The organism is Roseovarius aestuariivivens, from assembly GCF_004761875.1.
Classification (GTDB): Bacteria; Pseudomonadota; Alphaproteobacteria; order Rhodobacterales; family Rhodobacteraceae; genus Roseovarius; species Roseovarius aestuariivivens.
In genome coordinates, this window is the sequence record NZ_SJEY01000012.1 from 1 (window position 1) to 57,671 (window position 57,671).

The 57,671-nt window shown below is 60.0% G+C and carries 52 protein-coding genes, 1 tRNA gene and 3 pseudogenes (1 of these 56 running past the window's edge); 26 read left to right on the forward strand and 30 right to left on the reverse strand.

The window, feature by feature from the left end; genetic code table 11:
- Positions 1–812 precede the first annotated feature (812 nt).
- Positions 813–956, reverse strand: coding sequence for a hypothetical protein (locus EZV60_RS19165; protein ID WP_167853558.1), 144 nt, complete (start codon positions 954–956; stop codon positions 813–815).
- 281 nt (positions 957–1,237) lie between these two features.
- Complete coding sequence (locus EZV60_RS19170; protein WP_167853559.1) at positions 1,238–1,414, reverse strand: hypothetical protein; 177 nt, start codon at positions 1,412–1,414, stop codon at positions 1,238–1,240.
- 57 nt (positions 1,415–1,471) lie between these two features.
- On the opposite strand from EZV60_RS19170, the gene EZV60_RS16730 reads away from it, so the two are divergent.
- From EZV60_RS16730 to xrtE, 4 genes are all read left to right on the forward strand, one after another.
- Positions 1,472–6,280 carry a Hint domain-containing protein gene (locus EZV60_RS16730; RefSeq protein WP_135506815.1) on the forward strand — a complete coding sequence of 1,603 codons (4,809 nt, stop codon included), beginning with the start codon at positions 1,472–1,474 and terminating at the stop codon, positions 6,278–6,280.
- A gap of 482 nt (positions 6,281–6,762) precedes the next feature.
- Positions 6,763–11,982, forward strand: a complete 5,220-nt coding sequence (locus EZV60_RS16735) for an SdrD B-like domain-containing protein (protein ID WP_167853560.1) — start codon at positions 6,763–6,765, stop codon at positions 11,980–11,982.
- 168 nt (positions 11,983–12,150) lie between these two features.
- The gene (locus EZV60_RS16740) at positions 12,151–12,342 is read left to right on the forward strand and encodes a hypothetical protein (RefSeq protein WP_135506819.1); all 192 of its coding nucleotides are present in this window, start codon (positions 12,151–12,153) and stop codon (positions 12,340–12,342) included.
- 130 nt (positions 12,343–12,472) lie between these two features.
- A complete protein-coding gene (xrtE, locus tag EZV60_RS16745) occupies positions 12,473–14,086 on the forward strand; it encodes an exosortase E/protease, VPEID-CTERM system (protein WP_135506821.1) in 1,614 nt (537 codons plus the stop codon).
- 130 nt (positions 14,087–14,216) lie between these two features.
- Here xrtE and EZV60_RS16750 read toward each other — a convergent pair whose 3' ends face one another.
- Complete coding sequence (locus tag EZV60_RS16750) at positions 14,217–14,687, reverse strand: hypothetical protein (protein WP_135506823.1); 471 nt, start codon at positions 14,685–14,687, stop codon at positions 14,217–14,219.
- Between the two features lie 604 nt (positions 14,688–15,291).
- Between EZV60_RS16750 and EZV60_RS16755 the strand changes: the two genes are divergently transcribed.
- From EZV60_RS16755 to EZV60_RS16765, 4 genes are all read left to right on the forward strand, one after another.
- Positions 15,292–16,041 carry a hypothetical protein gene (locus EZV60_RS16755; RefSeq protein ID WP_135506825.1) on the forward strand — a complete coding sequence of 250 codons (750 nt, stop codon included), beginning with the start codon at positions 15,292–15,294 and terminating at the stop codon, positions 16,039–16,041.
- A 248-nt stretch (positions 16,042–16,289) separates the two neighbouring features.
- Positions 16,290–16,415, forward strand: a complete 126-nt coding sequence (locus EZV60_RS19495) for a hypothetical protein (RefSeq protein ID WP_280952604.1) — start codon at positions 16,290–16,292, stop codon at positions 16,413–16,415.
- Between the two features lie 97 nt (positions 16,416–16,512).
- Positions 16,513–17,022, forward strand: coding sequence for a tyrosine-type recombinase/integrase (locus EZV60_RS16760; RefSeq protein ID WP_167853561.1), 510 nt, complete (start codon positions 16,513–16,515; stop codon positions 17,020–17,022).
- 329 nt (positions 17,023–17,351) lie between these two features.
- Complete coding sequence (locus tag EZV60_RS16765; RefSeq protein ID WP_135506829.1) at positions 17,352–18,614, forward strand: tyrosine-type recombinase/integrase; 1,263 nt, start codon at positions 17,352–17,354, stop codon at positions 18,612–18,614.
- Positions 18,615–18,621: 7 nt separating this feature from the next.
- On the opposite strand, the pseudogene EZV60_RS19375 reads toward EZV60_RS16765, so the two are convergent.
- A pseudogene (locus EZV60_RS19375) lies at positions 18,622–18,834 on the reverse strand (IS6 family transposase); the annotation flags it as partial.
- 106 nt (positions 18,835–18,940) lie between these two features.
- Positions 18,941–22,492 carry an SdrD B-like domain-containing protein gene (locus tag EZV60_RS16775; RefSeq protein WP_135506831.1) on the reverse strand — a complete coding sequence of 1,184 codons (3,552 nt, stop codon included), beginning with the start codon at positions 22,490–22,492 and terminating at the stop codon, positions 18,941–18,943.
- A 290-nt stretch (positions 22,493–22,782) separates the two neighbouring features.
- Here EZV60_RS16775 and EZV60_RS19580 point away from each other — a divergent pair, with 290 nt between their 5' ends.
- Entirely contained in the window at positions 22,783–22,983 is a 201-nt protein-coding gene (locus tag EZV60_RS19580; RefSeq protein ID WP_135506832.1) for a transposase, read from the forward strand.
- A 31-nt stretch (positions 22,984–23,014) separates the two neighbouring features.
- On the opposite strand, the pseudogene EZV60_RS16785 reads toward EZV60_RS19580, so the two are convergent.
- From EZV60_RS16785 to EZV60_RS16825, 9 genes and pseudogenes are all read right to left on the reverse strand, one after another.
- Positions 23,015–23,505, reverse strand: a pseudogene (locus EZV60_RS16785) (DDE-type integrase/transposase/recombinase).
- Between the two features lie 141 nt (positions 23,506–23,646).
- Positions 23,647–24,312 carry a hypothetical protein gene (locus EZV60_RS19260; RefSeq protein WP_210115118.1) on the reverse strand — a complete coding sequence of 222 codons (666 nt, stop codon included), beginning with the start codon at positions 24,310–24,312 and terminating at the stop codon, positions 23,647–23,649.
- A 197-nt stretch (positions 24,313–24,509) separates the two neighbouring features.
- Positions 24,510–25,000: pseudogene (locus EZV60_RS16795) on the reverse strand (DDE-type integrase/transposase/recombinase).
- A 142-nt stretch (positions 25,001–25,142) separates the two neighbouring features.
- Positions 25,143–26,258, reverse strand: coding sequence for an NADH:flavin oxidoreductase/NADH oxidase (locus tag EZV60_RS16800; protein WP_135506835.1), 1,116 nt, complete (start codon positions 26,256–26,258; stop codon positions 25,143–25,145).
- Between the two features lie 58 nt (positions 26,259–26,316).
- The gene (locus EZV60_RS16805; RefSeq protein ID WP_135506837.1) at positions 26,317–27,204 is read right to left on the reverse strand and encodes a terminase small subunit; all 888 of its coding nucleotides are present in this window, start codon (positions 27,202–27,204) and stop codon (positions 26,317–26,319) included.
- Between the two features lie 54 nt (positions 27,205–27,258).
- The gene (locus EZV60_RS16810; protein WP_135506839.1) at positions 27,259–27,966 is read right to left on the reverse strand and encodes a helix-turn-helix domain-containing protein; all 708 of its coding nucleotides are present in this window, start codon (positions 27,964–27,966) and stop codon (positions 27,259–27,261) included.
- Positions 27,967–27,970: 4 nt separating this feature from the next.
- The gene (locus EZV60_RS16815) at positions 27,971–29,368 is read right to left on the reverse strand and encodes a replicative DNA helicase (RefSeq protein WP_135506841.1); all 1,398 of its coding nucleotides are present in this window, start codon (positions 29,366–29,368) and stop codon (positions 27,971–27,973) included.
- Positions 29,369–29,371: 3 nt separating this feature from the next.
- Positions 29,372–29,575: a hypothetical protein gene (locus EZV60_RS16820; protein ID WP_135506843.1), complete on the reverse strand. Its 204-nt coding sequence runs from the start codon at positions 29,573–29,575 to the stop codon at positions 29,372–29,374.
- Entirely contained in the window at positions 29,568–29,801 is a 234-nt protein-coding gene (locus tag EZV60_RS16825; RefSeq protein WP_135506845.1) for a hypothetical protein, read from the reverse strand. The genes EZV60_RS16820 and EZV60_RS16825 overlap by 8 nt, the downstream gene beginning before the upstream one ends.
- Positions 29,802–30,323: 522 nt before the next feature.
- Between EZV60_RS16825 and EZV60_RS16830 the strand changes: the two genes are divergently transcribed.
- Positions 30,324–30,953, forward strand: coding sequence for a hypothetical protein (locus EZV60_RS16830; protein WP_167853562.1), 630 nt, complete (start codon positions 30,324–30,326; stop codon positions 30,951–30,953).
- A gap of 211 nt (positions 30,954–31,164) precedes the next feature.
- On the opposite strand, the gene EZV60_RS16835 is transcribed toward EZV60_RS16830, so the two are convergent.
- Positions 31,165–31,254, reverse strand: a tRNA-Ser gene (locus EZV60_RS16835).
- A gap of 122 nt (positions 31,255–31,376) precedes the next feature.
- On the opposite strand from EZV60_RS16835, the gene EZV60_RS16840 reads away from it, so the two are divergent.
- The 7 genes from EZV60_RS16840 (at position 31,377) to EZV60_RS16870 (ending at position 36,666) form a co-directional block, all read left to right on the forward strand.
- Positions 31,377–32,030, forward strand: a complete 654-nt coding sequence (locus EZV60_RS16840; protein ID WP_135506849.1) for a hypothetical protein — start codon at positions 31,377–31,379, stop codon at positions 32,028–32,030.
- Positions 32,031–32,039: 9 nt separating this feature from the next.
- A complete protein-coding gene (locus EZV60_RS16845) occupies positions 32,040–32,300 on the forward strand; it encodes a hypothetical protein (protein WP_135506851.1) in 261 nt (86 codons plus the stop codon).
- A gap of 204 nt (positions 32,301–32,504) precedes the next feature.
- On the forward strand, positions 32,505–33,443 hold the full coding sequence (locus EZV60_RS16850) for a tetratricopeptide repeat protein (RefSeq protein WP_167853563.1): 939 nt from the start codon (positions 32,505–32,507) through the stop codon (positions 33,441–33,443).
- A 69-nt stretch (positions 33,444–33,512) separates the two neighbouring features.
- Entirely contained in the window at positions 33,513–34,220 is a 708-nt protein-coding gene (locus EZV60_RS16855; protein ID WP_135506855.1) for an ABC transporter permease, read from the forward strand.
- Between the two features lies 1 nt (position 34,221).
- Positions 34,222–34,953 (forward strand): ABC transporter ATP-binding protein, encoded by a 732-nt coding sequence (locus tag EZV60_RS16860; RefSeq protein WP_245306339.1) that lies wholly within the window; start codon positions 34,222–34,224, stop codon positions 34,951–34,953.
- Positions 34,954–34,971: 18 nt separating this feature from the next.
- Positions 34,972–35,778, forward strand: coding sequence for an ABC transporter substrate-binding protein (locus EZV60_RS16865; protein WP_135506859.1), 807 nt, complete (start codon positions 34,972–34,974; stop codon positions 35,776–35,778).
- Between the two features lie 6 nt (positions 35,779–35,784).
- Positions 35,785–36,666: a helix-turn-helix transcriptional regulator gene (locus EZV60_RS16870; RefSeq protein WP_135506861.1), complete on the forward strand. Its 882-nt coding sequence runs from the start codon at positions 35,785–35,787 to the stop codon at positions 36,664–36,666.
- On the opposite strand, the gene EZV60_RS16875 is transcribed toward EZV60_RS16870, so the two are convergent.
- The 3 genes from EZV60_RS16875 to EZV60_RS19180 are packed head-to-tail and all read right to left on the reverse strand — an operon-like array spanning position 36,663 to position 38,223.
- A complete protein-coding gene (locus EZV60_RS16875; RefSeq protein WP_135506863.1) occupies positions 36,663–37,850 on the reverse strand; it encodes an MFS transporter in 1,188 nt (395 codons plus the stop codon). The two genes, EZV60_RS16870 and EZV60_RS16875, sit on opposite strands and share 4 nt — an antisense overlap.
- Before the next feature lie 51 nt (positions 37,851–37,901).
- Positions 37,902–38,045, reverse strand: a complete 144-nt coding sequence (locus EZV60_RS19175) for a hypothetical protein (protein WP_167853564.1) — start codon at positions 38,043–38,045, stop codon at positions 37,902–37,904.
- 34 nt (positions 38,046–38,079) lie between these two features.
- Positions 38,080–38,223: a hypothetical protein gene (locus EZV60_RS19180; protein ID WP_167853565.1), complete on the reverse strand. Its 144-nt coding sequence runs from the start codon at positions 38,221–38,223 to the stop codon at positions 38,080–38,082.
- 559 nt (positions 38,224–38,782) lie between these two features.
- Between EZV60_RS19180 and EZV60_RS16880 the strand changes: the two genes are divergently transcribed.
- Positions 38,783–39,445 (forward strand): VPLPA-CTERM sorting domain-containing protein, encoded by a 663-nt coding sequence (locus tag EZV60_RS16880; protein ID WP_135506865.1) that lies wholly within the window; start codon positions 38,783–38,785, stop codon positions 39,443–39,445.
- A gap of 576 nt (positions 39,446–40,021) precedes the next feature.
- On the opposite strand, the gene ychF is transcribed toward EZV60_RS16880, so the two are convergent.
- Complete coding sequence (gene ychF / locus EZV60_RS16885; protein ID WP_135506867.1) at positions 40,022–41,119, reverse strand: redox-regulated ATPase YchF; 1,098 nt, start codon at positions 41,117–41,119, stop codon at positions 40,022–40,024.
- Positions 41,120–41,304: 185 nt separating this feature from the next.
- On the opposite strand from ychF, the gene EZV60_RS16890 reads away from it, so the two are divergent.
- Positions 41,305–41,763 carry a hypothetical protein gene (locus EZV60_RS16890; protein WP_135506869.1) on the forward strand — a complete coding sequence of 153 codons (459 nt, stop codon included), beginning with the start codon at positions 41,305–41,307 and terminating at the stop codon, positions 41,761–41,763.
- A gap of 115 nt (positions 41,764–41,878) precedes the next feature.
- Positions 41,879–42,670 carry a tryptophan synthase subunit alpha gene (gene trpA / locus EZV60_RS16895; RefSeq protein ID WP_135506871.1) on the forward strand — a complete coding sequence of 264 codons (792 nt, stop codon included), beginning with the start codon at positions 41,879–41,881 and terminating at the stop codon, positions 42,668–42,670.
- 1 nt (position 42,671) lies between these two features.
- Here the strand turns inward: trpA and EZV60_RS16900 are convergent, their stop codons facing one another.
- Positions 42,672–43,643, reverse strand: coding sequence for a hypothetical protein (locus tag EZV60_RS16900; protein ID WP_135506873.1), 972 nt, complete (start codon positions 43,641–43,643; stop codon positions 42,672–42,674).
- Positions 43,644–43,722: 79 nt separating this feature from the next.
- Positions 43,723–44,580, reverse strand: coding sequence for a carbon-nitrogen hydrolase (locus tag EZV60_RS16905; protein ID WP_135506875.1), 858 nt, complete (start codon positions 44,578–44,580; stop codon positions 43,723–43,725).
- Between the two features lie 298 nt (positions 44,581–44,878).
- Between EZV60_RS16905 and EZV60_RS16910 the strand changes: the two genes are divergently transcribed.
- From EZV60_RS16910 to EZV60_RS16935, 6 genes are all read left to right on the forward strand, one after another.
- Positions 44,879–46,042: an alpha-hydroxy acid oxidase gene (locus EZV60_RS16910; protein ID WP_135506877.1), complete on the forward strand. Its 1,164-nt coding sequence runs from the start codon at positions 44,879–44,881 to the stop codon at positions 46,040–46,042.
- A 204-nt stretch (positions 46,043–46,246) separates the two neighbouring features.
- Positions 46,247–46,939 (forward strand): 50S ribosomal protein L25/general stress protein Ctc, encoded by a 693-nt coding sequence (locus EZV60_RS16915; RefSeq protein WP_135506879.1) that lies wholly within the window; start codon positions 46,247–46,249, stop codon positions 46,937–46,939.
- 141 nt (positions 46,940–47,080) lie between these two features.
- Positions 47,081–47,788 (forward strand): aminoacyl-tRNA hydrolase, encoded by a 708-nt coding sequence (gene pth, locus EZV60_RS16920; protein WP_135506881.1) that lies wholly within the window; start codon positions 47,081–47,083, stop codon positions 47,786–47,788.
- 36 nt (positions 47,789–47,824) lie between these two features.
- On the forward strand, positions 47,825–48,988 hold the full coding sequence (locus tag EZV60_RS16925) for a serine hydrolase domain-containing protein (protein ID WP_135506883.1): 1,164 nt from the start codon (positions 47,825–47,827) through the stop codon (positions 48,986–48,988).
- Between the two features lie 58 nt (positions 48,989–49,046).
- Positions 49,047–49,367, forward strand: a complete 321-nt coding sequence (hmuQ, locus tag EZV60_RS16930; RefSeq protein WP_135506885.1) for a heme-degrading protein HmuQ — start codon at positions 49,047–49,049, stop codon at positions 49,365–49,367.
- A 17-nt stretch (positions 49,368–49,384) separates the two neighbouring features.
- Complete coding sequence (locus EZV60_RS16935) at positions 49,385–49,765, forward strand: DUF2237 family protein (RefSeq protein WP_135506887.1); 381 nt, start codon at positions 49,385–49,387, stop codon at positions 49,763–49,765.
- Between the two features lie 86 nt (positions 49,766–49,851).
- Here EZV60_RS16935 and trpB read toward each other — a convergent pair whose 3' ends face one another.
- The 9 genes from trpB to EZV60_RS16980 all read right to left on the reverse strand — a co-directional run.
- Positions 49,852–51,081: a tryptophan synthase subunit beta gene (trpB, locus tag EZV60_RS16940; protein WP_135506889.1), complete on the reverse strand. Its 1,230-nt coding sequence runs from the start codon at positions 51,079–51,081 to the stop codon at positions 49,852–49,854.
- 107 nt (positions 51,082–51,188) lie between these two features.
- Positions 51,189–52,418 (reverse strand): hypothetical protein, encoded by a 1,230-nt coding sequence (locus EZV60_RS16945; RefSeq protein ID WP_135506891.1) that lies wholly within the window; start codon positions 52,416–52,418, stop codon positions 51,189–51,191.
- Positions 52,419–52,545: 127 nt separating this feature from the next.
- Positions 52,546–53,175 carry a class I SAM-dependent DNA methyltransferase gene (locus EZV60_RS16950; RefSeq protein WP_135506893.1) on the reverse strand — a complete coding sequence of 210 codons (630 nt, stop codon included), beginning with the start codon at positions 53,173–53,175 and terminating at the stop codon, positions 52,546–52,548.
- 43 nt (positions 53,176–53,218) lie between these two features.
- Positions 53,219–53,668, reverse strand: coding sequence for a GNAT family N-acetyltransferase (locus EZV60_RS16955; RefSeq protein ID WP_135506895.1), 450 nt, complete (start codon positions 53,666–53,668; stop codon positions 53,219–53,221).
- 109 nt (positions 53,669–53,777) lie between these two features.
- The gene (locus EZV60_RS16960) at positions 53,778–54,422 is read right to left on the reverse strand and encodes a phosphoribosylanthranilate isomerase (RefSeq protein ID WP_135506896.1); all 645 of its coding nucleotides are present in this window, start codon (positions 54,420–54,422) and stop codon (positions 53,778–53,780) included.
- 7 nt (positions 54,423–54,429) lie between these two features.
- Entirely contained in the window at positions 54,430–54,780 is a 351-nt protein-coding gene (locus tag EZV60_RS16965; protein ID WP_135506898.1) for a lipopolysaccharide assembly protein LapA domain-containing protein, read from the reverse strand.
- A complete protein-coding gene (gene ihfB / locus EZV60_RS16970; RefSeq protein WP_135506901.1) occupies positions 54,780–55,064 on the reverse strand; it encodes an integration host factor subunit beta in 285 nt (94 codons plus the stop codon). The genes EZV60_RS16965 and ihfB overlap by 1 nt, the downstream gene beginning before the upstream one ends.
- A gap of 334 nt (positions 55,065–55,398) precedes the next feature.
- Positions 55,399–57,084, reverse strand: a complete 1,686-nt coding sequence (rpsA, locus tag EZV60_RS16975) for a 30S ribosomal protein S1 (RefSeq protein WP_135506903.1) — start codon at positions 57,082–57,084, stop codon at positions 55,399–55,401.
- A gap of 201 nt (positions 57,085–57,285) precedes the next feature.
- Positions 57,286–57,671, reverse strand: the 3' end of a protein-coding gene (locus EZV60_RS16980; protein ID WP_167853566.1) for a KAP family P-loop NTPase fold protein. Its footprint extends 967 nt past the window's final position; only the last 386 of its 1,353 coding nucleotides appear in the window; its start codon lies off the right edge, out of view — the gene reads right to left on this strand; its stop codon occupies positions 57,286–57,288.

Consider the following 57,671-nt stretch of genomic DNA (forward strand, 5'->3'; position numbering starts at 1 on the left):
ATTAATTTGAGATAAGTTTACCTAATCAGGCTCATATGAGGTAGCCAGCCTGAGCGTAACGAGTGTTCTGAGTTGCAGTGTGAAAGGCAACCTGAGTGTGAGTGTTGATTGATGTTACGCCGGGGTCATTCGCCAAGAGTGGCCCCGGTTTATCGCAACGACAACACATGCTGCAGGGTGCGTCTTGAGTAAGTGAATGGTGTGTTGAGCTTTCTTAATGGACGATAGCTTTGCGAGCCGTAACCCAGTTTGCTCAACGTGTGGACTGCGTACGTTTGGTAAATGAAAAAACGAGCCGGGTAGATGGCTTGTCGCGAGTGAAGTGGTGAAAATGCAAAACGCAAACTGTTACGAGTCCGGCTATGTCGACAGTACGCCGCCACCGCGTCGCAAAGTCAAAACTCGTAAAAAGCGCCGAGTTGCCCTGTCGCTCGTTGGCTTCTTAAGCATCCTTGTCCTGCTGAGCTAAACAGGCCGCTCTCGCGATCCGGTTTTTCAAGGTCGCATACGGTGATAATCTGCGCATTTCAGAGGTCGGAAGCAACTCAAAGCAACATTCGCGAAAGGATAAACGAAAGTTGAAAGGGCGCAACATGCGTTGTACGGGGTGTGCCGTTTACGCGCGGAACTAGGTCGCTCGGCATTATAGAAGGCCATCCATTCCTTGATGACACTCCGGGCGTGGAAGCCGTCATTGCCTACTTCGAGATAAATTGCCTTGTGCTTCAGTGAGCGCCATTGTCATGGGACCTGCACTGTTGAAACGGTTCATACCCAAGATTATCTGCCCGAAAGTCAGGTTGTGCTGACAGCTAGAACACGGGGTTCAGTTTCTCAAGTTCGGTGCTGGTGAACGATTTTCTACGAGCCACCTCTTTGTCATGCGCTTCCAGAAGCTTTTGAGCTTTCTGGCTGGGTTTCAGCACTTCACAGGTCTGCGGGTTTTGAAGTTTCATATTGCTAGTTCCCGCTCCGTTTATCTTACAAAGATTCAAGCCTGTATCCTGCGTGGATAGCTACGAAACATGGTGATATTTGGAAACTTGCTTGGAACTTCGAAGGCAACTTCGGCCATCGAAAACCAAAGATATAATCTTTTCAAAGCTCAGAGAAGACTTTGCTCCGCCATATCCGGGCCGAGAAGATGGTTGTTTCGATGCTTGTAAGATCTGTCGCCCCAGCCAGCTGCTCCGAAGATCAAAAAAGCTAAGTCATCAAAAAAAACACCCCGGATAGATCACAAATTTGCCACAAAGTATTCGCCGATCAAGCGTTTTACAATTTTGAGAAGAAGTGCAGTTTGAGCCATCGGCTGACGGTCGAAACGCAGTGTTTCTTTTTCATGAACATTTCCTTCTTCTGCCCTGATACCGCCCGGTTTCAGGACCATTAATCCAATCGAAAGCAAAGGCATGGCACAGAAGACCAAGCCAAAGCCTTTCGAGATGGCAAGGGCAGAGAGTCACGCATCATGGCCACGATCAATGGCACCAATGGGCAAGATACCCTTAACGGTACACCGGATGACGATCTCATCAATGGTTTCGGCGATCGCGACTCTCTAACGGGCGCCGGCGGCAACGATACCCTTAATGGCGGTGACGGCGATGACACCCTTGTCGGTGGCGACGGGGACGACCTGCTTTCGGGGGGCGCGGGCAAAGATTCGATACTGGGCGGGGCCGGCAATGACACCTTCATGGGTGATCTGGGCGACGATACGCTGAATGGCGGTACCGGCACCGACGAAGCGGATTACAGTGCGTCGGCGGCGGCTGTTAATGTGAACCTGTCCACCGGCCAGGGCAGCGGCGGCGACGCCAACAACGACCGCTACACTTCGATCGAGAACGTCACCGGCTCGGCCTTCAACGACACGATCACGGGCAACACCAGTGACAACACGCTGGTCGGCGGCGACGGCAATGACAGCCTTACCGGGGGTGCAGGCAACGACAATCTCGATGGTGGTGCAGGCAACGATACGCTTTCCGGGGGCGCGGGGGCCGATACGCTCTCCGGCGGAGCAGGTACTGACTTTGCGGACTACGCTTCTTCTTCCGCTGGGGTCAATGTTGACCTGGCCTCAGGCACAGGCACGGGTGGCGACGCCGAGGGCGACGTTCTGTCGGGGATCGAGCAGGTCCAGGGTTCAGCCTTCAACGACACGCTGACCGGTGGAGCCGGCAATGACACGCTTCTGGCCGGAAACGGTAACGATACGTTGACCGGTGGAGCCGGGGCAGACAGCCTTGACGGTGGCGGTGGTGTCGACCGGGTGAATTACAGCGCATCCGGGTCAGCGGTGAATGTCAATCTGAACGCGGGAACCGGGCTTGGCGGCGACGCGCAGGGCGACACGCTGAACGCCATCGAAGACGTCATCGGCTCGGATTTCAACGACACGATTACCGGCAATGGGTCCAATAACCTGCTGTCCGGCGGGCTGGGCGACGACTCGATCTTTGCCGACAACGGCAACGACACGCTTCTGGGCGGTGCCGGGGCTGATACGCTCGACGGCGGCGGCGGCACCGATTTTGTCGACTACTCGACCTCGGCGGCGGCGGTAAATGTCGATCTGGGCGGCGGCACCAGCTCAGGCGGCGATGCACAGGGCGACGTGGTCACAAACGTCGAGGCGGTCACTGGCTCTGCCTTCAACGACACACTGACCGGCAATGCCAGCGACAACACGCTGATCGGTGGCGACGGGGACGACCTGCTTTCGGGGGGCGCGGGCAAAGATTCGATACTGGGCGGGGCCGGCAATGACACCTTCATGGGTGATCTGGGCGACGATACGCTGAATGGCGGTACCGGCACCGACGAAGCGGATTACAGTGCGTCGGCGGCGGCTGTTAATGTGAACCTGTCCACCGGCCAGGGCAGCGGCGGCGACGCCAACAACGACCGCTACACTTCGATCGAGAACGTCACCGGCTCAGATTTCGCCGACACGATCCTCGGCGACGCAGCGGACAACTTCTTCATCGGCGGCGCGAGTGGCGACTCTCTCGACGGCGGTGCAGGAAACGACACGGTCAGCTACGACACGTCCTCGGCAGCGGTCTTTGCGAGCCTCCAACTGGGCGCCGGCAGTGGGGGCGATGCCAACAGCGACACGCTCGCCAATATTGAAAACCTGATCGGGTCGGACTTCAACGACTCTCTCGTCGGGGACGCCAACGACAACATCCTCTCTGGCGGCACAGGGGACGACACCCTGATCGGTGGCGCGGGCGCCGACACGCTAGAGGGCGGCGCAGGCAGCGATACGGCGGATTACTCTGCCTCGTCTTCTGCCATCAACGTCGATCTTGGTGACGGAACAGCCAGCGGAGGAGACGCACAGGGCGATAGCCTGTCGGGAATTGAAGGCGTCATTGGCACGGATTTCAACGACACGATCACAGGCGATGCGTCAGCGAACGAGTTTGAAGGCGGTGATGGCAACGACAGCCTTACTGGCGGGCTTGGCAACGATACCCTGATCGGCGGCGACAACGACGACACAATCCATGGAGGCGGTGGAGCCGACCTGATCTACGGCGACGGCACACCGCCGCTGACGCCGCTTTCCCAAACCGTCCAGTACAGCTACGCGCAGGACTTAAACGGGAACCAGGCTTTTCATTTTGGTGATCAAGGTACGGGCCTCGAGGACGATCCCTTGCTGCTCATCGATGGCGATGAAAGCACGGAAGTTAAGTGGCACGATGGCGACATCATCGAGTACGCCTTTGGTCAGGAACTCAAAGCTGGCACCTCGATCACGCTTATAGAGGGGCTAGGAACCGAAGATGCCGGAGTCGAAGTCTACGTCAGTTTCGGGTCTACGGACCCGAACGGTGATGCGTTGTCCGGTAGTGGCGGCGGCATTGGATATGAGAATACCGTCGCGAACGGGCAGGGCGTTCTTGTTTACTCTGGCCTCTCGGATTCTACGGTCGAATTCGTCCTGCCGATCAATGCGACTCATATCCAGTTCGTTTCAGCCGGGAACCATAGCGGCTGGTCGGAAATGGTGCTCACCCAGGATATTACCGCGCCGGTTCCCGGCGACGATAGTATCACGGGTGGCGACGGTGACGACACGATTGAGGCCGGTGAAGGCAACGATACGGTCGACGGCGGCGCGGATAACGACTCGATCATCGGTGGCGACGGCACGGACTCGATCACCGCCGGCACCGGGAACGACACAGTCACAGGCGACGCGGGTGCGGACACGATTGACGGTGGCGACGGGGCCGACAGTCTCGATGGAGGTGCCGCCGATGACGTGATTACCGGCGGCGACGGTAATGACACGATCACCGGCGGCGTTGCCGTTACCGGTGTTGCGCCAGACCGGATCGCGTTCGAGTGGAGCAACGTGCCCGACCCGGACGATGGCGGGCAGATCGATGACAACGACACGATGGTTGACGGATCGCAGACCATCAACGGAGTCACCGTCGACTATGCCTTTACCACGGCGAATGTCAGCTATCAGACGCAAAGCATCTACACCGGTGGCATCGATGCGGGCGCTGGGTCCGTTAATGCCAACAGCGCACTGTCGCTGGACGACGCCGTCACCATCGATCTCGACTTTTCCGAGCCACTCACGAATGTCGAATTCAATATCGCCGATCTCGAAGCCGGCGCAGAAGTGGTCACGATCTACGCCTACGATCAATACGGCGCCCAGATCCCGATTAGCGTCACCGAGGGCGCGAACATCGTCGGATCGGACACCGATACCATCTCCGGAAATGATCAGTTCGAAGGCACCATCGACCCTGAAGGAGACACATCAGCCGACGGTGCCATCACGGTCAGCGTAGCCGGCCCGGTTTCCAGTATTCAGATCGTCATGACAGCGCCGGGCGCTGGTTCGTTGGTCATGAGCGACATCTACTTCGACGATCCGGCCACCGGTGTGACGGCCGTCGATAGCGGGAATGACTCGCTGCTTGGGGGCGCGGGCGACGATGTCATCGACGGCGGCGAAGACAACGACACCATCGATGGCGGCTCTGGCGCGGACAATATCACTGGCGGTCTCGGCGACGACAGCATCGTCCTGACGGACTCCTTCGGCAACGACACAATCGACGGGTCGGAAGACGCAGGCGACGCGGATATCGATATCCTTGATACCAGCGCGCTGACCGAAGGCATCAACGTCACCTTCGCCGCAGACCCGGAGAACGGAACGCTGGTGGGCGGTACGTCCGGCGATACCGTCACCTTCTCCAATATAGAAACGATCACCTACACGGATCAGGGCGATACCGTGGATGGCGGCGCCAGCGGTCAGGCGCTCGACCTGAACGCGGGGCTGGGCAATGACTCTCTGGTCGGCAGCGCCGGTAATGACACTCTCACCGGTGACGCAGGTAATGACACGCTTGTTGGCGGGGTCGGCGCGGATCAATTGTTCGGCGGCTTGGGCGATGACGAGATGTATCTCGCCGAAGGCGACACGGCAGACGGTGGCGACGGAGACGACCTCTTTGTTCTGGGTGATCTGGGTGAGGCTGGCAGCAGCACTATAACGATCGTGGGCGGTGAGACTGGCGAAGCAAATGGGGACACGCTTCAGCTTACGCCGGATGTGACGCCCGGTGACATTACCTTCACGAATACCGACGACGCCGCGGGTGGGTTGTCAGGCAACTTCGCCTTGGCGGACGGCACGACGGTTACGTTCTCTGAAATAGAGAATATCATTTGCTTTACCCCGGGTGCTCGAATACTGACGCCGCATGGTGAGCGCGCTATAGAAACGCTCAAGCCTGGTGACTTGGTGATTACACGAGATAACGGGCCGCAGCCGATCAGATGGATAGGGCGACGCATCGTAGAAGGTAGGGGAAAGTTCGCTCCAATCGCAGTGAACTCTACGGTAGTGGCTGGCGCAAAGCGACCGCTTCTAGTGTCTCCGCAGCATCGGCTTTTGTTCAGTGGCTACAAGGCGGAACTCCTGTTCGGCGAAAGCGAAGTTCTCGTGGCTGCAAAGCATTTGGTGGATGGAAAGGATGTCCGCGTCGCAGAACGCGTAAGGGTAACCTATTTTCATATGATGCTGGATCGTCATGAGGTCATCTACGCGGAGGGCGCTGCGACCGAGAGCTTTCATGCTGGCGACATTGGCGTATCCGCTCTTTCAGACCAGTCACGTGAGGAGATGTTCGCTATTTTTCCCAAGCTGCGCTCCAGCATTTGGACCTACGGTGACACTGCCCGTGTCTGCCTCCGCCAACATGAGGCCAAGCTGTTGGCAGCGTGAATCGATTCGTCGCTTGGCATAGCCGTCTGTCATTTAAGCTCGAACAATGTCTGTGTTAATTCAGGACTGTAGCGAACCGAGCTCGCAGATCTCATACTTAAGATTGTATTGAGCTGCCTTCTTGCAGGCTGAGGTAATAAAATTGACGCATGCAGAATGTTTCATTTCTCAAATAGACATTTGCCGAAGTACCATTAAGGCGATTTTGTGGCGAGTTGGGGGCTTAAGAGTAAAGTAAACGCGTTCGTTTCGTTTGGCGTCGCTAAGCGCGCTTTATCTGCGTTATTCGGAAAATTGACCATATTCAAGGTTGGCGGTGCGGTTGAGCAGTGAACACCGTCGCAAACTCAGATAACGCGGGGGGAAGACTTCCCCGACTTAGTATTCGAATTGTTGCACTGCTCTAGGCATCACGACACCCGCCGTTCTTGAAAACCCTCACCGGATTGCACCGGTGTGACCTTGCGATGGGAGAAGCTGCCATGAGCCTCGATGATCAGAAGTTCGTGATTTCCGAAAATACAGAATTTGTCACCGATCTGGATTGCGGGGAGGGTGAGAATCCTGATCTCGGCAAGGACATCTGCGCGGTGACGGACAAGGATCTGAACGGCTTCGGCGAGGATACCGAGAAGCCGACGTCTTATGTCCTGAGCCTGGGCGAGCTCAGCGCCACCTTGGTCACCCAGGATACGACGGGCAAGGTGAATGACAAAGTCGAGGTGGGCGCGGTCGGGTCCGGCGACGACGGGGACGGCAGTTACTTCATTCGCGTCTCAAAGGACAGCGACCCGACGAAGACCGACGGACTGTTCTTTGAGGGCACGGTTGCACAGGGCGACAGCTTCGAGGCGGCCGGTTCCTTCGGGTCGGAAACATTCGTGCACATTTACAGTTCCGACGGCGGCACATTGCTGCAGACGATCAACTTCCACACGTCCTGCTCCTCGCCGCTGATCATCGGCGATCAGTATGGGTCGATCACGCTTGAGGGTGCGACGCTGGAGGGCAAGGATACCGGCACGGTCTACACGGTCGGGCAAACCGAAACCGATGGGGATGTGGGCGTGGTCTACGAGATCACGGGCGGCAACGATGCCGATGACTTTGTGGTTGATCCCGACACGGGTGAGGTGAGCTTCCTCACCCCGCCCGATTACGAGAACCCGACGGACAGCGACGGTGACAACAAATACGATGTCGAGGTCACGGCGTTCTTCGTCGACGCCTACGGCGTGAAAACCGGCGAGATTTGCGAAGTCAAACCGATCGAGGTCTGCGTCGAGGATGACTGCATCAGCATCCTGGAAAACACCAACCCGGTAATCGTCGACCTGGATTGCGGAGAGGAGGAGAACCCGGATCTAGGGCTCGACCTCTGCGTCGAGCGCGATGCTCTTCGCGATTCTGGTGTGGATGCGTCCAAGCTCACCCAGCTGACGCTGAGCCTCGGCAATGAGCTGACCACCGTATCCAGTAGCGACCAGGGGGGCAAGCTCGAGGTCGGGTCGGTGCAGCCGGGCGATGACGGCGATGGCGTCTACTTCATCCGCGTATCGAACAAAAACAATCCCGACGATCTGAACGAGAATTTTTTCGCAGGCACGGTGTCCGCGGGCGGCAGCTTCACCTTCCAGTCGACCACCGGCGGGCGCAACGAGTTCGGCTCCGAGACCTTCGTGCATATCTTCGACGATGACGGCACCTTCCTGCAGACGATCAACTTCCATACCTCCTGCTCTGCGCCTATCGCTATCGGTGACCAGTACGGGTCGGTCACGCTCGAGGCGGGCGCGTTCACAGACAAGGGCACCGGTGCGCTGATCGAATATGGCGTGTCCGGCGCGCCTGGCGACGCGGGCGTGGTCTACGAGATCACGGGCGGCAACGATGCCGATGACTTTGTGGTTGATCCCGACACGGGTGAGGTGAGCTTCCTCACCCCGCCCGATTACGAGAACCCGACGGACAGCGACGGTGACAACAAATACGATGTCGAGGTCACGGCGTTCTTCGTCGACGCCTACGGCGTGAAAACCGGCGAGATTTGCGAAGTCAAACCGATCGAGGTCTGCGTCGAGGATGAGCTCGACGAGGTCTGCATCGGCGAGAACACCGTGTCTGTCATCAATGTGGACCTCACGGTCGATTGTCCCAAAGAAAAGCCCAAAGATGTCGGCCTCGAGGTCTGTGCGGAAATCGAACGGCTTAAGGATGCCGAGAATATCGAACTCGATAAACCCACCGAACTGACCCTGACTCTAGGCGATACGCTGTCGACCGATCCGTCGAGCGTCCAGCCGTCCGGCAAGTCTTCCGTGTCTTCGATCTTCGCGACCGAGGACGGCGACGGCGAGTTGTTCGTCCGGGTGACCGACGACGATGACCCAACAAACACCGGAACGGTCTATTTCTCGGGCAGCCTGCAATTCGGCGAGACCTTTACTGCGCTGGCCTCGAACGCCGGGGAGGACAAGTTCTCATCGAACACCTACGTCCACATCTTCGACGACAACGGCACACTGCTTCAGACGATTCAGTACCACACATCCTGCTCGGCCCCGATACTGATCGGCGATCAAGTGGGTTCCGTGACAGTAACAGCGGTCGGCGTGCCCGACAGGGAAACTGGCATCGTCACCACCTTCGGCGGAACCGAAACCACGATCGAAACCTTAGGCGAGGGCGACATCGTCTACTCGATCGCGGGCGGTGCCGACTCGGCACGCTTCACCATCGACACCGATACAGGCGAGCTGACCTTCATCGATGCGCCTGATTACGAGAACCCCCAGGATATGGGTGGGGACAACGTTTATGACGTGATTGTGCGGGCGACGGCCAAGTCCGACCCTGCCTGTTTCACCGACAAGCTGCTGGAGATCTGCGTCGAGGATACGCCGGAGGGCGGGTCGCTCTCGGGCCGGTATTTCTGCGACACCAACGACAACGACCAGGATGACAATAACGGTGACGAGCCGGGCGTGGCGGGCGTGCTGGTCATCCTACTTAATGCTGACGGCACGCCGGCGACCGATCTCGATGGAAACCCGGTTGCCTCTGTCTATACCGATGCCAATGGGGAGTACAGCTTCGACAACCTTTCCGCGGGCACTTACGCCGTGGTATTCGACGATGTCGATGCCGTGACCTTCGGCAAAGCGCTGGTGACGCCGAATGTCGGTGACGACACTTCCGACAGCGACGCCGTGGGCACAAATGTCCTGTCGACAATCGACAACGTCGTGGTCGTCGACGACGCCGATACCGGCGACAACGATGTGGGCGTCGAATATCTGTTCGGCTCGCTTTCAGGACGGTACTTCGTGGACAACGCGCCGGGCGACCGGGACACCGACTGCGACGGGCAGGACAACGACTTCGGCGGCGACACGACGACGACGGCGGTGGCCGGCGCGCTGGTCCAGCTGCTGCAGGGCGGCGTGGTGGTCGCCGAGACGACCACGGACGGCAACGGCGGGTACACCTTCGAGGGTCTCGCGGCCGGCGACTACCAGGTGCGCTTTGCCGCGGATCCGGACCGTCCGTTCAGCCCGCAAGACGTGGGCGACGACGCGACCGATTCCGACGTTGATCCGACCAACGGCACGACGGACACGATCACGCTCGCCGCGGGCGAAGACGTGTCCGACGTCGATGCTGGCGTCTGCGAGAAGGCCTCTCTGGGCGACAAGGTGTTCCTCGACGCGGACCGGGACGGCGTACAGGATGTCGGCGAGCCTGGCGTGGCGGGGGTCACCGTGACGCTCACGGGCGGCGGCGCGGACGGCGTCATCGGCACGCCGGACGACACCACCAAGGTGCTGGTGACCGACGGCAACGGCGAGTATCTGTTCACGGACCTCGATCCGGGCACCGAGTACAAGGTGACCTTCTCCGACCTGCCGGCGGGGACCGAGTTCACGCTCGCCAACCAGGGCGGCGACGACGCCGCGGACAGCGACGCGGATCCGACCAACGGCATGACCCAGATCGTGACGCTGGCGCCGGGCGAGGAGAACCGCACGCTCGACGCTGGCATCGTGGAGAAGCTCGCTTCTCTCGGGGACCGAGTGTTCGAGGATCTGAATGCCAACGGAATTCAGGATCCCGGGGAAAGCGGGATCGCAGGCGCGCTTGTCCGATTGCTGGATGCGGCGGGTACAGTGCTTGCCACCGATACGACGGACGCGGACGGTCTTTACGACTTTGATGGTCTGGCACCGGGCGATTACCGCGTCGAGTTCGTGCAACCTGCCGGTTTTGATGCGGCGAGTGCGCCGAACCAAGGCGGCGACGATGCCGTCGACAGCGACGGCACGCCGGAGGCCGGCAATTTCCGCACGGGCGTCATTTCGCTCGATCCGGGCGAAAATGATCCGACGAACGATCAGGGCTTTTACAAGTTTGCCAGCCTGGGCGACTTCGTCTGGCAGGACCTGGACGGCGATGGAATCCAAGATGTCGATGAACCGGGCGTCGATGGTGTCACGGTCGAGTTGAAGGACGCGAATGGTGCTGTCATTGCCACGACAACGACGGCGAATGGCGGTGCCTACCGGTTCGACAACCTCACGCCGGGCACATATTCGGTTGCTTTCGTCGCACCTGCCGGCTTTGCGTTCACGGTGGCTGATGCAGGCGCCGACGACGCTCTGGACAGCGATGCGGATCCGACCAGTGGCATGACGCAGCAGGTCACTCTGGCATCGGGCGAGTTCAACGGAACGCTCGATGCGGGTCTGATCATACCGAACCAGCCGCCCGAGCCCGCGCCGGACAAGGCCGCGGTTTGCTCGGACGAGACCGTCACGATCGACGTGCTCGCAAATGACATCGATCCGGAAGGCGGGGCGCTGAACATCGTCGCGGTCGATGGCGTGGCGATCACCGAAGGCGACTCTGTCACGCTTTCAGGAAGCCAGGCGGTTGTCACGCTGATCGGCGGCCAGCTGGTTTATGATCTGTCCGGTGTGGGCGATACGTTCGATGCGCTGTCCTTCGGCAGCGAAGATGCCGACAGTTTCAGCTACACGGTCGCGGATGCCGGCGGGGCCGTCGCAACGAGCACCGTGGACGTGAAGGTCTGTGGCTCGGCGAATTCGCTGCTCACCGACGGTATCCCAACAACGATCTCGTATGAAATCTTCGACAAGGTGCCGGGCGACTTTTCGGAGGCCTTTACCGTGGCGTTGGCCAGCGCGGATGCCCGGTTCGACGGTCTGGTCATCGACGAAGTGTATTGCGTCGATGCCTTCCTGCCGACTGACGCGGATGTGTTCATCGGCGGCAGTTTCGCACTGGCGACCGAGGCGAATGCCGATGCCCTGGGCCTGCTGCCCGAGGTTGGCGACAATATCGACCTGATCAACTACATCCTGAACCAGGATTTCACATCGCAGGACAATGGCGATGGGACGTCGACCAACTACACCGACCTCGAAGTTCAGGGTGCGATCTGGCAGTTGACCAACGGCGACGACTTCCTGTTTGGTCCGGGCGGAAATCCGGGGGACGGCCCGGCTGGGACACAGGCGAATGTCGACGAAATCGTGGCTGACGCCGTGGCCAACGGCAGCGGCTTCGACTTGGGTGACGGCAGTGTCGTCGCGGCCTTCCTGGTTCCGACGGCACCGGGCTTCGAAGACAGCCAGCCCTACATCGTCGCCTTCGAGTGCGATTGTGATACACCTTTCGTGTAGGTGCATGAGGGAATGAAACAGGGATCAATGCGGGGACGCGCAATTGCGGGCCCTCGCGCTGATCCAAAAAAATAAACCTGCCGGAGCACCGCCGAAAGCCTTGGCGAATTGGGCAGGCAAACCGAGGAGCGCGAGCATGTTAAGATGTGAATCTGAAAGGAGTGGACTATGAAGAAACACCTGATCGGTCTGTCGACATTCGCGACGACCACCATCATGGCCGGTGCGGTCATGGCACAAGGCGTGGTGCCGAAACCGGTACGCGTCCCAGAGATCAGCGCTCTGGAAGGCGGTGCGGCATTGGCTGCGCTTGCAGCCATCGTGCTGTTGGCGTGGGAGCGTCGTCGCCGCGCGTCCTGATCGACGCGTTAAAGCTGATGGTCACGTGGGGTCCGCGCCCGAGGGTGCCGGGGCCCGCGTGGCCATTCAAGGCACTGCCTGGATAAGCATTCAAAATCGATCTCTTATCCGCACCGAGCTGATGTGATTCATGAGCCTAGCCAAGACATCGTCTAAACCTGTCCAGATCCCGTGGCCTTGGGTCCTGGCGGGCGTGGTGTTGATGGGTGAGTTGCTCGTCTTGTGGATCCTTTACGACGAAGGCTTCGAATTCACCTGTAGGGATGCTCTGCCCGAGGCGTATTGCGCCTTTGCAGGCCACATCGTTCCGCGCGCGCTGGGGGTTTTGGCCGTGCTTTCGGTCGGGGCGCTTGCGTGGCCCTCACTTCTGCGTCCGCTTCTCACCAACGGAAAGCCGCAAACCGTCCCCGGTATGGGGCTCAATCTTCTTGGTTTCTCGTTGATCCTGGCGCCCTTCAGCTGGGTGTCTGATGCGGCTGGATCATTTGCCGTGACGATGGCCGCTTTGATGTGGTCCGTCGGGGGGATTTTGGCCGCCGTCGGCATTTGCCTGATGGTGACGCCCGCACGGGGCTGGCGGGACCTGTTGTCGAAGTCCTGGCTCTTGCTCGGGATCCTGACCGCCGTGGGCCTCGTGCTGCCGGAGGTCACCACGCAGCTTTTCGCCTGGTCCTATCCGCTCTGGCATACGGGGCAGGTGACCGAATGGACTTTTGCAGCGGTCGTGTCGGTGTTGCTGGTATTCGGCTACACGCTTGAGACCGATCCGTCGATTCAGCTGATCTCGGCCAATGATTTCGCCGTTCTGGTCGGACCGCAATGTTCCGGCGTGGAAGGATTTCTGCTGATCACGGTATTTCTGACCGTCTACCTAATCCTGTTCCGTAAGGACCTGCGTTTCCCTCACGTGCTGCTGCTGTATCCCCTCGGGCTCGGCATCAGCTGGCTCTTCAATGTCGCGCGCATTTCCGTTCTGCTTGCGATCGGGGCCGACATTTCCCCGTCGCTTGCGGTCGGTGGCTTCCACTCTCATGCTGGTTGGCTGACCTTCACCGCGCTGTCCATCGCGCTGATCGGGCTTTCGCGCTTTGTGCCGTTCTTCACGACGCACGAGTTCAGGCAAGCCCCCACGGGGAGTTCGATTTTCAAAGATCCCGTCGCGGCGAGGATCCTGCCGTTCATTGTCTTCATGCTGAGCGCCTTGCTGCTCTCGACGTTCTCGCAGAACCCGAGCCTCTATTATCCGGTCAGGGTCTTGGCCTTGACCGCTATCATTTTGGCGTTCTGGCCCATTTACAGGTCATTGCCCTGGCGCCCCAGCCCAGAGGCCCTGCTTGCTGGGCTCGCTATCGGAATGCTTTGGATCCTGATCCCGGCATCGGACGGATCCGTTCAGCCCTATGGCGACTTGGCTGGACTGTCTCTTGCCGCGTGGTTCCTCTTGCGCGGGATCGGGACCATCATGCTTGTTCCGATTGTCGAAGAGCTTTTCTTCCGGGATTACCTGGAAGGCAGGCTGCGCTTGCGCGAGGGACGGGGATGGGTCGTCTTTGCAGCGTTGCTTTCAGCGGCGGCATTCGCGGCGTTGCACGATCGCTGGGCCGAAGCCTTTGTCGCGGCCTTGGTATTTTCGTGGGTGTTTCGGCGTTCGGGCCGCATCACCGATGCGATTGTGGCCCATGCCGTGGCAAATGGAGCTATATTTGCATTTGCCGTTCTTTCTGGGCGAATGCATATAATTTGATCATTTGTATTTAAAAATTTAAACTAATAACGAAAAGTTTTTCAAATAATGATATAATCACACACAAGATTTCTGATGTCTTTAAAATTATCTATGCTCGATTTCTGGAATATATTGGAGTCAAATTAATTTAAAATTTTTCGACAAGCGTATATTCCAGAGACGTGTCGAGTCGCCCTTCTATGGCCAGGTATGTTTTGAAGTTCAAGGCTCTGTTTTTTGTTTCAGATCTGGTTTGTGTGAGCAAGCATGCGTGAGTTGTTCGTCCAAAATTCGACATGAAAACCAAATCTTCATTCTTCATCATTTTCAATTTTTGAACTCCTATTGGTGCGTTATGCAAAAGAAAGACTTCAGCATTTGGTCCTTTGAAATTAATATGGGTTGGTATTTGTGTGATGCCTTTTGTGATGAAAACATCTCCAACTTCAAAATCACTACTATCAGTAATCACTTCGCCATAAAGAACGCCGATTTTTACTGACATTTCTTCCACGCAAACTATCCGCGTGTAGGTCTCCAAATGTTTTGAGACTTGGTGTGTTGGGTTCTGAAAAACTTCCCAACTACGTCCAGCCTGCGCTGCGGTTAAAGCGCTCATCAGCTAAGCCTCATATTTTTGTGTGCCGTTCATTCTTTGCGTCTGTAGACACTTGTCGTTAGATGAAATGATTGTTTGGACATCACGATGATGAAACTTTGAAGAATTTTGTTCGAAAAAGAACGTTTTTTGGGCTTGGAGGTAGAGGCTTTGGCGGCCACAATCTATGATTGTGCGTCTTTTTTCCGGTACTTACGCCTGTTGGGTATCTGATTTGATGTCCCAAGTTTCCACATCTGAATTGGTCCACCGATATGTTGAGGAACTGGAAGGCGGGGAATGACGAACAAGCGACACAAGCCAGTAGAAACAGTTCCGAAGCTTCGGCAAGTTGAGGTTCTCGTCGGTCAAGTCATGGCGCGTGTGGATGTGATCTACGAAGTGCGCACGCCGGAATAGACCCAGTACCTTTGATGCACGCAGCTTTACGAAGTGCCTATTGCTAAAGACTTCTCGTACATTCTTGCTGCTCTGTTTCTGACAGTAGATCAGCCCAGATGGAGTCTGCGATTGAACCGCCATTACTTGTATGTAGCGCGTGCGAACTCCTGATTTGGAAATCCATTAGCGTTAGGCACGAAAAATAGCCTCACTAAGTGGTTTTTTGCGCAAAGCGCCGCCCGCGCGACTTAAGGCTTTCTTTTATGGTCCGCACGTCGAAGCAGGAAAGGACTTTGATTGGATCAGCGACGGGCGCGGGAAGGCGTTTGTACAATCTGTTGAACGGCTTCTGTCTGGCCTGCCGGACCGCTTGCAAGACAAGCTGCGCGCCGAACTCGACCACTTAACAACTCTGGCCGATAGCGACGGAATGAAAGGCGCCGAGAAAGTCTGCGCCGGTCAGGGCATCGACCTGGAGGGCTTGCAGGGTAACAAAGACGTTTTGCTTATGCTGGCGGTTGATCACCCGCAGATCATCGGCCGCGTATCGGTCGAGCGGCCTGACCTGATCGCAGTTGCAGGGGATTACAAGGTGCTGGCCACGCAGATCGCGTCGGCCCTAGAGTGTAGGCCACGCGCGCCGCGCCCCCTTGCCGAACAGGCTTGGCACATCGAGACGGTCAGGTCTGACGCTGCTGACATCGCGGTTTATGTCCATCCCTGCCTGGAGACGATGCAAGACCTGCATTCGCTGGAGACCGTTCTGAGCCGACAGGTGCGCCCACGATTTGGGCTGTTTGCTTATGGCGGGTGGCACCTTGGCAGTGCCTCGCATGACCACCGCGCCCCCTTGATCAGGTGTTCGGGTTCGATGCGGCGCAAGGTTGTCTTGTGGCCAAGGTCGGCTCGTCCGAGCTTGTCGACGCTCCTGCCAAGCCCAAGGGTGGACGCACGTCCCGGCACGCCGACCTGATCAAGGCGATCATCGCGGATCGCGCCGCGAACGGGCGCACAGAAACCGGCCCGTACGCGGAAATCCGTGCGATCCGGAGCGAATACGCCGCGCGTTTCCATTGCCATGCCCCACCGTCGCGTTCGACCATCGCGCGCGACTTGGCCGATGCGCGCAGTGGCCCATACCTGGTTCATAACCAAGGCGCTGTTTTGAACCGCCCTCCGTTCGTCATCGTCCGTCCATACCCAAGCAAAGGAGTGTGCGCCATGACGGATACGCCCAAACTGTTTTCGCAAGCCATGCAGGTGCTGGCCGTTTCCCCAAATGAAGTGGCGCGCTTGTGCGGCATCGGGCGCACGTCGCTCTATGCCGCCATCGGCAAGGGCGAGTAGAAAAGCCTCAAGATCGGCACGCGACGCCTGATCACCATCGATGCTCTGCGCGAATGGCTCAAGCGTAACGAGGCCCCTTCGGGCGAGTGAGGCGACGATGCGCGCGACCACCCCACGCGAGATGCGCGACAAGGCGCTCTTTGGCATGCTTTGCTTGACAGGAATCCGCGTCTCGGCCCTGATCAGTCTGCGCCTCAAACATATCGATCTGAACGACAAATCTGTAACTCAGAATCCACGCGAAGTTGCCACGAAGTTCGGTAAATCCATGCAAACCTTCTTTACCAAAGGTTTCCCCGAGGCCGAGACAGCCCTGCGCGCGTGGATCGCCTATCTCGAAGACGAAGCACTCTACGGCCCGGACGATCCGCTATTCCCTGCGACCGCCATCGCACCGAAAATCAACGCCGGCTTCAAGGCGAATGGATTTGACCGCCGTACGTGGAAGAGCACCGAGCCCGCCCGCAAGATCGTTAACGCAGCCTTTACCGCAGCAGGCCTGCCCACCTTCGGCCACCACGCCTTCCGTCACATGCTGGCCCGCCATATCCCAAAACCTCGGCCACACGGATCTTCTGACCACCCTGCGCAGTTACGGTCGGATTGACTGCGGCCGGCTGCGCAGACTGATCACTGGCGAGTCAGTCGACGATACTCGGGAAGAGTGAAACGAGCCGCTTTAAAGAGCATTCAGGTGTTGGAATAAGCGTGGGAACGCATTTTCAACTGTGCCGTAAAACTTCGCAAAAACGCAAAGTTACAAGCATATAGTGGCGGAGACGAAGGGAGCAATACTCTTCTTTTCTTCAAGGCGTGAAAGTAAAATAACATTCTGTTAAAAAACATTTTTTCGGATTTCCACTATCATGCGCTTGCAACCGCTTTCACTGAATGTCACGCTCAAAGTGTATCTGGATGTGATAAAAGTGTATCTCAGTGAACAAGCCCCTGACAACAGACGTCGCGATCCGGAAGTGGAAGCCGTCAAGCCCTGGTGAGGCCAAGAGTACTGGCGGACGCGATGGCCTGTATGTTCGTGGCTGGCCGAATGGTTCTAAAGCTTTCTACTTTCGCAGCGCCACATGGTTGAAGATAGGTGATTACCCGACTGTGAGCCTCGCCGCTGGCCGCGAGCTAGCTGTCGTGGCCAAGCGGCTGAAGAAGGAAGGCTTTAGCAATGAGGCGCTGAAACGCGGCTTCTCCAACGCACATACGGCAAGCGAGCTAGAAGGTGTCGTTCGGGGAAAGGTCTTGTATGGTCTTGAGCACCGAGGCGTAAATTCGGTGCCGACCTACGACCAAATGTGGGAAGAGTGGTTTTGGGACGTTGAGCCAACGCTGCAAGAGGGGCCAAGCCGCCGACGTCCAAGAGCCATCCATGAGCACCACATCAGTCCTGTCATTGGTGCGCGCCCGATAAATGAAATACGTCGCCGAGAGGTCTTTAATCTCCTGAATCCTTTGTTCAAGGATAAGCCCGTCACGGCGGGACACGCACTCGGGCACATCAACAAAGTCTTCGAGCGCGCAATTGTTCAGGAGTTCTGCGAGAATAACCCTACGCCGCCACGTTCAAACTTCCCCAAACGGGTCACCAAAAAGAAGCATCACGGCACACTGCCAGCTGAGAGACTGCCAGAGCTGTGGAGGTGGGTCCAACAGACAGGAGCGAGCGACAGTGCAAAGCTGACAATCCTTACCGCTATGGTTACAGCACATAGGATTGGTGTCGTGGTCAGAGTTGAGTGGGACCACATCGACGAAACCACCGGCGTTTGGACAGTCCCTGAGCGAACAGACAAATCGACTAAAGGCAGGATGAAGTCGGGACGTGCTTATTCCCTAAAGTTACCTTCTGAATTACTTGCTAAGATTGGCCAGCTCCGCTCCACCTCACGCGGCAAGTATGTGTTTGAAAGTCCTTCAACTACCGGCCACCTGACAGAAAACGCTGTGCTGAAAATCTTAAAGAGGTTCGATCCTGCGTTGACTACCCACGGCTTTCGCAACTCCATCAAGGAGTTCTGCCGGAAGGCTGAGCCGCCAGTGCCAGATCATATCGCCGACGCTTTTTGTGATCATTCTTTGAAGGGGCTGGACGCCAGTTATCGGCGTTTTGATACTTCAATAGAGCGGCACCAGCTGGCTCAACGTCTATATTCATACCTTGAAGGTGATGGGCCGTGTTTGCTGCGCTGAAATTTCGCTGGGTCTTGGCTTTGTGGATCTCAGAGGCGAAAAGTGGGCCAAACTGCATCCACCAAAATCGGACGGATTCATGGCTCACGTCGATGCCGCGCTCATGCAGGAGATCTTCGACATTGCGCAGGGACAGCGGAAATCTCACATACATCATCACCGCCAGACGGATGATCTCGCGGCTGGTTCGAAAGTAGCGGAACGGGTTGGGCTTGCTCATTAAGGCAGGGTAGGGGGCGACTACAACGGTCGCAAGCTCATCCCTCTGACAAGACCATTCGGCGGCTTTCCGGAAAAGCAGGCGTTGGTTATTTAAATAGCTTCCGCTAGATAATACCATCCCAATCGGGTGTCGGGGGCGGGGGGGCTTCGACGGTGTTGAGGATACGGTTCCACCCAAAGTCCGTCTTCGCCGTGTCGTCGAGGTAGGTTGCGCCGATGCTGCCGGTCTCGAACACGAGCGCGTCCCGCGTCTCGTCCAGTCGGGCTTCGCTCACGAGAACCTGATCGAAAAGATGTTCGGCCAGAAGCGTTCCGTTTGCCCTAGCGCCGTCAGCTTGCCAGACTTCGATCTCCATCGTGTCGAAATGCGTTCCCACCACAAGATCGCGCAACAGCCCAGACAGGTCCGGGTTGGTGCTGTCCAGAGTGACGTCGATCTGCGAAGTTTTCACCTTGCCGGCATCGCCGCCGCCGCCAGTCGAAGAACCGACATTCGTGGAGTTCTCAAGCACGATGTCGAAGCCCGAGAGCTCAATAAACTCGCCCTTGCCGAGGCGCAGCATATAACTCAAGTCGCTACCCGTCGGGCTCTCGCCGAAGCTAGTACCGCCGCCTTGCCCGACCGCAACCGCGCCGGTCACTTCCGCGCCCAAAAGGCTGCCCGTTCCCGGACCCTCGGGCAGGTTCTCGATCCGGCTCCAGCTCATCTCGGGACCGTTACCGGTTGCAATGCTGATCGCCCCGTAATCGACCACGATACCCTGGTCACGGCCTTCCGCTGTTCCGCCGTAATGGCTCTCCGAGACCAGCGCAAAATCGAGAACAACTGCGGCTTCCACGACAGCTTTGTCAGGTGCGGTCGAGATGCCAACCAGTTCGACACCGTCGAAATGCGTCCCGGCCAGCAGCGCCTCGCCGAGCGCCCCCGACGCCAGGCCGATCTCGGCGAGGTTCAGCTCCAGCCGATCCAGTCGAACCTTGCCCGCGCCTCCGGCGCCGTCCGAGGTGGAGCCGATCAAGGTGCTGTTCAGGGCCGCGAGATCGAAAGCGTCCAGACCGACCCAGCCAGCTTGCCCCCCGACAATAATGTCGCTCGTGCCCGGGACCGCGGACGCCGTTCCCTCGCCAGAATCGAAACGCGCATACCACGAAAGTTCCGAAGAAGGCTTCGCGACCGAGCCATCCCAATCGGGTGTCGGGGGCGGGGGGGCTTCGACGGTGTTGAGGATACGGTTCCACCCAAAGTCCGTCTTCGCCGTGTCGTCGAGGTAGGTTGCGCCGATGCTGCCGGTCTCGAACACGAGCGCGTCCCGCGTCTCGTCCAGTCGGGCTTCGCTCACGAGAACCTGATCGAAAAGATGTTCGGCCAGAAGCGTTCCGTTTGCCCTAGCGCCGTCAGCTTGCCAGACTTCGATCTCCATCGTGTCGAAATGCGTTCCCACCACAAGATCGCGCAACAGCCCAGACAGGTCCGGGTTGGTGCTGTCCAGAGTGACGTCGATCTGCGAAGTTTTCACCTTGCCGGCATCGCCGCCGCCGCCAGTCGAAGAACCGACATTCGTGGAGTTCTCAAGCACGATGTCGAAGCCCGAGAGCTCAATAAACTCGCCCTTGCCGAGGCGCAGCATATAACTCAAGTCGCTACCCGTCGGGCTCTCGCCGAAGCTAGTACCGCCGCCTTGCCCGACCGCAACCGCGCCGGTCACTTCCGCGCCCAAAAGGCTGCCCGTTCCCGGACCCTCGGGCAGGTTCTCGATCCGGCTCCAGCTCATCTCGGGACCGTTACCGGTTGCAATGCTGATCGCCCCGTAATCGACCACGATACCCTGGTCACGGCCTTCCGCTGTTCCGCCGTAATGGCTCTCCGAGACCAGCGCAAAATCGAGAACAACTGCGGCTTCCACGACAGCTTTGTCAGGTGCGGTCGAGATGCCAACCAGTTCGACACCGTCGAAATGCGTCCCGGCCAGCAGCGCCTCGCCGAGCGCCCCCGACGCCAGGCCGATCTCGGCGAGGTTCAGCTCCAGCCGATCCAGTCGAACCTTGCCCGCGCCTCCGGCGCCGTCCGAGGTGGAGCCGATCAAGGTGCTGTTCAGGGCCGCGAGATCGAAAGCGTCCAGACCGACCCAGCCAGCTTGCCCCCCGACAATAATGTCGCTCGTGCCCGGGACCGCGGACGCCGTTCCCTCGCCAGAATCGAAACGCGCATACCACGAAAGTTCCGAAGAAGGCTTGGTTACGGTGACGTGAATCACATTTGCATCGCTGTCATTGGGCGCTCCGCTGTCATCCCTTGCCGTTATCTCGTAGGAAATTGTCAGAGACTGTCCGTCCTTGAGGAAATCGAAAGCATCGGCATCGGCGGAGAACTTCCAATCCACACTGGCGTATGTTTCGGTCGGCCCAAGAACCATCGTCGGCAAGAGCGACAGGTAGCTCTTGAACACGCCTGCATCAGGTACTCCGGACGCCGCGGGCGTTGAGACGCCCGACACAGATATATTGACCGTATCTGTGATGTCACTGTCAGCCACCATCAGGCTGCCGGACGCCGTAACTTTATCGACGGTTACAGTGGCAACAGCATCTGTCTCTTCTCCATAATCGAACGAAATCACGGGCGCAGAATTCTTGCCGGATATGTCCACCGTCACGATCTGCTCGTCGCTGTCGGGAGGGATGCCGCTATCGTCAATCGCATACACAACGTAATCGAGTCTCAAGGTCTCTCCAAGCCCGAGAAAATCGAAACTCTCACCCGCGGAATAAAACTGCCAGGTTATTTGATCCACCGTCTCGGAGGAATCGATCAGCACCCCGTCCGCATTGAGTTGCGTGCCCATCGGATCGAGCGTGAGCATCGAAAACAGAGCGTCATCGGTCATCGGACGTGGGCCAGTATACCCGGAGATATCAAGCGAAATGAGTTTCAAATAAACTGCGTTGGTCTGGTCCTCGTCAATTACAGTGAGCGAGCCTGTTGTGGCCAAACCATCAGCATCTTCAAAAATGAATGCGTTTGCCGTGTCGCCAATCTCAACTGATATATCCGGAGGACGGTTTGCCAGGATCAAACCGGCATCAACAGAGAGCTCGTCAGCGTCTGAGTTAAGCACGATAACACTGCTTAAACCTGTCGTCGGATCAACCTCGCTATCAATATTGTCATCAAGACCCTGATCACGCAGCGTAAACTCGTAGCCGAAAGGCAAAGTGAATGCAGTGCGATATTCGCGATCTGGGTCCAAGTCCGCGAACAGGTAATCGCCTGACTCGTCTGTAACGACAGTTTGTGTTGTATCGTCAGATGTTCCGAGGATACCGTCCGCACCACTTCCGGTCAGGGTGACCGCCACACCTGACAAGCCGACCTCGTCTGGGTCTTGAAGGCCGTCGCGGTCAACGTCGAACCAAACCCTCCCGCCGATATCCGGCGCCACAAGGGAGACGATGTCCTTAAGCACAGCTTCTAAGATCTGATCTTCTGTCCCAAGGCTACTGAGAACCTCCAGTAGGCTTTGGGTGGTCTCTGTGTCGGGAAAATATCCTTTTTCGATCTCCGCCAGATATGCGATGGCGAAGGTCGCCAACTGTGGATTTCGACTGATGTTATTGTTTGAAAAGATCAGGGCCTCGAAAGCCTTGGCATCTTCCATGATGTAAACTCCCCTGAAGTTTTTGGGGGAAGTATAGCGCACGATCACCTGATACTTGCTTTTTTTTTAGCCGGCCAAGGCCGGAGCGCTAGAATGGGCGGTGGTCACTATGCTGCGTCACCGTCATATCGGTTTGTGAGCCGTAAGCCACGGCTTGCAACGGGAGTCCAAAAGTCTGGAAAGTCCGCAAGGGGAGGAAGCAGAGATCGAACGCTCGGTCCTGAATCCGACAGGCTGTCCTTCCCCCCGTAAAACTGGGCCATTACACTGACTGCAGAAGGAGGGTTGGCATGGCAAGGAAGCGACATTCAGACGAAGACGTCTTGAAACTGCTGCGTGAGATCGAGTTGAAGCTGAGTTCTGGTGCGGATGTGGCCTCAGCGTGCCGCAGTGTCGGGATCAGCGATGCGACATACTATAACTGGAGGAAGCGGTTTGGCGGGATGGGCCGCGCTCGATGCTGGCACAATGAGTTGTCAGACAGCTTCTAACCAGTCTCGTCAAGGTCAGTGTAGCTGCCTTTTATTCCATGCAGAGACCGCGCCACTCTGCGAGAGCGGCGGCGCGGTTTCGTTTGAAATTAGCTCGTGAATAGAGGCTGCGTTCCTGAATAAAGAGATTGAAAACGGAGGCGCGAACGGCGGCGAATTTCTGCAAACTTCGCATACGCCTGAAGCTGGACATGGCTCGCTCTCTTCGTCGAAATGGCAGGTGCGCGTTTTCTATTCGGTTGTTCAGCCAGCGATCTTCACGAAAACCTCGTCGAGATGCCACTGGTGGTTCGAGTATGCACGCATCCGCTGAGTCCTGGTCTTGTGGATCTCAGAGGCGAAAAGCGGGCCAAACTGCATCCACCAAAATCGGATAGACTCGCGGCTCACGTCGATGCCGCGCTCATGCAGGAGGTCCTCGACATTGCGCAGCGAAAGCGGAAAGCTGACATACATCATCACCGCCAGGCGGATAACCTTGCGGCTGGTTCGGAAGTAGCGGAACGGGTTGGGCTTGCTCATTCAGGAAGGGTAGGGGGCGGTTGCCGAGGTCGCAAGCTCATCCCTATGAAACCGCCCCGACGCGGCTCCGCGGAACAAGGAAAAGGCCCTCGCCCGACCCTCGGCCGGACGCGCGCATGACAAGGGCGAAAAAGGCGCGACTCAGCCGCGGCGGCGGCGTCGCCCAACGAAGCCGAGCCCCGCGAGCCCCGAGAGCATCAGCGGCAGGGCGCCCGGGACCGGAATGGCGGAAATCACGTTGCCGAATTCCAGGTTGTCTAGGAAATAGCCCGCGGTGCTCAGGTCGTCGAAATCGATGTGGAACCGATGCATGCCGGCGAGCGCGAACACCTGGTTGCTGAACGAGGAGCTGGAGACGTTGCGGGCTTCCAGCAGGTTGTCCTTCACGTCGTAGACGCTGATCAAAAAGTTGTCGACGTCGCCCCCGGTGTCGCCGAGGTCGAAGGCCACCGAACTGGTCGTGCCGGCGACGCTCGAATTCGCCGGATCGACGAAGTTGAAATAGATGTCGGACGCCGCGAAGGTCTTGAAGCTGCCGTCGGCCTCGAGCCCGGCGATGGCGTTCGGGGCCGAGACGTATTCGCTAAGGAAGCTGATCACCGCCACGCCGGCACTGACGCCCGCGCGGCCGAAGACGACGCCGAGGTTCGCGAGATCGTCGGTGAGAACCGCGCTCGCGGCGGGCGTGCCGCTGCCAGTGCTTACGGAGGTGAGGGAGTCAAAGTCGACGGTTGTGGCCGACGCCGACGACGCCGCGCCCATCAGTGCTATCGCGGCCGCTGCGCCGCACAAGGTTCTGGAGATCATGAATCTTTTCCCTGAATATAGTTTAAGAAACGCCGATATCACCAATGCCCGCGAAGGACACGCGCGCACCCACGCGTTAGTTTTAGGCTTCAATTAATACCATCGTCTCCATTCGAAAACAACCCGGTGCGGACCGCGGGCGCGGGTGCTGTCAGACGGATTCGAACTCGTCTCTACTTGTACTGTGAGGCTGCCCCTTATTCGATGCAGAGATCGCGCCACTCGGCCAAAGCAGCGGCTCGGTTTCGCTTGAAATTTTGTCTGCTGTAGAGGCTGCGCTCCGAATCGAACAAGTTGTGGATTGAAGAGTGGACGGCGGCGAATTTCTGCAAACTTCGCATACGCCTGAAGCTGGACATGGCTCGCTCTCTTCGTCGAAATGGCAGGTGCGCGTTTTCTATTCGGTTGTTCAGCCAGCGATCTTCACGAAAACCTCGTCGAGATGCCACTGGTGGTTCGAGTATGCACGCATCCGCTGAGTCCTGGTGTTGTGGATCTCAGAGGCGAAAAGCGGGCCAAACTGCATCCACCAAAATCGGATAGACTCGCGGCTCACGTCGATGCCGCGCTCATGCAGGAGGTCCTCGACATTGCGCAGCGAAAGCGGAAAGCTGACATATATCATCACCGCCAGGCGGATAACCTCGCGGCTGGTTCGGAAGTAGCGGAACGGGTTGGGCTTGCTCATTCAGGAAGGGTAGGGGCCGACCAGAACGGTCGCAAGTTCATCCCTCTGACACTACCCGAGCGGGCAAGCCAGCCGAAGTCCTCGCTGAAAACCCTACGACAAGATTTTCCTCTGACAGCGCCACTGTGCCCCTTCGACCGATTCACCTCTGCCCAATCTTAATGTCCTTAAACAGGCTTTTGAACTCTCGGGGCTGGCACCGCCAGTACTGCTTGGGCGCTGTCACCTGCGCGCCCAGTTCGGCCGCAGCGTGCCATGGCCAGCGTGGATCGTAGAGCATGCCACGCGCTAGGGCGATCGCGTCTGCCTGGCCGTTCTGCAGGATCTCTTCGGCCTGGGCGGCCTCCGTGATCAGCCCGACCGCGATGACAGGCAGGCCGATCTCGGCCTTGACACGTTCGGCGAACCCGACCTGGTAGCCGGGCTCCAGCGTGATCTCCTGCAACGGTGACACTCCTCCGGATGAGACGTGGATCGCGGCACAGCCGCGCTGCTCCAATGCATGAGAGAGCGCGATCGTGCCGTCCAGGTCCCACCCGTCCGGTACCCAGTCCGAGGCTGATACCCGGACCCAAACAGGGATTTCGGCGGCCACAGCCTCTCTCACGGCCTCGAAAACCTCGAGTGGGAAGCGCATCCTGTTCTCCAGGCTTCCCCCGTAGTCATCTTTTCTTTGGTTCGAAAGGGGCGATAGAAACTGGTGTAGCAGGTAGCCATGCGCCATGTGAAGTTCGATCCCGTCCAGTCCCAGAGCCACGGCACGCCGTGCCGCTTTAACAAAGTCGTACCTAACGCGCGCCAGACCTTCGGCATCAAGCGCAATTGGGACATCCTCGCCCTCGGCATGTGGGACCGCAGAAGGGGCCTCGGTTTTCCACCCCTGCGGCGCATCAGGCGCGATCTGGGCGCCGCCCTCCCAGGGAGCAAGGCTCGACCCCTTGCGACCGGCGTGCGACAGCTGGATCGCGATCGGCATGTCAGAATACCTACGCACCGAATCCAGAACCCGGGCGAGCGCGCGCTCATTGTCTTCAGAGTAGAGTCCAAGATCATGCGGAGAAATTCGCCCCTCGGGCGACACAGCTGTCGCCTCAAGAATTAGTAGTCCCGCCCCGGACAGCGCCAGGCTGCCTAGATGGATTATGTGCCAATCCTGAGCATTCCCGCCGACTGCCGAATATTCGCACATCGGCGCAATGATGATGCGGTTTTCAAGGCGTAGCTGGCCCAGTGCGAGGTCTTGAAAGAGGAGGCTCATATTTGCTGTTCCTGATGACATGTCGTCCTGACCTACCCTTGAGGTCTGCCCGAGGCAATCAGCCATGTGATCCTGACCGGGAGTCTGCCGCAGCGCGCTCACCCTCATCCAATTCATCCAGTCGGTGCTCGTTCTCTCGAGCATATTGGGGCGTTATAGGCGGTGAAGCGGCGCTGATGGCTCTTGCAGCAGCGATCAAGTCCTCAGATGCATTGAGCTTTACATCGTCCTTGAACATTTGCAGGTGGCGCGCGACTTGTTCGAGAGCCTTGGCCCTGTCAGCAATCTTGATCTCAATTCCGTCTTTGGTCTGCTTCACGCCCTCATACAGCGGATGTGAGAGGGCCTCACGGGTGTCGGCTACCACGACATGCACGATGCCTTCACCGGCGCACTCGGGGCAGTCTGGGTTAGGATCGGCGGTCGGGTCGAACCCATAGCCGCCCGCGTCGGTGGGTATGCCGGGGATGCGCTCGCCTGCATCGAACTTCACGCCCAGCTCAACGAACTTGTCCGGATCGTCGGTGCCAAACTGGCGGCGGATTTCCTTGTCGTAGTGTTCGCGGAACTCGCGGGCGGTCTTCCACTGGTATTCGTGGTCGACACCGTGACAGTACCGGCAGCAACGGCGCTCCACGCGGACTAGCTCATTCACGTCAGCTGTTGCTTTTTCCCATAGGCGTAGAAGAACGTCATTGGCTTCGATTTCGAGCTGCCTCGCGCGTTCCCGGGCCAACTTGTTGATCTGCGCCTTGATGTGAGCATTGGTGAGCAGTCTGTAACCTTGCTCCTTGGCGGCTTTCTCAGCGTATCCTGCGCGGATGGCAGCCTGCGTGGCGTTTCGATCTTTAAGGTATTCGCGACAAAAAGCATCGCGCTTCCAGGTCAGCCCTGACGGTGCAAGGTTTGCCGGATTCTTGTCGCTGCTCTTCTTGCTCTTTGCCATAAGGTGGTCCTGTTGACTGCTTCTATTCCGGGTTTGTCGTTGACGGCTTCATTATCATTCTTGGGCCAGAGCCAAATATTTTGGAATCCGCGGATCTACCTTGGCGCCAGCCTGGTCTTCATCGAGCCACCGGTGCTCATTCAGAAAAGTCGCTGGATGAATATCAGTGGCTGTCGGGTTGTTTTTTCGCCAGGAGATTGCCCACTCATAGACACGCTCAATAGCCTGAACCTTGTTTGGCTTTGAAAGGCGCTGAAACGCTTTCACGGCTTTTTGTTTGCCCTGCTTTTTGAGCGGCCACTGTTCCCAGAAGTTCGAAAAACACGGATCACCGGTACGGTGATCTTCTTTTTGACGGTTCTTGACGGTTCCTGACGGTTCGGGTGCAGCTCCTGCGGGGGGAGGGTGCAAGAGCTGCGGGGGGTCCCGCATTTCCTGCGGGGGTGCAGGATCTGCGGGGTGCATCTGTTTCGGGGGGGTATCTGCCGGGGCGTTGCTGTCCTTAGACGGATAAACGGTGAAGAGATTACAGCCTTTGGGGCCAGCATTTTCATCGACCCGCAGCTTACCGACTTCGCGAAGGTCTTTGATTGCCTTTTGCACCGTTCTCGCAGAAAATCCAGTCCGCCTCGCCAGCCTGGCTATTGAAGGATAACAGACGCCCTGATCGTTTGCATGATCAGCAAGAGATCCCAGAACGAGCTTTTCAGTCGGCGAAAGATCTTCGTCTTCCCACACCTTTGATGTAAACTTATGGCTCATGTCTTTATTCCCAAATCAGATTTAACGCGGGATTAAAGTGAAGCTTTGCCGTCCCAATCGCGCCCTGGCGCTGCTTCGCGATGATGATTTCGAGGCGGTTGCGCTGGTAGGCCAAAGCTTTTTCCCAGGCTGAGTGCGCCTCGTGATCTTTTGGATCGGGTTCATCCCGTTCGAGATAATATTCATCGCGGTAGCAGAAGAGGACGCCATCAGCGTCCTGCTCAAGCTGACCGCTTTCTCTCAAGTCTGACAACATGGGACGTTTGTCATCGCGCTGCTCAAGCGCCCGGGACAACTGCGACAGTGCGATGACCGGAATAATCAAGCCCATGGCCATGCCCTTCAAAGCAAGGCTTACGTCCGTGATCTGTTCGTAGCGCGTTGCCGCCTTCGAGCGCAAAAGCTGCGCATAATCGACGATCACGAGTGGCAGCTTGTCCCCATTCATCCGGCGCAGAGCTTGTTTGACACCGACCTGCAAGAGGCTCGTGTCTTGATACTCGCGTGGAAGGAAAGTGATGGGCAGATAAGCCACTTCATGAGTGGCCTTCTCCAAGGCGTCACGCTGCTTTTCCGAGAAATTTCCTGAGCGCAGATTTGCGTATGATACGGCAGAAGAAGTTCCTCCTGTCGCTTCGGACAGCGCCCGCATCGCCATCGCCTCGGGTGTCATTTCAAGGCTGGCAATGACGACCGGGTGCCCAGAACGCGCGGCATTCAACCCGATGAAAAGTGCGATTGCCGTCTTGCCCATCGAGGGACGTCCGCCGAGGAGCCACATTTCCCCAGGTGCGAACCCGGGCACAAACCGATCAAGTGAGTTAATCCCCGACATAACGCAGCGCCGCTCTTCTCCGCTATACGCGGCATGTATTTCCTTCAAGGCGCCTTCAACGGCCAGCATCATCGAGATGGGTTTGACACGGCTTTCAGCGGCAGTAAGCGTCTGAAAACGGGCTTCCATTTGCGCAGCAACATCAGATGCGCTCAAGTCGCCGTCAGCGATCCCGTCCTTGGCATCGCGCATGATTTCGAGCAGTTGGCGCTTGGCGGAAGCCTCGGCTACGATCTCGGCATACTCCCCGATTTGCGATGGAGAGATCGAATAACCTGCTAACTTGGCGAGATAGCCGACACCACCAAGCGGCTCCATTCTTTCTTTCAGCTCTTCTGATATGCTGGCTTTGACCGTGACGGGGGAGACAAGCTTGTCTGCTTTTTCCAAGTTGCGGCATACCCGGTAAATTTCCGCATGAACCGGTTCGAAAAAAATGTCGGCGCCGCCCGCCGACTCAACAGGTCCGCATGAGCAACCCAACAGAATCGCGCCAAGGATCATCTGTTCCGCCTCAACGCTATGTGGCTCTACTTCTTTTTGAGCTTTGGGGGAGACCGTTTTCATTGATCACCCCGACTTTTCTTTTTTGAAGTTTTCCAGTGCGTCTTTGACAACTTGGCCCAAAGGCTGGCTGATGTGTTGCCACTCGTTCGATTTTTTTCCCTCAGGTATCTCAACATCACGAGCACCTCGCGCATTGCCGAGACGGGTGTCTGTGACGAATTTTGGATCATCGAGAGGCACGGTAGGGTTTTGTGGCATCTTAGTCATTGGAGCCACCTTCACCGAATGCCTGTTGTTTGCGACGATAAGCGCCTAAGAGCACGCGGGTTGTGCCGCCAACGCGAACAACCGGCCAGTGGCCGTCGCGGACGCGGCGCCACGCCGTGGACATGGAGACGTCTTCAAGAGCCGCGATTTCACTGACGCGTACAAGCGCGCTGTCCGGCAGCACTTGAATTTCACAGAGACGTTCGGTGGATACTTTCTGTCGCATGATGATGCTTCCAAAGTTTCACACCCGTCTCGTAGACGAGTGCTTTAGGTGGAAGCCACGCATCATGCAGGGCTGATACTCCCAAAATAATGTGTCATGTAGTGCAGGGCAACACCAAATATTGATCATATGTCGAAATTCTAGTTTGCTCTGTCAAATGCCAGCGCTCTGAGTTTTCCCTCAAAATATTCAAGCGAGGATGGCTTAAACTACGGACCTGCAACCACATGCAAAGGTTCTTTGAAGGGCCCTATGTCTTGTTCTTACAAAATGAGACTGCTGCTCGTCGTGCCGAGATTTGCTTCATTTGCACGGCATGTTAGCGTCGTGGCTGAATCTCATCGCGTGGTGCAATAAGAGATATGAAGACAGGTCAAAGCATGAGCGCAGGACTCAAATCTTCCGAAGATTGCGGGCTTATGGCTGACGTCATACGCCGTGGTTATGAGAAGCTTCTCTAAGTAGTTCGAAAGGGACTTAATGCCTAAGAAATGCAAACTGTGCGGTAAGAACTTTGCTTACGTGGATGATGATAAAGATGATATTAAACTTCATGAAGAAAAACATGCTCCATTGCTTGAGGCTTTGGACCCAAACCCTTCGCCAACTTTCCAGAAAGCGTTTGAAAACGATCAAAGTGTAGTTTGGATTACTGATCAGTCCGAGCCGTGGTTGCGAAAAGAGGTTCGTCTAAGGGCAGAACTGTTCCAGCGCGAATTTAACTACAACCATGTTCAATGGGAATATGATGGGTGTCCTGAGCGAAAGGGTTTAGGCTTCCTCTTTCACGATCAGAGTTTTCGCATCATAGGTGCCTGCGTTTTTCGTCCTATTTGGCAGGGTTATCAATCCAAGGGACGCAGTGAAAAAATGCGCATGGACTGGCTCTGGATTTGTACGAGATCGCGGCGGAGTGGTGTATTGGCTCGCCAATGGGGGCTATTTAGAGAGCGTTTCGGCGTTTTTGCTTTAGAACATCCACTATCTGACGAAATGCTCAGCTTTTTGAAAACTTACTATCCAGACCATGAAGTGGCATATCGAGGAAGGACTATTCCTGTTTATAAATCCGAACAATTAGATGAGCTTAGCCGCTTAGAACGTCATGACCTCAGCCAGTATATCCCGGGCTGGGGTCAAAGCTTCAACTAATGGGCGTAAGGCAGATACGCGTTCTGACATGCATTGGATAGACGGACGTTCCACATCTTTAGAGTTATGCTTGCACCGCGCAGAATCGTGGTTCTATGACTAGAAACCGCTGAACCAAATTTCACATCTGCACCAAGTGTATCCATAACTGTATCCGACAAGAAATCGGCGAGGAATTATTATTTAAAATCAATATTTAAGATAGGTTTTGTGGCGGAGACGAAGGGATTCGAACCCTCGAGACGGTTTCCCGTCTACTCCCTTAGCAGGGGAGCGCCTTCGACCACTCGGCCACGTCTCCGGGGACCCGTCTAATGCGACACGGCGCTCAGGACAAGGGCCGTTTTGCACTTGCCAGGGTCGCATCTCAGGGTTGCGCGCCCGACCGTCCTGCGTAAGCTTGCGTCGGGAAAAGGGTGGTCCATGGTGGAAAAGGTTCTGCATGCCGGCAATATCGCCGCGACGCTTGCCGCGGTCGCCACGGCGACCGAAATCACCCTGGCCGGCGGCTCGGTGTCGGCCATCGGGGCGGCGCTCTCGGGCCATGCGCTTTTTAGGAAGCTGGACACGCCCGACAAGGTCCGCGCGCTCGAAATTGCCGAACGGGCCGACGCGCACCTGAAAGGGGACCACCTGACCCCGGATCGCCGCAAGATCCTGATCCAGATGTTTGCGGCCTTTCTGCCCTCCGATAGCGACCTCGCGACGGGCAGCATGCAGCCCGCCCCGATCGTCGCCCACATGCAGGCGCGCATCCGGGACGAGGCTCGCGACAGCGCTTATCGCACTGAAACCGCGCTGGATGACTACGCGGCACTTCTGCACGCCATCCTGCCCATAGCCCTGCAACCCGCCTCGCGCCAAGAAGCCATGCTTCAGGAACTCCTCGCACGCACCGATGATTCCGAAGGTGGCAAGCGAATGCGCGAAGAAGGCATCACCGAACGCGCCATCATCCGGCTGGCGCAACGCGTGGCTCAGGACACCGATGATCTGGCGGCGGCGTGGCGCGAACTCCAGAACGCGATGTACATCGCCGTGCGGTTGCAGCGCGAGGGGCAGGTCACCTCGAACTAGGGCGGCTTCGTGGATCAAGTCCTCGCCCGCATGGCTGAACTGGCGCGCGAGGGCGACTATGCCCTTGCGGGCGAGGAAATCGACGCCGCGCTGGCCGAGGAGGACGCCGCGCATACCGCACGCAAGATCCGCCTACTCGACAGCGGTATCGAGGCCGCGCTGCTCGACGACAACACTGCCCGCGCCGCTGATCTGCTGATCCGCAAGGCGGATCTGGAGGCAGGCGGGAAAGCGGCTCTGGAAGATCTGAGAATGCTGTTCTTTGCTTAATATGAGAAGGGCCATGATCGAGGACTAAAGCAGCCACTGGAACTTGCCGTCGACTTAGCCCGAATTCTTCACGAACGCGCCGAAACGCGGGAGCAACGTGGTGCGCTTCTGAATGACCTCGGCATATCGCTGGCGATATTAGGAAAACGAGGGGCCAATCCTGCGCGCCTCGAGGCAGCTGTCGCGGCTCATAGAAACGCTTTGTTGGAGCTGACGCGCGACCGTTCGCCACTGGACTGGGTCAAGGTGAAGATGAACCTTGGCATTGCGCTCAGTATCCTCGGTCAGCGGGATGCCGACAATGTCCGACTCGAAGCAGCGGTTGCAGCCTTCGAGCTTGCTTTGCAGGAGCGGACGCGCGATCGCGCGCCTCTGGACTGGGCGAACGCACAGACGAATTTGGGGAACGCTCTTCAAGCTCTCGGAATAAGGGAGGCTGATACCTCCCGGCTAAGGGCAGCTATTGAAGCCCACGAAAACGCGTTGCAAGTGCAAACTCGTGAGCGCGCTCCTTTGGACTGGGCGAGCACGCAAATGAATCTAGGGGGTACGCTTCGGTCTCTCGCTGAGCGAGAGTTCGACAGCTTAACACTGAAGCAAGCGATCGGATGCTTCGAGAATTGCCTGCAAGTAATCACTCGTGAGCGAGCACCGCTGGACTGGGCTGGAGCGCAAATCAACCTAGGGACCGCGCTTCAAACTCTTGGCGCACGGGAGGCTGGCACTGCCCGGCTGAGGGCGGCTGTGGCGGCCTTTGAGCATGCCTTGCAGGAGCTTACCCGCGATCGAACACCTTTGGACTGGGCCTTGACCCATATGAGCCGAAGCGTGGCGCTGCGGATCCTCGGGGAGCGTGAGAACGACATTACGTGGCTGGAGGCGGCGATTAAAGCCTATCTTGCGGCCTTGCAGGTTTACACTCGCGAGCGGATGCCGCTCGATTGGGCCAAGGTTCAAGGTGGACTCTGCTACGTCGATCTCGCATTTTTCGATCTGACGAAGAACCCGGGCCATCTCGACCGCGCCATGGCCAATGTTGAGGCCGCCGAAGCGGTGTTCACGAAGGCGGGCGCGACGCAGTACTTCGCCCAGGCCGATTCCCAGATCGCAGGAATCGAGGCGCGCCGCGCCGGTCCGTCCTGACGCCCTTGCGCGCCTTGCAAAATTTCCGCATAACTCACGAAACTGGGAAATAATGCAAAGTAACGCAAGATGTCCGACCTTTCCGAGGCTGTCTCTCTCGCTCTCACGCTCGTCCTCACCTTCGATTCGGACCTGATCGAGATCGTCGCGCTCTCCCTGCGCGTCAGCCTCAGCGCGGTTCTTCTCGCCTGTCTCATCGGCCTGCCTCTTGGCGCCTTTCTCGCCATCACCCGTTTTCCCGGGCGCGGCGTGGCGCTCACGTTCCTCAACGCGCTCATGGGCCTGCCGCCCGTCGTCGTGGGCCTCATCGTTTACCTGCATCTCTCCCGCGCCGGCCCTTTGGGCTTTCTCGGTCTCCTCTACACCCCCGCCGCCATGATCATCGCGCAGACGATCCTCATCACCCCCATCGTCGCGGCGCTCTCGCGGCAGGTGCTCGAAGACCTCCACCTTGAGTATGCCGACCAGTTCCGCTCTTTCGCGCTGACCCGCGCCCAGACCATGCGGGCGCTCATCTGGGACGCGCGCTATTCGCTGCTGACCGTCGCCCTGGCGGGGTTCGGCCGCGCCGTGGCCGAGGTTGGCGCGGTGATGATCGTGGGCGGCAATATCGATCATCTGACGCGCGTCATGACAACCGCCATCGCGCTCGAGACCTCGCGCGGGGAACTGGCCCTGGCCATGGCGCTGGGCGTGGTGCTCATGGTGCTGGCGCTGGGGGTCAACGCGGCCGTCCACGGGGTGCGCGCCACCGCGGCGCGGCAGGCCCATGCGTGACATGACCGATAGCGCCCTCACCCACGCGCCGGGCATGAGCCTGCGGGTCCGCGATCTGTCGCATCGCGCGGGCGCGCGCCGCCTGCTCGACGCGATTTCCCTGTCGCTGAAGCCTGCAGGCGTGACCGTCATCATGGGCCCCAACGGCGCGGGCAAAAGCCTTTTCCTGCGCCTCGTCCATGGCCTTGCCACGCCAACAGCGGGCCAGATCAGCTGGGGCGGCGCCTTGCTCAGCCCCGCGCTCACCCGGCGCCAGTCGCTTGTCTTTCAGAACCCAGTGCTGTTGCGCCGCTCGGTTGCGGCCAACGTGGATTTCATCCTGCGCGCGCGGGGCCGATCCGACCCCGCCAAGCGCGACGCCGCTCTCGCGCGCGTCGGCCTGAGCGACGAGGCCCACCACCCCGCCCGCCGCCTCTCTGGCGGCCAGCAACAGCGCCTCGCGCTGGCCCGCGCTCTGGTGACCGAGCCCGAGGCGCTCCTTCTCGATGAGCCCACGGCCAGCCTCGACCCGGCCTCGGTCCTGATGATCGAGCGCATCGTCGCAGACACGGCCGCGCAGGGCACCAAGATCGTCTTCGTGACTCACGATATCGGACAGGCCCGCCGCCTTGCCGATGACGTTGTGTTTCTCCATGCCGGGCAGCTCGCCGAATACAGCCCCGCCGCCCGTTTTTTCGACGCCCCCCGCAGCGAGGCCGCACAGGCCTATCTGCAGGGCCGCCTGCTGATCTGACAGAAAGAAGGACATCGGATGCTCAGACCCGTCCTGACGACACTCACCGCCTTGGCCCTCGCAATGCCCGCCGCGGCCGAACGGATCCTCGTGCAGTCCACGACCTCCACCGCCAATTCCGGGCTCTACGATCACATCCTGCCGATCTTCACCGATGAGACAGGGATCACCGTCAACGTGGTTGCCGTGGGCACGGGGCAGGCCATCAAGAACGCGCGCAACTGCGACGGCGACGTGCTTCTGGTGCACGCCAAACCGGCGGAGGAGAAGTTCGTCGCCGACGGGCGCGGCGTGGCGCGCGCCGACCTGATGTATAACGACTTCATCATCGTCGGCCCCGGGGCCGATCCGGCAGGGGTCAAAGGCATGGAGGATGTGCAGGGCGCACTGACGAAAATCGCCGAGACCAAGGCGCTCTTCGCCTCGCGCGGCGACGAGTCCGGTACGCATAAGAAAGAGCGCGCGCTTTGGGCCGAGACCGGCATCGACCCGACCGGGGCCTCGGGCGGCTGGTACCGCGAAACCGGCTCGGGCATGGGTGCCACGCTCAACGCGGCCCAGGGCATGGCCGCCTACGCCATGACCGACCGCGCCACATGGCTCAGCTTTGCCAACAAGGGCGATTTCGAGATCCTCGTGCAGGGCGACGCGGACATGTTCAACCAGTACGGCATCATCCTCGTGAACCCCGAGGTCTGCGCGAACGTCAAGGCCGAGGCGGGCCAGAGCTTTATAGACTGGCTTTTGTCCGACGCGGGGCAGGGGGCCATCGCCGGCTATACCCTGGGCGGCGAACAGCTCTTCTTCCCCAATGCGGGGGACTGATACCCGATGACCGACACCTCGCCCGAATTCCTCACCGTCAAGGAACTGGCCGCGCTCCTGCGCATCAAGGAGCGGAAGGTCTATGACCTTGCCGCCTCGGGTGAGGTCCCGTGCTCTCGCGCCACCGGCAAGCTTCTTTTCCCCGAAGCCGAGATTCGCGACTGGATCGCGGGCGCCAGCAGCGGCACCACCACGCCCGGGCCGGACCGCCCCGCGGTATTTCTGGGCAGTCACGATCCCGTTCTCGACTGGGCCCTGCGCCAGTCGCAATGTGGCCTCGCCACCTATCTAGACGGAAGTCTCGATGGCCTGTCGCGCTTTCGCTCGGGGGCGGGCATCGCGGCGGGGGTGCATATTCACGATGCGGACACGGACGAATGGAACATCCCCCGCGTGTCGAAACTTTTCTCAGGCCGCGACGTGGCGCTCATCGGCTTCGCGCGTCGCCAACGGGGGCTGGTCCTCGCCCCCGATCTGGTGGGCAAGATCGGCAAACCCGCCGATTTGATCGGCCACGCCTTCGCCGCACGTCAGGCCGAATCCGGGACCGAGCGACTTTGGGGCGATCTGCTGGATGCTGCGGGGCTCAAACCGGGCGATATTCCGGTCGCGGAAACGACGCGCAGCGAGATGGATGCGGTCCTCGCCGTCGCCTCGGGTACGGCGGCGGCGACCTTCGGGCTCGAACCCTTGGCCCGGCAATTCAGCCTTGGCTTCGTCCCGGTCATCGAAGAACGCTTTGACCTGCTCGTTGACCGCAAGGCCTATTTCGACCCGCCGATGCAGGCTTTCCTCGCCTTTTGCCACTCACCCGCCTTCGCCGCCAAGGCCAAGGCGATGCCGGGTTACGACATCGCCGATCTCGGCGCCGTGCGCTGGAACGGCTAGGCGGCGACGGTCCGCGACGGGCGCTCCTGCACGCGATCCGGGCTCAGAGCGGCTGCCGTCATCGCCGACACATAGGCCGCGCAGAGGAACATGATCTCACCGCCGAGCTGCGTCGAAACCTCACCGGCGAGGATCGGCCCCAGCACCGAGCCGACGCCCACGGCCATCAGCGCCACGGTAAAGCTCAGTGACGGCAGATCGGGGAAGAGCCGGTCCGACCAAAACGCCAGGATTGCGCTCATCATCATCACGAACGTGCCCTGCAGCCCTGCGGCCAGGATCACGGCCCCCCACGCCGTCGGCGCCACCGCCACCAGTGTCATCGAGAGGGCCGAGGCCAGCATCAGCGCCCGGATGAGGTTCACCAGACCCAGCCGCGCCTTGAGATGGCTCGTCGCCAGCCCGCTGAGACCAACCAGTCCGAACGTCATGAACACCAGCGCGGGCGTGGTGCCACCGGGCATGCCGGCCAGACCCCCGGCCTGCTCGATCCGGTCGGCGGCAAAGGACAGAAAAACCGCCGTCGTCAGACCAAAGGACAGTGCCACGCCATAAAGCGGCAGCGCCGAGGGCCGCGCCAGCGCGCTCCACGGGCTTTTTGATCCCGGCCCGGGCCGCCCGGCCACGTCGCGCAGCGACGGCGCCGCGATAACCAGCGCCAGCGCGCCCAGGCCGGCAAAGACGACCCAGCCTGCACGCCACGAAAACCCCGTCGTGTCTGCCATCAGCGCCACCAGACCGGCGGTCGCAATGCCCACGCTCGTCCCCGTGCTGATGAGCGACAGAGCGGTGGGCCGGTCCTCGTCATGGATGAGCTGGTTGACCGCGTTGTTGAACGGCGTCCAGGCAAAGCCGGCGCTGCTCATCGAAAAGAAGACGCCGATGTAGAGCATCCAGAGCGTCTCTGCCCGCGACACCAGGGCGAGGCCCAAAGTGGCCGACACCAGCCCCAGCGCCACCGGCAAGCGCGGCCCGCGCCGCGCGGTCAGCCAGTAGGCCGCGAAAAGGCCGACGAGCATGCCGAAAAAGCCCAAGCTCGAAAATTGCCCGGCGGCGCGCGTCGACATCTCGAACGTGCCGCGAAACTCCGAAAGGAAAAGGCCGAACCCCATGCGGGCCGGCCCATAGGTGATCGCTGTCGCCGCGAAGCCCGCGACCGACAGCTTCCAGAAAGGGGATAACATATGTACCTCGCGATGGTCTGCGAGGATGAGACAGCAGCGCGTCTGCGGACCTTAAAAGATCCCGTCGCCGCCCTCTTCCTCTTCGATGATCTGGTCCGCGGCCACAACGGCCCCGGCGCCAATGGCCGGTGCGCAGGCCTGCAGGGCGGTCATACTGCCCAGAAAGGCAAGGGAAAGCCAGAAACGATGGGTCATGGGAAACTCTCCTGTTGGGGCAGGGGGGAGGCGCTCAGTCCACGCTCTCGTAAACCGCCGAGGTCGTATTCTCGACATCCTGCACGAAACCTTCGGTTGTCTCGCACCCGGCAAGAGCCAGAAGTGCAAGCGAAAGGACCAAAAAGGCGCGGGCGGAATCGTTTAAAATCGTTGTCATGGCCTACCAACGCGACGGATCAACTCATCGTTCCCCCGGAGATGAAGCGGCGTACAAGTCCAGACGGGTGAGACACCTGCCTGCTCTCGTTTTTCGCGGTGCACGTCCGCAACCAAAACAACGGGGTGCGTGAGGATCATGGCCGCTCCGAGGCCATAGCGGCCACTAGGATACTTGTCAGCGAACGGCAGCTTCGAGCCCTTACTGACCTATGCTGCGCCGGCCACGAGGAGCAGCAAAGCGCGGATGGCGGCCTTTGCAAAGTCCCGTGGTTCACCGAAAGGAGGGAGGACCGTTGCGGCATGCGCACTCGCACATTACAGCCCTTTGTTTCGCAGACAGCAAAATTCAAACTTGAACGGCAAGCGGGCGGAGGAGGTTGACGTTTGGCTGGTTGGAGACTTCGCTCAAACGGAAATTTGAGATTTGCTGGCGACTCCTACCGCTCGACCGACCAGTGCAAAAAACTATGCAAATTTTTCGTAGATGGTTAAGGTAGTTAAATTGCGTTCAGAGTATTTTACGCTCGTGAGATCTAAATATCGGGGGACTTTGAAGAATGAAGACTTTAATCGCTTTCATAACAGCTGCGGGCATGAGCCTGGCGAGCGGAGCCTATGCCGCGACCTTGCACGGAGCGTTCTACAACACAGGCGGCAATCAAGGTGGTGGTTCGCCGCTGACAAACACCATGACACTGGCCGACACGTTCCTGGCTGGAAACCCGACCCCAACCGCCACGTTCAAATCGACTGGTATCGACTACGGTGGGCCCTCGCCTTACATTTTAAGCGACTTGGGGACGTTCCTCGGGGCAGACGCTGCCTCGCTCAGCCCTGCCTCTGCCGCTTCGATCGACATGCTGGGCTCGGTGATTGTCCTGACGGGCACCATCCGCCTCGGAGCGGGCATCAACAACTTCGAAGTCTTCAGCGATGACGGATTCTCGATGCTTCTCAACGGCGTTGAAGTCGGCCGGTTCGAAGGGTTGCGCGGTCCAGGCTCGTCGTTCTTCAACGTCGACGCTGGCTTTGGTGGCGACGTAAACATGGAGCTGCGTTACTTCGAAGGGGCGCTGACCCAGGCCGCGCTTCGTGCCGCGCTCAACGGCAAAACGATTACAGGCTTGCCAACTCCTGTGCCGATTCCGGCAGCCGGGTTCCTGTTGATCAGCGCGCTGGGTGGCCTGGTCGCAGTCAAGCGCCGCCGCAAGGCCGCGTGAATCTTCGATCAACCGCTTAACAAGATACAGAAACGGCGGCCTTAGGGTTCGCCGTTTTTTTGCATCGACCAGGCGTCTCTTTGAAATGGGAATTCCTGTCTTTGGCGGCAATCTGAAAAGGAGGCGGCTCGCGTCAGAGCGAACCTATTTTGCAGGATCAGGCGCGGGCAGAACACCGTCTCGGCGAGGGTCGTCAGCCCATCGGTCAAAAGCAGCCATTCGGCTTTGCAGGCACAGGTATACAGCCTTGTTGCTTTCTGGGTTGGCTACCAGAAGACGACAGAACTAGCCCAAAGCGGACGTGTCACTTCCGGAGTCAAATCGCTATACCTGTTCTTTGCAGCAGGACCACCGAAGTAGGAAGAACAAGGGCAACGCTGCCATTCAACTTTTCAAAGCGAACGGCAGCTACGTCCGCAAAGCCGACGGTAATTCGTTGCTCCCAAGCCAAGGGATGAGCGTATCAACCGCTTGTCGGATGTCGACGGCTCGACATATGCGTCCGGTCTTGTGACAGGCTGCGCAAGCGCAGTGCGAGAGTAGTCACGCAATCGCCGAGGTGCCTGCTAAAACCTCTCAGGTGTTGAAAAGGAAATGCAGCACGTCGCCATCCTTGACGACATAGCTCTTGCCCTCCGCGCGCATCTTGCCCGCTTCCTTCGCCGCTTGCTCACCCCCGAGCGAGACGAAATCGTCATAGGCGATGGTTTCGGCCCGGATAAATCCCTTTTCGAAATCGCCGTGGATGACGCCCGCCGCCTGCGGCGCGGCGGTGCCGGTGCGGATGGTCCAGGCGCGCGCCTCCTTGGGGCCGACGGTGAAATACGTCTCCAGATGCAAAAGGTCATAGCCTGCGCGAATGAGCCGGTCGAGCCCGGCTTCCTCCAGCCCCATCTCCTCCAGGAACATCGCGGCTTCGTCCGCGTCGAGCTGGCTGATTTCTTCCTCGATCTGGGCCGAGATGATCACGCTTGCCGCGCCCTGCTCGGCGGCCATGGCCTCGACCGCTGCTGAATGGGCGTTGCCGGTGGCGGCGCTCGCCTCGTCCACATTGCAAACGTAAAGGATCGGCTTCGTGGTCAGAAGCTGCAGACCCTTCCATGCTTTGGCGTCCTCGGCATCCACCTCGACCAGCCGCGCGGGCTTGCCCTCTTCCAGCATCGCCTGCGCCGCGGCCAGAAGACGGTCGGCCTGCACGGCCTCTTTGTCATTGCCCTTCAGCTTGCGCACCAGCCCCGCGCGCCGCTTCTCGATGCTTTCCAGATCGGCGAGCATCAGCTCGGTCTCGATCACCTCGGCATCCTCGACCGGGTTCACGCGCCCCTCTACATGGGTCACGTCGCCATCCTCGAAACAGCGCAGCACATGCGCGATGGCGTCGACCTCGCGGATATTGGCCAGGAACTGGTTGCCCAGCCCCTCACCCTTGCTGGCCCCCTTCACGAGGCCCGCAATGTCCACGAAGGTCATGCGCGTCGGCACGATCTGCTTCGACTTGGCGATCGCCGCCAGTTTGTCGAGCCGCGCGTCGGGCACCGCGACCTCGCCCACATTGGGTTCGATGGTGCAGAACGGAAAATTCGCCGCCTGCGCCGCGGCGGTCCGCGTCAGCGCGTTGAAGAGCGTCGACTTGCCCACATTGGGCAGCCCCACAATTCCCATCTTGAAGCCCATGATGCACCTCTCTGGCCAGACTCGCGCCGCTTCTAGGATCAGCCCGCCCCGGACGCAAGTGGACCCGCACCGCGCGTGGCCTGCATAATTCGCTTTGTCCCCGACGCCGGCTGGCGCACACTCCTGGCATTGATCCCAGCATCCGGCATGTCCCGCCGCGATGCCCCAGCCATATCGAGACGAACATGACAGGAACGCCCGCCAGTATTCCCCATCTGATGATCAACTTCACCAATGAAAATCAAAAGCCGAAAAAGATAGATTGCGGTCCCGCCAGCTATTCCCTCAGCTTCGACGCCCCGGCACAGGCGGGGGCCGCCTCGCCCCCGCTCGTGCTGCATTGCACCTTGGGGTCCTGCCGGTACCTGCCCGAACTTCTGGAACTCCTGCAGACAAAGAAGGCCTTCGTTTTCGTCCTGGGCAATCCGACCGCGGACGGCACGATCGAAAAAAGCGGCTTCCGCTATGATGTGACCGACGCGGTCCTCGACCATATCTCGATCACGGGCGAGCCCGGCCTCGAAGAGATCGCCGTCTCGATCAAGGTCCAGACCGACAGCGAGTTCCATTATTTCGGCAAGACCCACGATAACCAGGGCAAAGAGATATCGCTCGACGACACATATATCTGGAAGCAGCACTGACCGGCTGGCCACGCTCTGGCATGGCGCACCCCGGAGCCCGGCTTTTCGCGGCGACAAGCATTGATTTTCCCGCCCGCCTGACGCAAAGGAGGGGCAACAGGAACGGGAAGATCACATGACACGCATCGACGCCACTTTCGCCAAGCTCAAGAAAGAGGGCAAAAAGGCCTTCGTCGCCTATGTGATGGCGGGTGATCCGGACTACGAGACCTCGCTCGAGGTGGTCAAGGGACTGCCCGGCGCGGGCGTGGACATCATCGAACTGGGCCTGCCCTTCACCGATCCGATGGCCGACGGCCCCACCATTCAGCTCGCCGGGCAGCGCGCGCTCGAGGCCGGCATGACGCTTCAGCGGACGCTCGATCTGGCGACCGAGTTCCGCAAGACCGACGACACCACGCCGATCGTGCTCATGGGCTATTACAACCCGATCTACAATCGCGGCGTCGACACGTTCCTGATCGATGCCAAGGCCGCCGGCATCGACGGGCTGATCGTGGTCGATCTTCCCCCCGAGGAGGACGACGAGCTTTGCGTGCCCGCGCAGAAGGCCGGGCTCAACTTCATCCGGCTGGCCACCCCCACCACCGACGACAAGCGTCTGCCCAAGGTTCTCTCGAACACGTCGGGCTTCGTCTATTACGTCTCGATCACCGGCATCACCGGCGCCGCCGCGGCCGAGGCCGCCGAGGTCGCCCCGGAGGTCGCCCGCATCAAAAGCCAGACCGACCTGCCAATCGTCGTGGGCTTCGGCATCCGGACGCCCGAAACCAGCCGCGAAATCGCCTCCGTCGCCGATGGCGCGGTCGTGGGCTCGGCCATCGTGGCCAAGCTCGGCGAAGGCGAACGCCCGGAGGCCGTGCTCGAGTTCGTGCGCGGCCTGGCCGAGGGCGCGCATTCCGCCTGAGTCATTCCGGCGATACCGAACCCGGCCCCGGCCAGGGCAGAACCGCGCGCAGGAAGCACTCAAAGGCGCCGCAACCGCCGACTTTCTGGTAATGCACGACCTCGCGCACCTCTCCGCCGACCGGGTCGCGGTTCTCATGCCGCCGTATCGTGCCCCGCGTCACGGTGGCGTCTCCATAGCGTTGGTCCTCCTCATATGTGTAGGCAAGGCCATAGCCGATCGGCGGCAGCTCCGCTCTAAGGATCGTGACAAAGTCGGCGCCTGTGCCGACGGTCAGTTCCAGAACCCCCAGATCCCGGGCCCGCGCCGCGATCCCGCCCGCCCAGTCGGGGTCGATGACCCCGGCTGCGTCCACATGCGCCGGGAGCGCCGCGAAGACGTCGTCGGCCAGCGCCAGTTGCGCGCCCATTTCTGATGCCAGAATGCGCTTTGTAGCCTCGGACACGGGCTTTGTCCGCACCTCGACCTGCAGCGCCGCGAAGAGCACCGCCGCGCTTAGCAGGTTGGCCAGAAAGAACGCCCCCGCCCTTTGCCACCCGAACCGAAGGCCGTACCCCGCCGCTCTCGACAGACCGGCCAGAAGCGCCAGTTCCACAGGCGTGTCGATCACGGCGGCGGCGACGCAATAGGCGGCGATTTCCACAATGTCCCCGGCGCCGAAAACCTCGCTCACCACCGGCGCCAGAAGCGGATAAACCGCAAGGCCAGCGGCGGGATAGATCACGAATCCCAGCGCCGCCGTACCGATGTTGACAAGGATCGCCGCCAGTCCCGCGCGCCGGGCCGGCATGTCGAAGACCGCCCACAGCACCACCGCCTCGATGGCGATGGCCACAAGCACGGTCCACCACAAGGTGACCCGCACCGTGGCGAAGACGAAAAAGATCGGAACATTGGCCAGCGCCACAGCCGGAATCAGCGACAGAAGAAAAACGGCGAGAACCAGCGGCTGCAGGTCGGCAAAGCGTTTCATGCAGATAGTCTTGCCGGTTGGCCTCCCAACCGCCTTGCGCAGGATCAAGTCCCTTCGCGGACGCAACCAGTGGCGCATCCTACAGCGCCGGGCGGCTGCCATCCATTGTCAGAAGCGGCGCGTAGGCATCCGGGCGGCGGTCGCGGAATACGCCCCATCCGGCGCGCATCTCGGCGATCGCCTCCAGATCGAAGCTCGCGGTGATCACCATCTCGGACCGGTCATCGGCCTTGGCCCTGATCTCGCCCTGCGGCCCGGCGATAAAGGACTGCCCCCAGAACTCCGTCTCGCCCAGATCGCCCGCCTCGCGGCCCACCCGGTTGGCTGCCACGAGCGGCGTCAGGTTGGCGCCCGCATGGCCGCGCATCACCGTCTCCCAGTGATCGTGACAGTCCGACCCGATGGCGGCGGGATAAAGCAGCACATCCGCGCCCTTAAGCGCCATGATCCGCGCCGCCTCGGGAAACCACTGGTCCCAGCAGATTGCCGCGCCGATCTTGCCATGCGCCGTCTCGAACACCTGAAACCCGGTGTCGCCATAGCTCGTGTAGATCTTCTCATAACAGCCCGGCGGGCCGCCCGGGATATGCGTCTTGCGATAGATCCCCAGAACCGTGCCATCCGCGTCGATCACCGCGTTGGTGTTGAAATAGGCGTTGTTCGCCTTCTCGAAGAAGTTGACCGGTATCACGACGCCCAGATCTTTCGCCACCGTGCGCATATGTGTCACGATCTGGCCGTCGACCGTTTGCGCCAGCGCGAAATGCTCAGGCTTCCAGTCCATGAAGCCGAAGAAATGCAGGCCCACGCTTTCCTGCGGCAGGATCACCTGCGCGCCCAGGCCGGCGGCCTCGCGGATCAGGCGCTCGGCCTTGTCGAGGTTCTCGTCGATATCCCAGCTACAGCGCATCTGGGTCGCGGCGACAGTCAGGGTCATGAGGCCTCCGGATCATGGAACGGGACAAGGCCATGGTGCGGATGGCGGTGGCCGCTCAAATGCCGATTGCCGACACCAAAGGTCGCTTTCGGTACGGTACGGCAAGACTTCTTCGCAACAGTTGCGCCATTCAAAGCCGGTGTACGGAGTGTGTACGGGCTGTGTACGCAAATCATACCGCAGATTTGCCCATTCGCCCACCGTTAACACGCCGTCTCGTTCGGGTGCTGGCCGCATGGACAAAATCCCGGGATCGGGCTAGGGGTCGAAGACCTGACCACGATCCAAGGCCGCGCCCATGCCCGTCATCACCTGCATCGACGACCTGAAGAAACTCTACGAACGCCGCGTGCCGCGCATGTTCTACGACTACGCCGAAACCGGCAGTTGGACACAGCAGACATTCCGCGAGAATACGAACGATTTCAGCGAGATACACTTCCGCCAGCGGGTCGCGGTGGATATGTCGGGCCGCTCGACCAAGTCCACCATGATCGGACAGGACGTGGCCATGCCCGTGGGCCTCGCCCCGGTGGGCCTGACCGGCATGCAATGCGCCGACGGCGAGATCAAGGCGGCCCGCGCGGCCGAGAAATTCGGCGTGCCGTTCTGCCTCTCCACGATGTCCATCTGCTCGATCGAGGACGTCGCCGAGAACACTCAAAAACCCTTTTGGTTTCAGGTCTATACACTGAAAGACGGCGATTTCATGCAGCGCCTTTTCGACCGCGCGAAGGCCGCCGGCTGCTCGGCGGCGATCATCACCGTGGACCTGCAGGTGCTCGGCCAACGCCACAAGGATCTCAAGAACGGCCTATCGGCCCCGCCCAAGCTGACGGCGAAATCCATCGCCAACATGATGACCAAGGTGCAGTGGGGCCTGGGCATGCTCGGCACCAAGCGGCGCTTTTTCGGCAATATCGTCGGCCACGCCAAGGGCGTGACCGATCCCTCCTCGCTCAGCTCCTGGACCGCCGAGGCGTTTGACGAGGCGCTCGACTGGGACCGTATCCGCGAGTTCCGCAAGATGTGGGACGGGCCCCTTATTATCAAAGGGATCATGGACCCCCGCGACGCGCGCGAGGCGCTCAATGTCGGGGCTGACGCGATCATCGTCTCCAACCATGGAGGCCGCCAGCTCGACGGCGCACTCTCGGCCATCCGCGCGCTGCCAGAGATCGTGGATGCCGTCGGTGACAAGATCGAGGTGCATTTCGACAGCGGCATCCGCTCGGGTCAGGACGTGCTCAAGGCGCTCGCTCTAGGCGCGCACGCTTGCTACATCGGGCGCGCCTTCACCTACGGGCTCGGTGCCATGGGGCAGGAGGGCGTGACCAAGGCGCTCGAGATCATCCACAAGGAGCTTGATGTGTCGATGGCGTTCTGCGGCCATCAGGACGTGACCAAGGTCGACCGAGATATCCTGCTGATTCCAAAGGACTTTACCGGAGACTGGGCGTAACCTGCCCCTTGTTCCGGGCGTAAATCCTCGATCCGCCGCTGCCGCCGGGCAAAAGCCGCGGTCGTCGCGCGCCGCTCCGTCAGGATTTCTTAATCCTTTCCGACAAGATTCGTCTTTCAAACTCCTGCGATCCGGTCTATACGCGCGGCTTCACGCGGGGCTACAGCCTTGGAGGAGCCCCGCCTTAGCTTATGGAGACTTAAAATGGCTGGAGAAATTCCTGATCTTCACGCCCAGGAACGCACGGGGACGGGCAAGGGCGCCGCTCGTGCGGCACGCCGTAACGGCATGGTTCCGGGGATCGTATTCGGGGGCGACGTCGATCCGCTTCCGATCAATATTCCGTTCAACGTTTTGCTCAAGCGGCTCAAGGCTGGCCGGTTCAAATCGACGCTCTTCAACCTCAAGGTGGACGGGCACGAGGATGTCCGCGTCATCTGCCGTGACGTGCAGCGGGACGTGGTCAAGGACCTGCCCACGCATTTCGACCTGATGCGCCTGCGTCGCACGACCAAGATCAACCTCTTCCTGCCGGTGGAATTCATCAACGAGGAAGACTGCCCGGCCCTCAAGAAGGGCGGCGTACTCACCGTGATCCGCAACGAGATCGAGGTGATCGTGACCGCTGGGGATATCCCGGAATCGATCGTGGTCGATCTCAGCAGCCTGGAAAACATCGGCGACAACATCTCGATCAGCCAGGTCGCTCTGCCTGAAGGCGCCAAGCCGACGATCACCGACCGCGACTTCGCGATCTGTAACGTCGCCGCACCGTCGGCTCTGGCCTCCGACAAGGATGAGGACGAGGACGAGACAGAGGCCGATGAGGTCCCGACCGTGGGTGAGGACGGCGAGGCCGAAGGTGGCGAGGCCACCGAGGGCGACGCCGAGAGCTGAGATCGCTCTCCCGCAGAAAAGTCAAAGCCGCGGCCTGCCTGCCGCGGCTTTTTTCATGAGCCACGCCCTCGCGACAGCCGCGGTTGATTCCGCCCCGCCCGGCGCGTAGACCCAAGGCGGCACAAAGCGGGGATAAAAGCGATGCTGCTTTTCGTGGGTCTGGGCAATCCGGGCGCCAAATACGCGCAGAACCGGCACAATATCGGCTTCATGGCGCTCGACAGGATCGCGGCCGATCACGGTTTTGGCCCGTGGAAATCCAAGTTTCAGGGCCAGATCGCCGAGGGCAATCTGGCGGGCGAGAAGGTCCTGCTGCTCAAGCCCGAAACCTTCATGAACCGCTCCGGGCAGTCGGTCGGCGAGGCGATGCGCTTCTACAAGCTCGGCCCGGAGGATGTCATCGTGTTTCACGATGAACTGGACCTTGCACCGGGCAAGCTGCGCGTCAAGCAAGGCGGCGGACATGCCGGCCATAACGGCCTGCGCTCGATCCACCAGCATGTGGGCGAGACCTATGGGCGGGTGCGTCTGGGCATCGGGCATCCGGGCCACAAGGATCGCGTCGCGGGCTACGTGCTGCAGGATTTCGCCAAGGCCGATGCCGAATGGCTCGATGATCTGATGCGGGGTATCTCCGACGGTGCGCCACGCCTAGCGGCAGGCGAAAATGACAGGTTTCTCAACGCCGTATCACAGCGTACCGCGCCGCCGCGCTCGTCCAAATCCACGCCGAAACCCGCCGCCAAGGACCAAAGTCCTGTGCCCGAAACCCCTGCTGCGGGCAGCCAAACTGCCCCGGTCGAAGACAGCCGAACGCCGCTGCAGAAACTGATGGACAAGTTCCGTTAGGGTCGCCCCGAACCCGCCGCGTCAGGAGGCCGTGCCATGAAATCCGTCGTCAAATGGGGCCTGCGCCTGTGCTTGGCGCTGCTGCTGGCCGGGGCGGTCGTGGGCGTCGCCAAGCGCGAGGAGATCACCCGCCTTATGGCCGTGAACAGCCTCTTCGAGGAAGACCGCATCGTGCGCAACTTCTCGAATATGCGCGCGCTCTTTCATGCCACGCCTGTGCCGCGCGGCGACGGGCCGGTCACGCCGCTGCCCGTGGGGCCGGCCATGACCCTCCCGCCCGGGGTCGCCGCGTGGATCGAGGATCGTGCCGTCACCTCGCTTCTGGTGCTGCACGAGGGCCGGATCGTGCACGAAAGCTATCACCTCGGTACCAATCCCGACGACCGGCGCATCGGCTGGTCGATTGCCAAATCCTTTTTGTCCGCGCTCTTCGGAATCATTGAAGCCGAGGGTGCGATCACGTCTCTGGACGATCCCGTCACCGACTACGTGCCGCGTCTTCAGGGATCCGCCTATGACGGCGTGACCATCCGGCAGGTGCTGCAGATGACCAGCGGCATCGAGTTCGACGAGGATTACCTGGACTATGATTCCGATATCAACCGCATGGGCCGCGTGCTGGCCCTCGGGGGCACGATGGACGGCTTCGCGGCGGGTCTGGCCGAACGGGTGGCGCCACCGGGCGAGCATTGGCACTACGTGTCGATCGACACGCATGTGCTGGGCATGGTCGTGCGGGCCGCGACCGGGCGCGATCTGCCGTCGCTTCTGTCTGAGAAGGTCATCGCGCCGCTCGGGCTCGAGGCAGAGCCCTATTACATCACGGATGGCGAAGGCGTGGCCTTTGCCCTTGGCGGTCTCAACCTGACCACGCGCGACTATGCCCGCTTTGGCCTGATGTTCGCGCAGGGCGGTCGCTACGCGGGCCAACAGATCGTGCCGCCCGACTGGGTCCGCGCCTCGACCGCGCCAAGCGCGCCCACGCCGCCGGGCAAGATCCGCTACGGCTATCAATGGTGGATCCCCAAGGATGGCCCGGGCGACGTGTTCCTCGCGCGCGGCATCTATGGGCAGTATATCTACATCGATCCGGCCCGCGACGTCGTGATCGTCACCACCGGCGCCGACCGCGCCTTCCGAGAGGACGGCGTGCACGAGGCCAACATCGCCGTCTTTCGGCAGATCGCCGCGGCGCTTTGACCGGCTTGCCGGGACGGTCCGGGCCGGGCAGGATGCGGTCAGACAAGTTGGAGAGACCATGAGCTATATCGCGATGAACCGCTTTCAGGTCCGCCCGGGCCATGAAACCGATTTCGAGGAGATGTGGCGCAGCCGCGAAAGTAAGCTGCAGCAGACCCCCGGCTTTCAGGAGTTTCGCCTGCTCAAGGGGCCGGCGGGCGACGGCTACCGGCTGTATTCCAGCCACGTGGTCTGGGCGTCCAAGGCCGATTTCGAGGCCTGGACGAAGTCGCAGAATTTTCGTGACGCGCACAAGGACGCGGGCAAGTCCAAGACGCAGGATGCGCTGATGGGGCCGCCGCAATTCGAAGGCTTCGAGACCGTCCTGCACGAAACCTGAAGCAGAAAGGCGACCCCATGGAAAAAGACCCATCCGTCAATGTACTGGGCGGCGAACTGGCGCTATGCGGCAGCGATCCGGTGACCGGGTTTTTCCGGGACGGGCATTGCAACACCTGCATGGAAGACCGCGGAAGCCACACCGTTTGCGCGACCATGACCGAGGAATTCCTCGCCTATTCGAAATACGTGGGCAACGACCTGTCGACGCCCCGGCCAGAGTTCGGCTTCGAAGGGCTCAAACCGGGCGATCAATGGTGCCTCTGCGCGGCTCGCTTCCTGCAGGCCCATGACGAAGGCTGTGCGCCCCGGGTACGACTGGCGGCGACGCATGAACGCGCGCTCGATATCGTGCCGATCTTCGTTCTGGAAGAGCACGCCACCGACAAACCGGGCTGAGCCCCGCGTGGCGCATTGCCCGGCCTGTGCCCCGGGCATAAACGGACCGCGGGTCGCGCTGAAGCACGGCCTACGGGGCCCGGCGCTCAGTCGTCGTCGCCCATCTCGAAGCCGAGATGCCGTGCGACGGTATAGATGTCCTTGTCGCCCCTGCCGCACATGTTCATGCACAGGATATGATCGGCGGGCAACTCGGGCGCGATCTTCATCACGTGGGCGAGCGCGTGGCTCGGCTCCAGCGCGGGAATGATCCCCTCGCATTCACAGCAAAGCTTGAACGCCTCCAGAGCCTCCTTGTCGGTGATCGCCACGTATTTCGCGCGACCGATCTCGTGCAGCCAGCTGTGCTCAGGGCCGATGCCCGGATAATCAAGGCCCGCGGAGATCGAATAGCCTTCGAGGATCTGACCATCGTCGTCTTGAAGCAGATAGGTCCGGTTGCCGTGCAGCACACCCGGGCGCCCACCGGTCAGCGACGCGCAATGCTCCATCTTCTGGTTCACGCCCTTGCCGCCGGCCTCAACCCCGATGATGTTCACATCCTTGTCGTCGAGGAACGGATAGAAGAGGCCCATCGCGTTCGACCCGCCGCCGATAGCGGCGATGATCGTGTCGGGCAGGCGGCCCTCGGCCTCCATCATCTGTTCCTTGGTTTCCTTACCGATGATCGACTGGAAATCGCGCACCATAGCCGGATAGGGGTGCGGACCGGCCACCGTGCCGATGCAGTAAAACGTGTCGCGCACATTGGTGACCCAGTCGCGCAGCGCGTCGTTCATCGCGTCCTTGAGCGTGCCGCGCCCGGATGTCACCGGCACCACCTCGGCCCCCAGAAGCTTCATCCGGAAGACGTTGGGCTTTTGCCGCTCCACGTCATGCGCGCCCATATAGACGATGCATTTGAGGCCGAACTTGGCGCAGACCGTCGCCGTGGCCACGCCGTGCTGGCCCGCGCCGGTCTCAGCTATGATGCGCGTCTTGCCCATGCGCCGCGCCAGCAGGATCTGCCCCAGCACGTTGTTGATCTTGTGCGCGCCGGTATGGTTTAGCTCGTCGCGCTTCATATAGATCTTGGCGCCGCCCAGATGCGCGGTCAGCCCCTCGGCGTGGTAAAGCGGGCTGGGCCGCCCGACGTAATGTTTCCAAAGGAAATCCATCTCGTCCCAGAACGACTGATCGGTCTTGGCATTTTCGTACTGCTCTTCCAGTTCGAGGATGAGCGGCATCAGGGTTTCCGACACGAAACGCCCGCCGAATTGCCCGAACCGGCCTTTCTCGTCGGGGCCGGTCATGAAGGAATTGAAAAGATCGTTCATGGCAAGATCACCTTGGTTGAGATCCTCTGTGCATAGGACAGAGGGCGCGATTTATCCAGAGCGATTCCCACGTGTTTCCGGGCGGAATGGTCGCGCCTCGACCCGTCTCAACAATTCATCGGGTCCGCGATGCAAGATGCCGCCGGCGCGCCGGTCAGGGTCCGGCCATCCGAGGTGCGCACGACCCATTCGTTCTTGCGGTCGATGCCGGACAGAAACCGCGCGGTCTCTTCGGTGACGATCATCCGCCACCCGTCGTCCTGGCGCACGAAGAGCGCCTCGATCTCGCCGCGCTGCCGGCCCGAGGCCGCGACATTGGCAATCTGCGCAATTTTGGTCTGATTCGATCCGGTGGCGCGGTTATAGGCAAAGACCTCGGTCTCGACGCGCATCGTGCATTGGCGCACATCCTCGTTCTGGGTCTCTTCGCACACCGGCGTATCCTGCAACCGGACGACATAAGAGGCATCCGTGCCCGCAAAGCCCAGATTCGCGCCGACATCCTCGATCACCACGCCATTGGCGGAAAACCTGATATACCCGGTCAGATCCAGCGCCATCCCGGCGCCTTCGGGATATTGCCGCTGCACTTCGCGCACCAGTTCGCGTTTGGCCAGCCGGAACGGGATGCCGTCCGCATCGCCCGTCACAAAGGCGGTCATCTCCGGGCTGCTCTGTCCCAGCAGCATCGCCACGGGCGCGACCTCTTCGGGATAGTCGGTATAGTCGCGCTGCACGCGGGGAAACCGCTCGTAAAGTCCGTTGGAAAGGTTCACCACGTCGAACGGGCCGTCATAAAGGAAGTAGCAGGACTGCGCTGCATGATCGCAGCCGCCGACGCGGGGGCGGTCTTGGGTATCGATCGTCGTCACGTGATAGATGACGAAATCGGCGTCTCCATCGGCGCTTTGGACACGGAAGAAGGTGAAAAGCCGCGGCTCCTCGCGATTGTTGTAATCGCTCCAGATGTTCTTCGTCACATGCGCCACATGCGAGACGTAAAAGCCGTTCTCCTCCATGGCGCATCCCAGATCGAGGGTTCTACCCTCGGACCGGCTGAACAGATGCAAATACGACAACCGGTAGGATTTTTCGTTGATGACCTCGGAATGGCCGAGCGCCTGACAGGACGTCACAGGCTGCCAGATCGGCTCCAGCTTCGCATCAAGCGCGTCAAGCGGCATGACCTCCTTGCCGGTTCTTTCCCATTCCGCAAAGTCCGGTCTGCCTTCGGGCAACTCCGTGGCCGGGCGCGGCAGGGACACGGCGTCCTGGGCAACACCATCGCTTTTGCAGGCCGCAAGGGCCACCACTGCCAAAACCAGCGCGCGTCGCATGCGCCAACTCCTTACCCGGTACATCTCGAGTTTATTTCACGCAGAGAGTGCGCAAAATGGCAAGCGCCAGAAACGCCGCCCAAAGGTGCGAGGCCGGCACGTGCTCTTCTGCTTGTGTGCAACGGCTCTATCTCGGTCCGATCTGCACCACATAGGCCGTGCTCAAAAGCTCTGGCTCGGCCAGCAGGAAGGGGCGGAAAGACGGGGTTGTGGCAATAACCTCCCAAGCCCCGCTTTTGGCGAGCCGGTCCATAACAGGCGGAAAGCCCTGCGCCTCGAAACTGCCATCAAGCAGGTTGAACACACCGATCCCACCGGGCCTCGTCACCCGCGCAAGGTGCTCCAGCGTCACGGGCGGCGCATGGCCGGGCCCGAAGGCGCCAACACAGACAAAACCGGCAAAGGCGTCATCGTCGAAAGGCAGCCCGACACTGGTGTCGGCCTCCTCCAGCCGCGCATACGCCCCGGTCTTTTCGGCTAGGGCCAGCATGTCCGGTGACAGGTCGCACCCGGTGATCCGATCGTACCCCAAAAGCCGCAGCGTCTCTCCCACAAGGCCGGTGCCGCAACAGGCGTCCAGCACCATGCCGTCCGTCGCGCCGAGATGCCGTGCCAGCAGGCCCGCGGCCAGACTTGGCAGGCGAAACCCCTGGCTCAGGCAATCCGCGTCATAGCTCGACGACCAAGCGTTGTAGATCGTCCGCGATTCCTGAGGCGTTTTCGCCCCGTAGACATCGTCGAGGTCCTTGGTATCCATCGGGGTCTCCTTCGATAAAGCTTGGGTCAGGCGGAATGATCCGTCAATCCAGCACGATCTTGAAGCCGGTATGAGAGGCGACAAACCCGATCCGCTCGTAAAACCGGTGCGCCTTGGTTCTCTGCGCGTTCATGGTCAGCTGCAACAGCGTGCACCCCGCCGCCCGCGCCCGCGCCTCGACGTCCTCGAACATCGCCTCGCCGATACCCTCTCCACGCAAGGCCCTCGCCACGCGCACGCTTTCGACCTGCGCCCGCCGCGCGGCCCGCAGCGAAAGCCCGCTGATGAAAGTGATCTGGTAGGTGGCGACGATGCGGCCTTCGGTGTCCTCACCCACGATCAGCCGGTTACCGCCTTCTGTTTGCATGCGGGCAAAGGCGGTCTCGTAAACCTCGATATCGGCGCCTTCACGGGTCTGGCCAAGCGCATCATCGGTCAGCAGCGCCACGACATCGGCCACGTCTTCGACTGTCGCTTCCCGAAACCGGATCACGTCAGTCTCTCACCGCGAAAGAAAACGCCCTCGGCCGACGTCCTGACGCATGCCGTTCCGGCATCCTCGGAATTCATGGTGCACCCTCCAGCTTCAAAAAGGGTGCTGCTCAGGCGCGGGCGTTGTCAACGATCAGACGCATGAGATCGGCGTCCTTGACCCCCGGCGCGCGTTCCACGCCCGAGGACACGTCGATCTGGTTGGCCCCGGTCAGGCGTACCGCCTCGGCCACATTGTTCGGTGTCAAACCCCCGGCCAGCATCCACGGCACGCTCCAGCTCCGGCCCGCGATAAGCCCCCAGTCAAAGGCCACCGCGTTCCCGCCTGGCCGGTCCGCGCCTTTGGGGGGCTTGGCGTCGATCAGAAGCTGGTCCGCCACCTTGCTGTAAAAGTCGATCTGCGTGAGGTCCGTCTCGGTGGCGATCCCGATCGCCTTCATCACCGGCAGGCCATAACGCTGCTTGACTTCGGTAACCCGGGCCGGACTTTCCGTGCCATGCAGCTGCAGCATGTCCAGAGGCACCGCGTCTGTCAGCTCGTCGAGCATAGCGTCATCAGCATCGACCGTCAGCGCCACCTTGGCGATGCCTTCCGGCACGGACCGGGCCATATCGGCGGCCAATTCCAGCCCCAGGTGTCGGGGCGAGGGTGGAAAGAAAACGAAACCCACGTAAGACGCACCCGCAAGAATAGCCGCGGGAATATCGGCGGGATCGGTCAGCCCGCAGATCTTGACCTTGACGTTTCGGGGCATGAGGGGCTCAGCTGGCCTCTTCAAGCATGACGAGGACCTCGTCCTTGTCCTTGTGCTTCTCGCCCTTGAGGCGCGTGATCTCGGCCCGCAGACGCGCCATTTCCCGCGCCTGACGCGCGGCCTCCGCCCGCTCCTTGGCCTCGCGGATCCATTCCCAGATGAAGCCGATGATCAGACCGGCCAGCACGCCGCCGAACATGATCACGAAAAGCGGCACGGTGTAGGAGGGGGTCAGCGCGAAAAACCCGGCCAGTTCGGGCGGCAGCACATCGACCTCCACGGTCTGGCGATTGGCCAGCGCGATGAGGACCAGCGCCAGTCCGAAAATGGCGATACAGGCGTAGCGGATATAACGCATCAGGATTTCCCGTTAAGTCTTTCTCGAAGCAGTTTCCCGGCCTTGAAGAACGGCACGTGTTTCTCCTCGACCTCGACAGATTCGCCGGTGCGCGGGTTCCGTCCGGTGCGCGCGTCGCGTTTCTTGACCGAAAACGCGCCGAAACCGCGCAACTCGACCCGGTTACCGTCGGCCATGGCGTTCGTAATCTCGTTGAAAACCGTTGTCACGATGCGTTCCACATCGCGCTGGTACAAATGCGGGTTTTCGTCGGCAATCTTTTGAATGAGTTCCGACCGGATCATCGGCTCCCCCCGTTCTGGTTCATTGGCGCGTTCTTTAGAGAACCGCATTGTTATGATTGGAAACTATAGATTGAAAATCCCGGCCCGGAAACTGAAAGCCACGCAACGTAGCGGCCAAAAGCGCGATTTCTGAGCTTCGGATCGCGATTCTCGCGGCTTTCCCGGTATGAGTGAGGCCGCGCGCCGCCTTTCGCCCGCTGATATTGCGCTGCGGCAAAAGCCATTGATTCGCTTGGATTTGCGGGCATGCCCTGCTGCGCATGCAGGCGGGCGCGAACGAAAAACGGCCCCGTCGGGGACGGGGCCGTTTGCGAATGTCTCAAGCGTTGCGATCTTACTTCTCGTCGTCCGCCTTCAGAGCGGCGCCAAGGATGTCGCCCAGCGAGGCGCCCGAGTCCGAGCTGCCATACTGTTCCACGGCTTCCTTCTCTTCCGCGATCTCGCGCGCCTTGATCGACAGACCCAGACGGCGGGACTTGCTGTCGACGTTGGTGACGCGCACGTCCACTTTGTCGCCGACCGAGAACCGCTCTGGGCGCTGCTCGGAACGGTCACGGCTCAGGTCGCTGCGGCGGATGAAGGACTTCATGCCCTCGTATTCCACCTCGATGCCGCCATCCTCGATCGAGGTGACCTCGACGGTGATGATCGAGCCGCGCTTCACGCCGCCCACGGCTTCGGCGAACTTGTCACCGCCAAGCGCCTTGATCGACAGCGAGATCCGCTCTTTCTCCACGTCCACTTCCGAGACGACCGCCTGAACGACGTCGCCCTTCTTGTAGCTCTGGATCGCGTCTTCGCCGCGCTCGTCCCAGCTCAGGTCCGAAAGGTGCACCATGCCGTCGATATCGCCATCGAGACCGATGAAGAGACCGAATTCGGTGATGTTCTTGACCTCGCCCTCGACCTCGGTGCCCTCGGGGTGGGTTTCGGCGAAAACCTCCCACGGGTTGCGCATGGTCTGCTTGAGGCCCAGAGATACGCGGCGCTTCGCCTGGTCGATCTCCAGCACCATGACCTCGACCTCCTGAGAGGTGGAGACGATCTTGCCGGGATGCACGTTCTTCTTGGTCCACGACATTTCCGAGACGTGCACCAGACCCTCGACACCGGGCTCCAGCTCGACGAACGCACCGTAGTCGGTGATGTTCGTGACGCGGCCGGTATGCACCGATTCCAGCGGGTATTTCACGGCCACCAGATCCCACGGATCTTCCTGCAGCTGCTTCATGCCAAGGCTGATGCGGTGGGTTTCCTTGTTGATCTTGATGACCTGAACCTTGACCGTCTCGCCGATCGACAGGATCTCGGAGGGGTGGTTCACGCGGCGCCAGGCCATGTCGGTCACGTGCAGAAGGCCGTCCACACCACCCAGATCGACGAAGGCGCCGTATTCGGTGATGTTCTTGACCACGCCGTCCACGGCGTCGCCCTCGGTCAGCTTGCCGATCACCTCGGCGCGCTGCTCGGCACGGCTCTCTTCAAGGATGGCACGGCGCGAGACAACGATGTTGCCACGGCGGCGGTCCATCTTGAGGATCTGGAAGGGCTGCTTGAGACCCATCAGCGGGCCGGCGTCGCGCACCGGGCGCACATCGACCTGAGAGCCGGGCAGGAAGGCCACGGCACCGCCCAGATCGACGGTAAAGCCACCCTTGACGCGGCCAAAGATAGCACCTTCGACACGCGCGTCGTCGGCATAGGCCTTTTCCAGGCGATCCCAGGCTTCTTCCCGGCGCGCCATCTCGCGGCTGATGACAGCCTCGCCGCGCGCGTTCTCGACCTGACGAAGGAAGACTTCGACTTCGTCGCCCACTTCGATCTCGGGCGCTTCACCGGGATTTGCGAATTCCTTAAGCTCGACGCGGCCTTCCATCTTGTAGCCGACGTCGATGATGGCTTGTCCCGCTTCAATCGCGATGACCTTGCCTTTGACGACACTGCCCTCGTCGGGGGTGTCCATTTCGAGGTTTTCATTAAGGAGGGCCTCGAATTCCTCCATCGATGCGTTCTGAGCCATGTGGCAGTCGTTTCCTTTACGTATCAATTTGTCCGGCCGTGCGGTTGGGTCCGCCGGTCTTGAGGGTTTCGTTGGTCAGGCGGGACAGCCTTGATCGCAAAACAAAGAGGGCCGGTGATCCCGACCCTGCCCGATCTCGTTCGTTTCGCGGCGTTTCCCGCCTTGTCGACGTCGCGCGTATAGACCCGGCAGGCTGCGTGATCAAGCATTTTCGCTATCGTCGTTTGCTTCGTCAGTTCCTGTTTGAAGGTGATGAGCGGCGTTCAGCATCGCTTCATACATGGGTAGATAGTGAGGTGCAAGAAAGGCTACGACACGCCACCATGGGTGATAGTTTTGATCGTCCGGCAGGTCAAATCTCTCCGACGGAAGAGCAATTAACTCTGGGTATTCTTCATGAACTTTATGACGAAACTCGTTTTCTAAACGTCGCTCTCGCTCCCAACCGCTTTGCCCTGCTGCAGCTAGCGACGCCTCATTCATCTTTTTTACGAGCTCAGCGCCAGCAACTGCGGTGAGGGAAGCTCGGCTTAACACTCTTTTTAGAACTAAGCCGCCTAGATTGGTTTCATTAAATGCCAGACACA

Coding starts and splice junctions, on each gene's coding strand:
- ihfB (WP_135506901.1), bottom strand. CDS start 55,064: ATGATCCGGTCGGAACTCATTCAAAAGATTGCCGACGAAAACCCGCAT.
- hmuQ (WP_135506885.1), top strand. CDS start 49,047: ATGAGCTATATCGCGATGAACCGCTTTCAGGTCCGCCCGGGCCATGAA.
- EZV60_RS16950 (WP_135506893.1), bottom strand. CDS start 53,175: ATGGATACCAAGGACCTCGACGATGTCTACGGGGCGAAAACGCCTCAG.
- EZV60_RS16815 (WP_135506841.1), bottom strand. CDS start 29,368: ATGAAAACGGTCTCCCCCAAAGCTCAAAAAGAAGTAGAGCCACATAGC.
- EZV60_RS16825 (WP_135506845.1), bottom strand. CDS start 29,801: ATGCGACAGAAAGTATCCACCGAACGTCTCTGTGAAATTCAAGTGCTG.
- xrtE (WP_135506821.1), top strand. CDS start 12,473: ATGAGCCTAGCCAAGACATCGTCTAAACCTGTCCAGATCCCGTGGCCT.
- EZV60_RS19580 (WP_135506832.1), top strand. CDS start 22,783: ATGGCAAGGAAGCGACATTCAGACGAAGACGTCTTGAAACTGCTGCGT.
- EZV60_RS16960 (WP_135506896.1), bottom strand. CDS start 54,422: ATGCCCCGAAACGTCAAGGTCAAGATCTGCGGGCTGACCGATCCCGCC.
- EZV60_RS19175 (WP_167853564.1), bottom strand. CDS start 38,045: ATGACCCATCGTTTCTGGCTTTCCCTTGCCTTTCTGGGCAGTATGACC.
- trpB (WP_135506889.1), bottom strand. CDS start 51,081: ATGAACGATCTTTTCAATTCCTTCATGACCGGCCCCGACGAGAAAGGC.
- EZV60_RS16905 (WP_135506875.1), bottom strand. CDS start 44,580: ATGACCCTGACTGTCGCCGCGACCCAGATGCGCTGTAGCTGGGATATC.
- EZV60_RS16910 (WP_135506877.1), top strand. CDS start 44,879: ATGCCCGTCATCACCTGCATCGACGACCTGAAGAAACTCTACGAACGC.
- EZV60_RS16945 (WP_135506891.1), bottom strand. CDS start 52,418: ATGCGACGCGCGCTGGTTTTGGCAGTGGTGGCCCTTGCGGCCTGCAAA.
- EZV60_RS16965 (WP_135506898.1), bottom strand. CDS start 54,780: ATGCGTTATATCCGCTACGCCTGTATCGCCATTTTCGGACTGGCGCTG.
- EZV60_RS16865 (WP_135506859.1), top strand. CDS start 34,972: ATGCTCAGACCCGTCCTGACGACACTCACCGCCTTGGCCCTCGCAATG.
- EZV60_RS16915 (WP_135506879.1), top strand. CDS start 46,247: ATGGCTGGAGAAATTCCTGATCTTCACGCCCAGGAACGCACGGGGACG.
- EZV60_RS19495 (WP_280952604.1), top strand. CDS start 16,290: ATGACGGATACGCCCAAACTGTTTTCGCAAGCCATGCAGGTGCTGGCC.
- EZV60_RS16900 (WP_135506873.1), bottom strand. CDS start 43,643: ATGAAACGCTTTGCCGACCTGCAGCCGCTGGTTCTCGCCGTTTTTCTT.
- EZV60_RS19180 (WP_167853565.1), bottom strand. CDS start 38,223: ATGACAACGATTTTAAACGATTCCGCCCGCGCCTTTTTGGTCCTTTCG.
- EZV60_RS16840 (WP_135506849.1), top strand. CDS start 31,377: ATGGTGGAAAAGGTTCTGCATGCCGGCAATATCGCCGCGACGCTTGCC.
- EZV60_RS19260 (WP_210115118.1), bottom strand. CDS start 24,312: ATGATCTCCAGAACCTTGTGCGGCGCAGCGGCCGCGATAGCACTGATG.
- EZV60_RS16820 (WP_135506843.1), bottom strand. CDS start 29,575: ATGACTAAGATGCCACAAAACCCTACCGTGCCTCTCGATGATCCAAAA.
- EZV60_RS16760 (WP_167853561.1), top strand. CDS start 16,513: ATGCGCGCGACCACCCCACGCGAGATGCGCGACAAGGCGCTCTTTGGC.
- EZV60_RS19165 (WP_167853558.1), bottom strand. CDS start 956: ATGAAACTTCAAAACCCGCAGACCTGTGAAGTGCTGAAACCCAGCCAG.
- EZV60_RS16875 (WP_135506863.1), bottom strand. CDS start 37,850: ATGTTATCCCCTTTCTGGAAGCTGTCGGTCGCGGGCTTCGCGGCGACA.
- EZV60_RS16925 (WP_135506883.1), top strand. CDS start 47,825: ATGAAATCCGTCGTCAAATGGGGCCTGCGCCTGTGCTTGGCGCTGCTG.
- EZV60_RS16740 (WP_135506819.1), top strand. CDS start 12,151: ATGAAGAAACACCTGATCGGTCTGTCGACATTCGCGACGACCACCATC.
- EZV60_RS16855 (WP_135506855.1), top strand. CDS start 33,513: ATGTCCGACCTTTCCGAGGCTGTCTCTCTCGCTCTCACGCTCGTCCTC.
- EZV60_RS16810 (WP_135506839.1), bottom strand. CDS start 27,966: ATGAGCCATAAGTTTACATCAAAGGTGTGGGAAGACGAAGATCTTTCG.
- EZV60_RS16880 (WP_135506865.1), top strand. CDS start 38,783: ATGAAGACTTTAATCGCTTTCATAACAGCTGCGGGCATGAGCCTGGCG.
- EZV60_RS16800 (WP_135506835.1), bottom strand. CDS start 26,258: ATGAGCCTCCTCTTTCAAGACCTCGCACTGGGCCAGCTACGCCTTGAA.
- EZV60_RS16775 (WP_135506831.1), bottom strand. CDS start 22,492: ATGGAAGATGCCAAGGCTTTCGAGGCCCTGATCTTTTCAAACAATAAC.
- EZV60_RS16805 (WP_135506837.1), bottom strand. CDS start 27,204: ATGGCAAAGAGCAAGAAGAGCAGCGACAAGAATCCGGCAAACCTTGCA.
- EZV60_RS16870 (WP_135506861.1), top strand. CDS start 35,785: ATGACCGACACCTCGCCCGAATTCCTCACCGTCAAGGAACTGGCCGCG.
- EZV60_RS16735 (WP_167853560.1), top strand. CDS start 6,763: ATGAGCCTCGATGATCAGAAGTTCGTGATTTCCGAAAATACAGAATTT.
- EZV60_RS16935 (WP_135506887.1), top strand. CDS start 49,385: ATGGAAAAAGACCCATCCGTCAATGTACTGGGCGGCGAACTGGCGCTA.
- ychF (WP_135506867.1), bottom strand. CDS start 41,119: ATGGGCTTCAAGATGGGAATTGTGGGGCTGCCCAATGTGGGCAAGTCG.
- pth (WP_135506881.1), top strand. CDS start 47,081: ATGCTGCTTTTCGTGGGTCTGGGCAATCCGGGCGCCAAATACGCGCAG.
- EZV60_RS16860 (WP_245306339.1), top strand. CDS start 34,222: ATGACCGATAGCGCCCTCACCCACGCGCCGGGCATGAGCCTGCGGGTC.
- trpA (WP_135506871.1), top strand. CDS start 41,879: ATGACACGCATCGACGCCACTTTCGCCAAGCTCAAGAAAGAGGGCAAA.
- EZV60_RS16730 (WP_135506815.1), top strand. CDS start 1,472: ATGGCCACGATCAATGGCACCAATGGGCAAGATACCCTTAACGGTACA.
- rpsA (WP_135506903.1), bottom strand. CDS start 57,084: ATGGCTCAGAACGCATCGATGGAGGAATTCGAGGCCCTCCTTAATGAA.
- EZV60_RS16890 (WP_135506869.1), top strand. CDS start 41,305: ATGACAGGAACGCCCGCCAGTATTCCCCATCTGATGATCAACTTCACC.
- EZV60_RS16750 (WP_135506823.1), bottom strand. CDS start 14,687: ATGAGCGCTTTAACCGCAGCGCAGGCTGGACGTAGTTGGGAAGTTTTT.
- EZV60_RS19170 (WP_167853559.1), bottom strand. CDS start 1,414: ATGCCTTTGCTTTCGATTGGATTAATGGTCCTGAAACCGGGCGGTATC.